General features: G+C 71.8%; 48 protein-coding genes and 1 riboswitch (2 of these 49 running past the window's edge). Of the genes, 12 read left to right on the forward strand and 36 right to left on the reverse strand.

The features are described from left to right. A protein-coding gene (locus tag DB033_RS20020) for a 2-oxo acid dehydrogenase subunit E2 (protein ID WP_111768718.1) crosses the window boundary here: on the reverse strand, positions 1-943 show its 5' portion. Its footprint begins 599 nt before the window's first position; 943 of the gene's 1,542 nt are visible here — the first part of the coding sequence; its start codon is at positions 941-943; its stop codon lies off the left edge, out of view. Next, the gene (locus DB033_RS20025; protein ID WP_111768719.1) at positions 943-3,129 is read right to left on the reverse strand and encodes an alpha-ketoacid dehydrogenase subunit alpha/beta; all 2,187 of its coding nucleotides are present in this window, start codon (positions 3,127-3,129) and stop codon (positions 943-945) included. Before DB033_RS20025 ends, DB033_RS20020 begins: the two co-directional genes overlap by 1 nt. Positions 3,130-3,275: 146 nt before the next feature. On the opposite strand from DB033_RS20025, the gene DB033_RS20030 reads away from it, so the two are divergent. Next, positions 3,276-3,776, forward strand: a complete 501-nt coding sequence (locus DB033_RS20030; RefSeq protein ID WP_111768720.1) for a VOC family protein — start codon at positions 3,276-3,278, stop codon at positions 3,774-3,776. A 154-nt stretch (positions 3,777-3,930) separates the two neighbouring features. Here DB033_RS20030 and DB033_RS20035 read toward each other — a convergent pair whose 3' ends face one another. From DB033_RS20035 to trxA, 7 genes are all read right to left on the reverse strand, one after another. Continuing rightward, the gene (locus tag DB033_RS20035) at positions 3,931-4,644 is read right to left on the reverse strand and encodes an SDR family NAD(P)-dependent oxidoreductase (RefSeq protein WP_111768721.1); all 714 of its coding nucleotides are present in this window, start codon (positions 4,642-4,644) and stop codon (positions 3,931-3,933) included. Then, the gene (locus DB033_RS20040) at positions 4,641-5,051 is read right to left on the reverse strand and encodes a hypothetical protein (protein ID WP_157970826.1); all 411 of its coding nucleotides are present in this window, start codon (positions 5,049-5,051) and stop codon (positions 4,641-4,643) included. The genes DB033_RS20035 and DB033_RS20040 overlap by 4 nt, the downstream gene beginning before the upstream one ends. Further along, entirely contained in the window at positions 5,048-6,247 is a 1,200-nt protein-coding gene (locus DB033_RS20045) for an ABC transporter permease subunit (RefSeq protein ID WP_111768723.1), read from the reverse strand. The genes DB033_RS20040 and DB033_RS20045 overlap by 4 nt, the downstream gene beginning before the upstream one ends. After that, complete coding sequence (locus DB033_RS20050; protein ID WP_111768724.1) at positions 6,244-7,056, reverse strand: ATP-binding cassette domain-containing protein; 813 nt, start codon at positions 7,054-7,056, stop codon at positions 6,244-6,246. The genes DB033_RS20045 and DB033_RS20050 overlap by 4 nt, the downstream gene beginning before the upstream one ends. Then, positions 7,037-8,257 (reverse strand): sugar ABC transporter substrate-binding protein, encoded by a 1,221-nt coding sequence (locus DB033_RS20055; protein ID WP_111768725.1) that lies wholly within the window; start codon positions 8,255-8,257, stop codon positions 7,037-7,039. The genes DB033_RS20050 and DB033_RS20055 overlap by 20 nt, the downstream gene beginning before the upstream one ends. A 154-nt stretch (positions 8,258-8,411) precedes the next feature. Then, positions 8,412-8,912 carry a carboxymuconolactone decarboxylase family protein gene (locus tag DB033_RS20060; RefSeq protein ID WP_111768726.1) on the reverse strand — a complete coding sequence of 167 codons (501 nt, stop codon included), beginning with the start codon at positions 8,910-8,912 and terminating at the stop codon, positions 8,412-8,414. Between the two features lie 48 nt (positions 8,913-8,960). Beyond that, complete coding sequence (gene trxA, locus DB033_RS20065; RefSeq protein ID WP_111768727.1) at positions 8,961-9,281, reverse strand: thioredoxin; 321 nt, start codon at positions 9,279-9,281, stop codon at positions 8,961-8,963. 327 nt (positions 9,282-9,608) lie between these two features. On the opposite strand from trxA, the gene DB033_RS20070 reads away from it, so the two are divergent. Then, positions 9,609-10,256: a TetR/AcrR family transcriptional regulator gene (locus tag DB033_RS20070; protein WP_111768728.1), complete on the forward strand. Its 648-nt coding sequence runs from the start codon at positions 9,609-9,611 to the stop codon at positions 10,254-10,256. 40 nt (positions 10,257-10,296) lie between these two features. On the opposite strand, the gene DB033_RS20075 is transcribed toward DB033_RS20070, so the two are convergent. From DB033_RS20075 to DB033_RS20150, 15 genes are all read right to left on the reverse strand, one after another. Then, positions 10,297-11,298, reverse strand: coding sequence for a LacI family DNA-binding transcriptional regulator (locus DB033_RS20075; RefSeq protein ID WP_170315608.1), 1,002 nt, complete (start codon positions 11,296-11,298; stop codon positions 10,297-10,299). 118 nt (positions 11,299-11,416) lie between these two features. Next, the gene (locus tag DB033_RS20080; protein ID WP_205844062.1) at positions 11,417-12,358 is read right to left on the reverse strand and encodes a sugar phosphate isomerase/epimerase family protein; all 942 of its coding nucleotides are present in this window, start codon (positions 12,356-12,358) and stop codon (positions 11,417-11,419) included. Then, positions 12,355-13,194, reverse strand: coding sequence for an SDR family NAD(P)-dependent oxidoreductase (locus tag DB033_RS20085; protein ID WP_111768730.1), 840 nt, complete (start codon positions 13,192-13,194; stop codon positions 12,355-12,357). The genes DB033_RS20080 and DB033_RS20085 overlap by 4 nt, the downstream gene beginning before the upstream one ends. Before the next feature lie 34 nt (positions 13,195-13,228). After that, entirely contained in the window at positions 13,229-14,026 is a 798-nt protein-coding gene (locus DB033_RS20090) for an SDR family NAD(P)-dependent oxidoreductase (protein WP_157970827.1), read from the reverse strand. A 110-nt stretch (positions 14,027-14,136) separates the two neighbouring features. Next, entirely contained in the window at positions 14,137-15,045 is a 909-nt protein-coding gene (locus DB033_RS20095; protein ID WP_111768732.1) for an NAD(P)-dependent oxidoreductase, read from the reverse strand. Then, a complete protein-coding gene (locus DB033_RS20100; RefSeq protein ID WP_111768733.1) occupies positions 15,042-16,196 on the reverse strand; it encodes a zinc-binding dehydrogenase in 1,155 nt (384 codons plus the stop codon). Before DB033_RS20100 ends, DB033_RS20095 begins: the two co-directional genes overlap by 4 nt. Before the next feature lie 206 nt (positions 16,197-16,402). Then, on the reverse strand, positions 16,403-17,473 hold the full coding sequence (locus DB033_RS20110; protein WP_111768734.1) for a zinc-dependent alcohol dehydrogenase: 1,071 nt from the start codon (positions 17,471-17,473) through the stop codon (positions 16,403-16,405). Then, positions 17,470-18,450, reverse strand: a complete 981-nt coding sequence (locus tag DB033_RS20115) for a zinc-dependent alcohol dehydrogenase (RefSeq protein ID WP_111768735.1) — start codon at positions 18,448-18,450, stop codon at positions 17,470-17,472. Before DB033_RS20115 ends, DB033_RS20110 begins: the two co-directional genes overlap by 4 nt. Before the next feature lie 49 nt (positions 18,451-18,499). Further along, positions 18,500-20,056 carry a sugar ABC transporter ATP-binding protein gene (locus tag DB033_RS20120; RefSeq protein ID WP_111768736.1) on the reverse strand — a complete coding sequence of 519 codons (1,557 nt, stop codon included), beginning with the start codon at positions 20,054-20,056 and terminating at the stop codon, positions 18,500-18,502. Then, positions 20,053-21,129 (reverse strand): ABC transporter permease, encoded by a 1,077-nt coding sequence (locus DB033_RS20125; RefSeq protein WP_157970828.1) that lies wholly within the window; start codon positions 21,127-21,129, stop codon positions 20,053-20,055. The genes DB033_RS20120 and DB033_RS20125 overlap by 4 nt, the downstream gene beginning before the upstream one ends. After that, positions 21,126-22,415, reverse strand: a complete 1,290-nt coding sequence (locus tag DB033_RS20130) for a sugar ABC transporter substrate-binding protein (RefSeq protein ID WP_111768738.1) — start codon at positions 22,413-22,415, stop codon at positions 21,126-21,128. Before DB033_RS20130 ends, DB033_RS20125 begins: the two co-directional genes overlap by 4 nt. A 116-nt stretch (positions 22,416-22,531) precedes the next feature. Continuing rightward, positions 22,532-23,314 (reverse strand): SDR family NAD(P)-dependent oxidoreductase, encoded by a 783-nt coding sequence (locus tag DB033_RS20135; RefSeq protein WP_205844063.1) that lies wholly within the window; start codon positions 23,312-23,314, stop codon positions 22,532-22,534. Positions 23,315-23,476: 162 nt separating this feature from the next. Further along, positions 23,477-24,895, reverse strand: a complete 1,419-nt coding sequence (locus tag DB033_RS20140; RefSeq protein WP_111768739.1) for a M24 family metallopeptidase — start codon at positions 24,893-24,895, stop codon at positions 23,477-23,479. Positions 24,896-24,959: 64 nt separating this feature from the next. After that, a complete protein-coding gene (locus DB033_RS20145) occupies positions 24,960-25,739 on the reverse strand; it encodes an SDR family NAD(P)-dependent oxidoreductase (RefSeq protein WP_111768740.1) in 780 nt (259 codons plus the stop codon). A 92-nt stretch (positions 25,740-25,831) separates the two neighbouring features. Next, positions 25,832-26,623 (reverse strand): SDR family NAD(P)-dependent oxidoreductase, encoded by a 792-nt coding sequence (locus DB033_RS20150; RefSeq protein WP_111768741.1) that lies wholly within the window; start codon positions 26,621-26,623, stop codon positions 25,832-25,834. Positions 26,624-26,936: 313 nt separating this feature from the next. On the opposite strand from DB033_RS20150, the gene DB033_RS20155 reads away from it, so the two are divergent. Then, on the forward strand, positions 26,937-27,653 hold the full coding sequence (locus DB033_RS20155; RefSeq protein ID WP_111768742.1) for a helix-turn-helix domain-containing protein: 717 nt from the start codon (positions 26,937-26,939) through the stop codon (positions 27,651-27,653). A gap of 49 nt (positions 27,654-27,702) precedes the next feature. Here DB033_RS20155 and DB033_RS20160 read toward each other — a convergent pair whose 3' ends face one another. Continuing rightward, positions 27,703-28,833: a DUF3500 domain-containing protein gene (locus DB033_RS20160; protein WP_111768743.1), complete on the reverse strand. Its 1,131-nt coding sequence runs from the start codon at positions 28,831-28,833 to the stop codon at positions 27,703-27,705. 194 nt (positions 28,834-29,027) lie between these two features. On the opposite strand from DB033_RS20160, the gene DB033_RS20165 reads away from it, so the two are divergent. Together DB033_RS20165 and DB033_RS20170 are read left to right on the forward strand one after the other, a co-directional pair. Then, positions 29,028-29,366 carry a cupin domain-containing protein gene (locus DB033_RS20165; protein WP_111768744.1) on the forward strand — a complete coding sequence of 113 codons (339 nt, stop codon included), beginning with the start codon at positions 29,028-29,030 and terminating at the stop codon, positions 29,364-29,366. Positions 29,367-29,422: 56 nt separating this feature from the next. After that, the gene (locus DB033_RS20170) at positions 29,423-30,304 is read left to right on the forward strand and encodes a fumarylacetoacetate hydrolase family protein (protein WP_111768745.1); all 882 of its coding nucleotides are present in this window, start codon (positions 29,423-29,425) and stop codon (positions 30,302-30,304) included. Positions 30,305-30,334: 30 nt separating this feature from the next. On the opposite strand, the gene DB033_RS20175 is transcribed toward DB033_RS20170, so the two are convergent. Next, a complete protein-coding gene (locus DB033_RS20175) occupies positions 30,335-30,856 on the reverse strand; it encodes a heme-degrading domain-containing protein (protein WP_205844064.1) in 522 nt (173 codons plus the stop codon). A 49-nt stretch (positions 30,857-30,905) separates the two neighbouring features. Here DB033_RS20175 and DB033_RS20180 point away from each other — a divergent pair, with 49 nt between their 5' ends. Continuing rightward, a complete protein-coding gene (locus DB033_RS20180; protein WP_205844065.1) occupies positions 30,906-31,676 on the forward strand; it encodes a PIG-L deacetylase family protein in 771 nt (256 codons plus the stop codon). A 49-nt stretch (positions 31,677-31,725) separates the two neighbouring features. On the opposite strand, the gene DB033_RS20185 is transcribed toward DB033_RS20180, so the two are convergent. Together DB033_RS20185 and DB033_RS20190 are read right to left on the reverse strand one after the other, a co-directional pair. Next, positions 31,726-32,433: a hypothetical protein gene (locus tag DB033_RS20185; protein WP_205844066.1), complete on the reverse strand. Its 708-nt coding sequence runs from the start codon at positions 32,431-32,433 to the stop codon at positions 31,726-31,728. Positions 32,434-32,526: 93 nt separating this feature from the next. Next, positions 32,527-34,008, reverse strand: coding sequence for a benzaldehyde dehydrogenase (locus DB033_RS20190; RefSeq protein WP_111768748.1), 1,482 nt, complete (start codon positions 34,006-34,008; stop codon positions 32,527-32,529). Between the two features lie 205 nt (positions 34,009-34,213). Here DB033_RS20190 and DB033_RS20195 point away from each other — a divergent pair, with 205 nt between their 5' ends. Continuing rightward, complete coding sequence (locus DB033_RS20195; RefSeq protein ID WP_157970830.1) at positions 34,214-34,921, forward strand: PAS and ANTAR domain-containing protein; 708 nt, start codon at positions 34,214-34,216, stop codon at positions 34,919-34,921. Here the strand turns inward: DB033_RS20195 and DB033_RS20200 are convergent. Then, positions 34,911-36,542 carry an ABC-F family ATP-binding cassette domain-containing protein gene (locus DB033_RS20200; protein WP_111768749.1) on the reverse strand — a complete coding sequence of 544 codons (1,632 nt, stop codon included), beginning with the start codon at positions 36,540-36,542 and terminating at the stop codon, positions 34,911-34,913. The genes DB033_RS20195 and DB033_RS20200 overlap by 11 nt on opposite strands. 234 nt (positions 36,543-36,776) lie before the next feature. Beyond that, a riboswitch (SAM riboswitch) is annotated at positions 36,777-36,887 on the forward strand. Here DB033_RS20200 and DB033_RS20860 point away from each other — a divergent pair. From DB033_RS20860 to DB033_RS20210, 3 genes are all read left to right on the forward strand, one after another. Continuing rightward, positions 36,856-37,014, forward strand: a complete 159-nt coding sequence (locus DB033_RS20860; RefSeq protein WP_157970831.1) for a hypothetical protein — start codon at positions 36,856-36,858, stop codon at positions 37,012-37,014. It overlaps the preceding riboswitch by 32 nt. A gap of 88 nt (positions 37,015-37,102) precedes the next feature. After that, positions 37,103-38,035: an amidohydrolase family protein gene (locus tag DB033_RS20205; protein ID WP_111768750.1), complete on the forward strand. Its 933-nt coding sequence runs from the start codon at positions 37,103-37,105 to the stop codon at positions 38,033-38,035. Further along, complete coding sequence (locus tag DB033_RS20210) at positions 38,032-38,601, forward strand: cysteine dioxygenase (RefSeq protein ID WP_111768751.1); 570 nt, start codon at positions 38,032-38,034, stop codon at positions 38,599-38,601. The genes DB033_RS20205 and DB033_RS20210 overlap by 4 nt, the downstream gene beginning before the upstream one ends. 73 nt (positions 38,602-38,674) lie before the next feature. On the opposite strand, the gene DB033_RS20215 is transcribed toward DB033_RS20210, so the two are convergent. From DB033_RS20215 to DB033_RS20240, 5 genes are all read right to left on the reverse strand, one after another. Then, positions 38,675-44,287 (reverse strand): immunoglobulin-like domain-containing protein, encoded by a 5,613-nt coding sequence (locus tag DB033_RS20215; RefSeq protein ID WP_111768752.1) that lies wholly within the window; start codon positions 44,285-44,287, stop codon positions 38,675-38,677. Positions 44,288-44,740: 453 nt separating this feature from the next. Beyond that, the gene (locus DB033_RS20995; protein WP_170315609.1) at positions 44,741-50,083 is read right to left on the reverse strand and encodes a family 43 glycosylhydrolase; all 5,343 of its coding nucleotides are present in this window, start codon (positions 50,081-50,083) and stop codon (positions 44,741-44,743) included. 628 nt (positions 50,084-50,711) lie between these two features. Beyond that, positions 50,712-50,882 carry a hypothetical protein gene (locus DB033_RS20865; protein WP_157970832.1) on the reverse strand — a complete coding sequence of 57 codons (171 nt, stop codon included), beginning with the start codon at positions 50,880-50,882 and terminating at the stop codon, positions 50,712-50,714. A 226-nt stretch (positions 50,883-51,108) separates the two neighbouring features. Further along, positions 51,109-52,149: an intradiol ring-cleavage dioxygenase gene (locus tag DB033_RS20235; protein WP_111768753.1), complete on the reverse strand. Its 1,041-nt coding sequence runs from the start codon at positions 52,147-52,149 to the stop codon at positions 51,109-51,111. Between the two features lie 413 nt (positions 52,150-52,562). Then, positions 52,563-54,350 carry a glycoside hydrolase family 15 protein gene (locus DB033_RS20240; RefSeq protein WP_420814097.1) on the reverse strand — a complete coding sequence of 596 codons (1,788 nt, stop codon included), beginning with the start codon at positions 54,348-54,350 and terminating at the stop codon, positions 52,563-52,565. Positions 54,351-54,527: 177 nt separating this feature from the next. On the opposite strand from DB033_RS20240, the gene DB033_RS20245 reads away from it, so the two are divergent. Then, positions 54,528-55,718, forward strand: a complete 1,191-nt coding sequence (locus DB033_RS20245; protein ID WP_157970833.1) for a lycopene cyclase family protein — start codon at positions 54,528-54,530, stop codon at positions 55,716-55,718. Between the two features lie 165 nt (positions 55,719-55,883). Then, positions 55,884-56,666 carry a GAF and ANTAR domain-containing protein gene (locus DB033_RS20250; RefSeq protein ID WP_111768756.1) on the forward strand — a complete coding sequence of 261 codons (783 nt, stop codon included), beginning with the start codon at positions 55,884-55,886 and terminating at the stop codon, positions 56,664-56,666. A gap of 247 nt (positions 56,667-56,913) precedes the next feature. Here DB033_RS20250 and DB033_RS20255 read toward each other — a convergent pair whose 3' ends face one another. Both DB033_RS20255 and DB033_RS20260 read right to left on the reverse strand, forming a co-directional pair. After that, positions 56,914-57,492, reverse strand: coding sequence for a dihydrofolate reductase family protein (locus DB033_RS20255; RefSeq protein ID WP_111768757.1), 579 nt, complete (start codon positions 57,490-57,492; stop codon positions 56,914-56,916). An 89-nt stretch (positions 57,493-57,581) separates the two neighbouring features. Further along, positions 57,582-57,671, reverse strand: the final stretch of a protein-coding gene (locus DB033_RS20260; RefSeq protein WP_111768758.1) for a substrate-binding domain-containing protein. It continues 1,035 nt past the right edge of the window; 90 of the gene's 1,125 nt are visible here — the last part of the coding sequence; its start codon lies beyond the right edge, outside the window; it ends in the stop codon at positions 57,582-57,584.

Genomic DNA, 57,671 nt, shown 5'->3' on the forward strand with positions numbered 1-57,671 from the left:
GGCGGAGGTAGAAGTGCGGGACCTGCTGCTTGCTCTGGGTCAGTCGTGCCGCGACGGCACGGCGGAGCCGGGTGTGCGGTTCGTCGGTCCACGGGCCCGCCGCGGCGGCGGTCGGGGCGGCGGAATCCGCGACGGCAGAGGCCGGCGCGGCTGCTGCGGCGGCCGGGGCCGCGGCGGCTGCGGCGGGGGCGGGGGCGGCTGCGGCGGGGGCGGGGGCGGCGGGGGCGGGGACGGCTGCGGGTGTTTCGGTGCGGCGGTGCAGCGCGGCGTCGATGTCGGAGCGCACGATGCGCCCGCCCGGGCCGGTGCCGTGCACCGACGCGAGGTCGAGGTCGGCTTCCCGGGCCATCCGCCGGGCCAACGGGCTGGCGAACACCCGGGACCCGTGACCGCCGTTGCCCGCGTTTCCGGCAGGCGACGAGGCTGCGGTGGTCAGGGGTGGGGTGGTCATGGTCGCCGGCGCGGCATCGGACCCCGCCGTCGCGGCATCGGATGCGACCGGCTCGTCGGCACCGACTGACACCACGGTGTCGTCCGGCGGCACCTCACCGCCGCTGCCGCCCAGGTTCGCCGCCGCAGCGGCGGTGGCGTCGGCGGTGGCGGTGGCGTCGGCGGTGGTGCTCTCGGCGGTGGTATCGGTGTCGGCGGTGCTTTCGGTGACGCCAAGGGAGACCAGCAGGGCGTCGACGTCGGCGCCGGCTTCGTCGGCGCCGCCGATGACCGCGATCGGTGCGCCGACGTCGATCGTGACACCGGCTTCGGCGAGGAGCCGCAGCACGATCCCGTCGGTGTCGGCCTCGAAATCGATGACGGCTTTGTCGGTCTCGATCTCGGCCAGGGTGTCACCGGCGGCGAACCGGGTGTTCTCGGCGACTTTCCATTCCTGGATGACCGCCTCGGTCATCGCCGCCGCGATCTCCGGCATCCGCAACAACGACGCCATCAGATGCCCCCCAGATTCCGCAACGCCACGACCATCTCCGCGTCCTTGGCGATCGCCGCCCGTTCCAACACCTTGCTGATACTCGGCGAAGCGACCCCACCGGTGACCCGCTCGATCGGCGCGTCCAACCAGTCGAAGAACCGACGCCCGATCTCATCGGCCAACCACCCGCCGTACGACGTGCCGACCGCGCCCTGCTCGGCGATCACCACCCGGTTCGTCTTGCGCACACTGGCCTCGATGGTGTCCCAGTCGATCGACGCCCGGTCCAGCCACCGCAGATCGATGACCTCCGCGTCCACCTCGCCGACCTCCTCGACCGCGGCCAGCACATAGTTCGTCATCGCCAGATACGTGATCACCGTGACCTCGGTGCCCTCCCGCCGGACCGCGGCTTTCCCCACCGGCAGGCAGAAGTCCAGCCCGGTGTCGTCGACCGGCGCCGGCCCGGTGGAGGCGTACAGGTCCACGTGTTCCAGCACCACCACCGGGTCCTCACAGGCCAGGGCGGTGTTCATCAGCCCGATGTAGTCGTACGGGGTCGACGGCGCCACGATCCGCCACCCCGGGGCGGTGGCGAAGATGCCGGCCGGGTCCATCGAGTGCTGCGACCCGTAACCGGTACCCATCGCCACCTTGGAACGCAGCACCAACGGCACCGCGTCGTCCCCACCGAACATGTGCCGGGCCTTGCCGATCTGGTTGAACAACTGATCCGCCGCCACCCACATGAAATCGGCGTACATGAACTCCACCACCGGCCGGAACCGCCCATCCAGCGCGATCCCCCCGGCCAGCCCGGCGAACGCGTTCTCCGCGATCGGGGTCCCCAGGATCCGGTCCGGGAACCGGTCCTTCAACCCCTTCGTCGCCCCGTTCGTCCCACCACTGAGCCGGTGCACGTCCTCCCCCAGGACCAGCACCCCCGGGTCGGTGTCCATCCGGCGACCCAGGACGCGGGCGATCACATCCACGAACTTCGCGTCCGCCACCTCACCCTGGAAGTCTTCGGGTTCGACGTAGCGGGAACCTTCCAGTTCGGTCAGGTCACCGCGGATCCCGGTGTCCACCCACGACGGGTCCGGCCACTCGCCGGGCCGGATCTGCCGCTGACCGGGCTTCCCGCCGGGCAACGGCTCCAACAGCTGCCCGCCGATCTCGGCCATCAACGCCTTCGACCGCCGCGTCAGCTCCTCGACCTCCTGCTGCGTCAAAAGGTTGCGGCGCACGAGGTGCCCGGCGACCAACGCGATCGGGTCCCGCTGCCGCCACGCCTTCTCCTCGTCCTTGCTGCGGTAGCCGAACGCCGAGCCGGGGAACGGCCCGTTCTGGTGGAAATAGCGGTACACGTCGGCCTCGACCACGGCCGGGCCGTTCCCGGCGCGCATGTGCGCGACCGCCTCACCCATCGCCAGGTACACCGCCAACGGATCCATCCCGTCGACCTTCCACGAGGCGATCCCGAAGCCCGGCCCGCGGGCGGACAACCTGGGTTCCTTGGTGGCTTCCTCGACGTGGGTGGACACGGCGTAGCCGTTGTTCTCGATGAAGAAACACAACGGCAGGTCCCACGCCGCCGCCAGATTCAACGTCTCCAGGGTCGATCCGATGTTGGACGCACCATCCCCGAAATACGTCACCGCCACCGCGTCCGTACCGGCGAAGCGGTGCGCCCACGCCGAACCCGCCGCCAACGGCACCCCACCACCCACGATCGCGTTCGTGCCGATCGCCCCCGCGGCCTTCCACTGCAGATGCATCGAACCACCACGGCCGTGACTGAACCCCCGGTCCAGACCGCAGATCTCCCCCAACGTCCGCAACAACACCGCCCGCACGTCCTCATCCACCTCGTCACGCGGGTCGATGCCCTTCGGCGCCACGAAATGCAGGACCTTCGCCAGGAACTGGTGATGACCGCGGTGCGAACCGTTCACCGTGTCCGCGTCCGTCAACGCCAACACCGACCCGACCGCACCACCCTCCTGCCCGATGCTCGAATGCGCCGGCCCGTGGATCAGACCCGCCGCCGCCAACTCCAGCACGTACTCCTCGAAGGTGCGGATCAACACCATCTGACTCAACATGGGCAACAACAGATCAGGATCAGCCGCATCCCAATCACGTTCGGTGGTGAGGACCTCGACCCAGGGCGCGCTGGGCTCGAGATGCCGGTGCTCAGTCATTGAGTCACTCCCTGCAATCGGTTGCTCTGCTGCACAGTTTCTCATAGCCTGGCCCGAGCGTCCAGTGCCAGTGAACACTCACTGAACAGGGGCGCCGCACTCGGCAGGCGGCGACGGAGCCGCCCGGACGAACGGAGGAGGTCCCGATGGCCGGACTGCCCGGTATGCGTCGGCTGGACCACATCGGTTTCACCGTGCCCGATCTCGAGCAGGCGCGGACGTTCCTGGTGGAGGTGCTGGGCTGCGAGTACATGTACAGCCTCGGCCCGTTCCGACACGACGACACCGACTGGATGCGGACGCACCTGAACGTCGACCCGCGCACCGTGATGCGGCAACTGCACTTCTTCCGCTGCGGCGGACAGGCGGTGTTCGAGGTCTTCGAGTACGACGCCGCCGATCAGGTCAGCACCCCGCCGCGCAACAGCGACGTCGGTGGTCACCACGTCGCGCTGTACGTCGACGATCTGGACGTGGCGGTGGACTACCTGCGGCAGCAGCCCGGGGTCACGGTGCTCGGCGAGCCGACCGCGAGCCGTGGACCGTCCGAGGGGCAGCGCTGGATCTACTTCCTCAGCCCCTGGGGCATGCAGTTCGAGCTGGTCAGCTACCCGCACGGCAAGGCGTTCGACCGCGACGGCGGCTGAGCGGCCGGCGCTGAGCGGTTCGGCGGCTGCATCCGCTGCGGACCCGCTGCCGCTGCCGGTTTCCGTTCCCGCTGCCGACATCACGGCAGCGGGAGCGGAATGCGGAGGCGGAAGAGCCACCCCGCCGACCGGCGCCCGGCCGCGCCACCGTGCGTCAGTACAGGACCTCGCCACCGGTGACGGCGGCGACCAGCGACCGCGGCGCGCGCAGCGTCGCCAGCCAGACGGTGGCCGCGGCGAGGTCGGTGGTGCGGCCCAGCCGGCCCGCCGGGATCTGCCGCTGCCGGCCGTCGAGGATCTCCTCGTACGTCACCCCGGCGCTGTCGGCCATGCCCTGGAACGCCTGCTGCAACAGGGGAGTGTCGGTGGCGCCGGGACAGATCATCCGGATCCGGGGATCGGCCGCGGTCCGGGTCCGGTCGATCCCCCGCAGCCAGCCGATCAACGCGAACTTGGACGCGCAGTAGACGCCGTTGTTCGCCTCCCCCACGAGACCCGCCTGGCTGGCCACGGCGATGAAGGTGCCGTCGCGGCGGGCGAGCCCCGGTGCGACCGCGTCGTAGAGCCGGAAGACGCTGAGCGTGTTGGCGCCCATGATGCGCTCGGTGGTCGACGGGGCGATGGTGGCGAGCGCCTCCGCTCCCGCGATGCCGTGGGCGGCCACGACGAGGTCGATCCGCTCCGCGTCGACGAGCGCCTGCACGTCCGCGCACACCGCGGCGTCGTTCAGATCACCCAGGAGGTCCATCGCACCGCCATTGCGGGACGGCCGCAGGTCGTGCCGGAGCACGCGGTGGCCGGCCGCCTCCAGAGCTTCGGCCATCGCCGAGCCGATGCCACCGGCGGCGCCGGTCACCAGAGTGGTCATGAGGCGTCCTCCCGCAGGTCGTAGCAGGCTCCCCAGGAGAATCCACCGTCCGATGAGCCGAGGTACGACAGCGTCGCGTGGCGGTCGGCGTCCTGGTCGGCGGCACTGACCACCAGGTTCACCGGGCCGCTCGGGGCCGACCGTTCGAGCACGAACGACTGCACGAGACCGCGGGCCGCGGCGACGTACGCCTCCACGGCCCGGGCGTCACCGCCCTCGAGGCAACGGAGGTCGACCACCACCGGGTCGGTCCCGGTGGCGGCGGCCACCATCGCGGCGACCAGGTCGACGATGCCCGCGGACAGCAGGGCGTCCCGGTCCGCCGGCGCGGCCGACGGTCGCAGGGTGACGGTGACGGCCACGGGGCGGCCGTGCGTCGTGGTCACCGTCCAGGGCGCGGCGGTCATGCCCGCGGCCACTTCAACGAGCCGCGGCTGATGACCACGTCGGTCAGGGTGGCGACCACGAGGATGGTTCCCTGCGCGGCCAGCTTCACCTCGGTGGGCAGACCCAGCAGATCCATCCCGTTGGAGATGCTGCCGATGACCAGGGCGCCGAGCAGCGCCGACCAGACGACACCGCGGCCGCCGAAGAGGCTGGTGCCGCCGATCACCGCCGCGGCGATGGCCTCCAGCAGCAGACTGCCGCCACCGGACTGGTTCGAGACGCCGAGCAGGCGGGACGCGGCGAACAGCCCGGCGAGGGCGGCGAACAGCCCGGCGAGCGCGAACGACCAGACCAGCGTCCGACGCACCGGGATCCCGGCCCGGCGGGCCGCCTCACGGTTGCCGCCGACGGCGTACAACCGGATGCCGAAGCGGGTCTGCGAGGCGACGTAGGACAGGAACGCCAACAGCCCGACCAGCAACGCCACCACGATCGGGATGCCGCGGTAGCTGTTGAGCACCCAGACGACCGCCACGATGGCCACCGCGGTGACCCCGATCGGCAGCGCGAGATTGCGCACCGGATCGGCGCCGAGTCCCACCCGCCGGCGGCCGCGGTACTGCGCGTAGCAGTTCGCGGCGTAGCCGACGAGACCGAGCAGACCGAGGATCCAGCCCGCCGCGGGCGTCAGGTAGGCACCGACGATGAACTTCAGATCACTGTTGGCCAGGCTGATCTGGCCCGCGGAGGGCAGTAACCACAGCAGCAGTCCCTGCAGTACCAGCGAGCCGGCGAGGGTCACGATGAACGACGGGCCGCCGTACAGGACGAGCACCGCCTGCAGCAGTCCCCAGATGACACCGAAGGCCAGTGCGATGGCGCAGGCGAGCCAGGGGTTCCACCCTTCGGTGACCGCCAGCCGGCCGGCGATGGCGGCGGCTGCGCCGCTGAGAGCGGCGACGGACAGGTCGATCTCGGCGACGAGCAGGATGAGGACGAGCCCCAGGGCCAGCGTCGCCGTCACCACGGTCTGCAGCGTCAGGTTGGACAGGTTCCGGGCGGACAGGAACAGCGGCTGCTGTGACCAGAAGACCAGCCACACCAGAACCAGCGACAGCAGCACCGGGATGAGGCGGAGCCGGCCGGACATCAGGGCCAGCATGCCTTCCCGGGCCGGGGCGGCGGCCTTGGGCGGGGAGGGTGCCGTGACGGTCATGTGGATGCTCCCGTGCGCGGGGTCGAGGCGCCGGTGATGGCGTCGACGATGTCGGAGGAGTCGAACTCGCCGCGCCGCAGCTCGGCGACCTTGCGGCCGAGCCGCAGCACGACGACGGTGTCGGCGATCTGCTGGACGTCGTGCAGGTCGTGCGAGATGACCATGACCGCCCGGCCCTGGTCACGCAGCCGGGCCAGCAGGTGCAGCACCTGTTCCTTCTGGGCGACGCCCAGGGCGGCGGTGGGCTCGTCCAGCAGGACGACGGCCGGATCGGTGAGCACGCTGCGGCAGATCGCGATGCCCTGCCGCTGGCCACCGGACAGCTGACCCACGGGGGTGACCAGCGAGCGGATCTTGACCCCGAGCTCCCCCAGCACCTGGGTGGCGCGGTGTTCCATCTCCGACCACTGCAGCCGGCGGCCGGTGATCCGCGAGCCGACGACCTCCCGCCCCAGGAAGAGGTTCTGGACGGTGTTGAGGTTGTCGCACAGTGCGAGGTCCTGGTACACGGTCTGGATCCCGGCGGACGAGGCGTCGTCGGGCCCGAGGAGCCGCCGCTGCTGTCCGCGGATGGTGATGGTGCCCTCGTCGACGCTGTAGATCCCGGACAGCATCTTGGTCAGCGTCGACTTGCCGGCACCGTTGTCGCCGACCAGGGCGGTGACCCGGCCGGGGTGCAGGTCGAGGTCGACCCCGCTCAGCGCGTGGACGCCGCCGAAGCTCTTGGACAGCCCGCGTCCGGTGAGGATGGGCTGCCCGACCGTGGTCGCGGCCGCCGCCGTGGGGAACTCAGCCGCAGAAGGCGACATCGCCGATCCCGTCGCAGATCTCGTCCTTGGTGTAGAGGCCGGCGTCGATGACGACCTGCATGTTGGCCGCATCGATGCTCTGCACGTCCAGGTAGGCCGCCGGGGCCTGCACGGCCTTGTTGTCGAAGGTCGCGTTGATCACCGACGACGGCGGCTCCCGGCCCTCGAGCGCGGCCACCACGACCTGAGCGGCGGTGGCACCCTCGAGGGCGTAGTCCTTGAACACGGTGTCGGTCTGCTGTCCCTGCAGGATGAACTTCAGGGCGTCGAGATTCGCGTCCTGACCGCCGTACACCGGGATCTGGCCCGCGAGGCCCTGACCCTGGAGTGCCGCGATGGCGCCGCTGGCGGTGCCGTCGTTCATGGCCAGCACAGCGTCGATCTGGTTCTGGGTACGGGTCAGGCACTGCTCGACGAGCTGCTGCGCCGCGGCCGGGTCCCAGCCGGCGGCGTAGTCCTCGCAGGCCACCGCGACCTTGCCGGAATCGATGAGCGGCTGGATCTTCTCGTTCTGCCCGGCCTGGTCCTGGATGGTGTAGTTGTCGCCGTTGTTGCCGTACACCCGGCTGATGGTCACCATGCCGTCCTTGCCGGCCGGCAGATTGTCGGCGAAGTACTGGCCCTGCGCCTCGCCGACCTTCTTGGGGTCGAAGATGACCTGGGCGTACAACGGACCGTCGAGCGCCTCGTGCTCGTACCCGATGACCGGGATGTTCGCCTCGGCGGCCTTCTGCAGCACGGCACCCGACAGGCTCGGATCGGCGGCCACCAGCACGAGGGCCTTGGCACCGGAGTTGATGGCGCTCTCGGCCTGGCTGAGCTGCTGGTCGGACTTGCCTTCGGCGTTGAGCACGTCGACCGTCACGCCCGGGGCCAGCTCGCCCATCGCGGCCACGAACGCCGGCGAGTCGTGCTGGATGAACCGCGTCGTCGTGGTGTTGGGCAGCAGGAAGGCCACCGATCCCGTCACCTCCGAGACCGTTCCCGGTGCAACGGATGTCGCCTCCGTGCCGGAGACCGACGAGGCTGACGTGCCGGACGGGGGAGCCGAGGAGGCGGCGCTCGTCGCAGCGCTGCTCGCCGACACGGCGGGCGTGCTGGACGCGGCCTCGCCGCCGGTCTGGGGGTTGGTGGTGCACGCGGCGGTCAGCAGGACCGCACATCCGGCGACTGCGAGACGGGTCGGGAAGGTGCTCTTCATCGAGACTCCTTTGCAGGGCCCGCGGCACAGCTCTGTGCCCGGCGGACGTTCCTGGGAATGTCCCTACTCAACAGTCACGATGAACGCGTGTCAACCTCCAGCGAACGAATACTCCGAGCCGACGCGCACCGCCGGTGGTCCGGCGACAGCGTGATCAGTGGGTGGCCAGGTCGCCGGCGACGAAAGCGGCGTACCCGTCGACCTCGGCCGGGGTGGCGGGGGCCAGCTTCATCAGCGCACCGAAGATGTTGGAGCCGAGCTTGAAGCAGATCCACGACACCAGCTCGACGATCTCCTCGTCGGAGAACTCCTCCCGCAGGACCGCGAACGTCGAATCGTCGATCTGGTGGTGGTCGGTCGCGACGAGCTCGGCGAACGCGACCGCGAGGGCTTCCCGGGCGTCCGGGTGTTCGTCGCGCGGCGTGCCCAGGGAGGCGCAGAACCGGCAGCCGACACCCTGGGCCAGGGTTCGCCGCGCCTCCTCCTTGATGCGGTTGTCGACCGTGGACGAGGCCCCGAAGAACGCCGTGTCGAGCTTGCTCCACTCGCGGAGGATCTCCGGTCGGCGCGCGAGGATGCCGTAGAAGGGATCGCCGGCCAGGGGGGCCACGTCGGCGGGGAGCTCAGCAGGGGATGCGGACGGGATGCGGGCCATGACAGGACCTTTCGTCGGGATTCGGGAGGACAGCGGGCGGGAGGTGCGTCAGAGATGGGCTTCGAGGGTCGCGAGCAGAGTGGCCCTGCTCTTCACGCCGGCGATCCGGGTGACCTCAGCCCCCGCGCGGTACAGCACGAGCGTCGGCACGCTCATCACGTGGCGCCGGGCCGCCAGCTCGGGGGCGGCGTCCACATCGACGGTCACGACGCGCGCCCGGCCGGCGAGCTCGCCGGCGAGCCGTTCGACGGTCGGCGTCAGCAGGCGGCAGGAGCCGCACCAGGGCGCCCAGAAGTCGACCAGCACGGGGTCGTCGCCGGCGATGTGGTCGTCGAACGCGGCGGCGGTGAGGGACGGCAGAGCGGCCATGTCGACTCCTGTGTCGGGGCGGAACGTCGAGGTGCATTCGATTGCCGGAACCGCCGGTCCAAGACCCGTCCGGGGCTGCCTTCGTGGTGCGGTGGACCGGAGACACGTACCGCTCGTCGGCCGGGGTGCCGATGACAAGGCCGTCGACCTGCGACAACAGGCACCGGTCGGGGCCGCCGGCGGCGGATCGACCGGAGGGCGACCGACCGAAGATCGACCGAAGATCGACCGAATATCGACCGACCTGAGGCGGCGGAAACCAAAGGTGGAAAGACCGTTCTACCGACGTGCTGTTACCGTAACCAGACCGGGGCGGGAAGGCAACAGATGACCACGACCTTGTTCGAGCGGTTGGCGCGGCCGGCATCCGCGGCACCTCCGTCGCCGCAGCGCCGGCCGTCGGCGGCGCGGGAGCGGATCCTGTCGACCGCCGGGCGGTTGTTCTACGACGAGGGCATCCACGCGGTCGGGGTGGAGCGGGTCCTGACCGAGGCCGGTGTCACCAGAGTGACGTTCTACCGCCACTTCCCGTCCAAGGACGCGCTGATCGAGGCCTATCTGCGGGCTCGCGGCGACCGGATGCGCGACCGCATCGCCGCCGTTCACGGGGCGGTGGACGCCGACCCCCGGAGGACCCTGGACGCGATCGCGGAGACCCTCGTGGACGACCGTTCGGGGGCCGGCTTCCGCGGGTGCGAGTTCGTCAACGCCGCCGCGGAGTACGCCGACGCGGCGCACCCGGCCCGCGCGGTCACCGTGCTGCAGCGTGGTTGGCTGATGGACGTCACGTCCGAGGCGCTGCACCAGCTGGGGCATCCGCAGCCGCGCCGGCTCGCCCGGCAGTTGCTCATGCTGCGGACCGGCGCCGCCGTCGCTTCGGATCTCGACGACGGCGAGGACATCGGCGAGGTGTTCCTCGAAGCCTGGCGGGCCGTGCTGGCGGCCGGTCTCGCCGCGGGCGTCGCCCGCCACTGACTCCCGGACGGGCCGACCGCGGACCGGGCCGGGGACGTGATCAGGTGCCGCCGTACTCCTGCGTCGACTGCCGCAGGATCAGCTCCGGGTCGAGGCGCACGGTGACGGCGGCCGGGGCCTCACCGGTGATGCGGGACAACGCGAGACCGGCTGCGCGACGGCCGAGTTCACCGCTCTGCAGGCGCACGGTGGTCAACGGCGGCGCCAGATGAGCGGTCAGCGGGGAGTCGTTGTAGCCGACGACCGACACGTCCTCCGGGCAGCGCAGTCCCCGTTCGGCCAGGGCACTGAGCGCGCCCACGGCCATCATGTCGTTGTGGGCGAAGATCGCCGTCGGCCGCCCACCGGCCGGTCGGTCCAGCACCGCCCCGGCCAGTCGCCGGCCCTCCTCGATGGTCGGCGCGGAGGCCTCGTCGTCCGGACTGACGTCGACGACCCCCCGGGCCGCCACGACCTCGCGGTAGGACCGCCGGCGCACCACGAAGGACAGCACGTTCCCCGGGCCGCACAACTGCGCCAACCTGGGGTGCCCGAGCTGGACCAGGTGCTCGGTGGCCAGGCGCGCCCCCACGACATCGTCGTGCAGGACGGCGAAATGGCCGTCGTCGGCGAGCCCGCGCACCGCCAGTACCACCGGCATCGACCGGTCGATGGAGTCGATCAGGGCGGTGTCGTCCAGATGGGCGGCGGCCAGGATCACCGCGTCGACCCGCCGCGTCACCAGGTGGTCGGTGATGGCCTTGAGACGGCCCGGTGCGTCGTGGGTCTCGGCGATGAGCACGGTGAACCCGGCCTCGCCGACGACGGCCTCGATGCCCCGCAGGATGGGTGGCAGGTAGGGGTTGCCGAGGTCGGCGGCGACCACGCCGATGATGCCGCTACGCCCCGTCCGCAGGCTGCGCGCGACGGCGTTGCCGCGGTAGCCGAGCTCGACCGCCGCAGCGAGCACCCGCTCGCGGGTCGCCTCGTTGACCAGTTCGGCCCGTTCCGGGTCGAGCGCGCGCGACACCGTGCCCGGATGGACCTGCGCCAACCTGGCCACGTCCCGCAGCGTCGCCTCACCCACCGCTCGCCCCGCTCTCGCCATCGTCGCCCCCCGGCAGACCCGGCGGCCCTTCGTCGCCCCGGTCGTCGACGGGAGCTGTCCGCCCAGGTGGAGCCTAGTGGGCGGTCCGTGAACCGGCCGCCGATGCGGACTCCGCCGCGTCGATGACCGCCAGGGTGCTCTCCCGGACGGCCGCGAGTGCGACCGGCAGCGGGAGCGCCCGGAAGTCGGCCGAGATCATCTCCACACCCCACGGTCCACGCCAACCGGCGTCGTGCAGGGCCCGGACGAACGCGTCCACCGCCAGATCGCCGTGGCCCGGCAGCAGCCGCCGGTCGAGGGTGTCGTCCCACAGTGAACCGACGACCTGGGCACTCGCGTCGTCGAGTTCGACCACGAACACCGACCCGATCGGAAGTCGGCGGACCTCCTCGTAGGAGGTGCCACCGCGCGCCACGTGCCAGACGTCGACGGTCAGTCCGCCGGCGGGATGTGCCGCCCCGGTCACGATGTCGACGCCGTCGGCCAGCGTGCGCACGTCCGACATCGGCAACGGCTCGAGCGCGACCCGCAGGCCGTGGCCGGCCGCGTCGGCGGCGAGTGCCGCGAACGCCGTCACCATCGCGTCCCGTGGCACCGGTTCACCGACCCGCAGGTGGTCGAGTTCGCCGGCCACCTTGACGGTGCGGGCGCCGAGCGCGGTGGCGGCCTCGAACAGCTCGTGGCGTACCCGGTCGCTGGCCCGTCGCCGCTCGCCGGTGGTCCACCAGTCCGACAGGAACTCGACCTCGACGTAGGCCAGCCCGGCGTCGTCGATCATCCGGCGGGCGGTGGCCAGGCCGACCGTCCGCCGGATCTCGACGAGGTCGGCGTGGACGAGACCGACGCCGTGGAAACCGGTTCCGGTGATGGCCGCGAGCCGGGTGGCCAGGTCGTGGGGGCTGCGCTCGTCCGGCCAGGCCGGCCTCGCGTTACCGGCCCACGTCCAGCAGCTGGCGACCAACCGGCGGTCGATCGCACCGGGCGGCAGGGCCTCCCCCGCGACCGGCCCGGTCACGACCGGCCGGAGGCCGCCGGCACCCGGACCGAGGTGCCCTCGGCGCCGGTCCGGAAGTCGAAGCCGGTGGTGAGCCCGCCGTCGATCATCACGCTGGCGCCGGTCATCCCGCGGGCGGCGTCGGACAGCAGGAACAGGATCCCGTCGGCCACCTGGGCCGGGTCGAGGATCTCGCCGAAGGGCTGCCGCTGCTCGCGGGTGTGCAGGAACGCGTCCGAGTCGTCGGCCGAGGCCAGGTGGCGCTCGAACAACCCGGCGCGCATCGGCCCGGGGCACACCACGTTGACGTTGACCCCGGCCCGGGCCTGGTCGAGGGCGACCGTGCGGGCGAGTTGCAGCACCGCGGACTTGCTGGCGCAGTAGGCGGCCAGCTGCTGTTCGGCGAAGTGCGCGTCGATGCTGGCCACCGACACCACGGACCCGCCACCCCGGGCCACCATCGCGGGGATCACCGCGCGCATGGCCATCACGGTGCCGATGATGTTGACGTCCAGGGTCTGGCGGACCTGGTCCATCGGCTGGGTGAGGATGTCGCCGACGTGCAGGATGGCTGCGTTGGTGACCAGACCCAGCGACCCGCCGGCCGGCAGGGAGGCGGTGACGCCGGCCCAGAGTTGTTCGTCGGTCACGGATCCCGCGACGTGGGTGTAGCCCTCGTACCCGGCCAGCGCCGGCGGGGCGGAAGCCAGGTCCACGCCGAGAACGCCACACCCGGCGGCCAGCAGCTTCTCGGCGAGGACGGCCCCCAGACCGCCGCCGGTGCCGGTGACGACCACCAGCTCGGGAAGCTGGCCGGGCAGGCTGCGCGTGGTGGGGGTGGTGGAGATGGTGCTCATAAGGACTCCCTTGTCGGACTCGGGGATGGGGTGCTCAACCGGCGGCGCGGACGGTGCCGCCGTCGACGCCGAGGGCGGTGCCGGTGATGAAGGACGCCGCGGGGGACGCCAGGAAGACGATGGCCCGGGCCACCTCGTCGGGTTGCCCAATGCGGCCCAGCGGGATCGCCCGGTCGGCCACCAGCTGGTCGACCGCGTCCTGGCCGGTCTTGCCGTAGGACTCCTCGATGGTCCCGAGGAACCCGCCCGGCTTCCACCAGAACGGCGTCCAGATCGGTCCCGGGCAGACCGAGTTGACCCGGATCGCCGGGCCCTGGGACAGCGCGAGCGACTGCGCGACGTTGAGCATCGCGGCCTTGCTCGCCGCGTAGTCGACGATGACCGGTTCGGGCTGCCGGGCGAGGTCGGACGCCACGTTCACCACGGCGCCGCCACCGTGCTCCTGCATCAGCGGCAGCAGCTCGCGGCAGGTCCGGATCATCGCGAACAGGTTGAGGTCGAAGGTCCGGTGCCACATCTCGTCGTCGATGGCTTCGAACGGCAGCATCCGACCGGCCCCGACGTTGTTGACGAGGATGTCGGGGGCGGCGCCGAGAGCGTCCACGCCGGCGGCCGCCGCGGTCCGGCAGCCCTCCAGGGTGGCCAGGTCCTGGACGAAAGGCGTCACCGTGCTGAGGTTCTCACCGGTGATGTACTCGTCGAGGGCGGCGCCGTCGTGGTCGACGGCGAACACCCGGACCCCTTCGGCGGCCAGCAACCGGACCACGTCACGGCCGATGCCGGTCGCGCTGCCGGTCACGTAGGCGGTCTTGCCCGTCAGGCCCAGATCCATCTCATACCTCCTCATCCATGGGTCGCCGGTCGGCGACCGCGGGTGGCCCGGTGGCCCGGGCCCGGCCGGACCCGGTGCCGCGCCCGGTGGTCACCGTGTCCGATCCACCGTCACGGCTTGCTGCCCTGCTGGGTGGTGGCCTCCGTGGCGGCGCCGGCCGCCCGGCGCCGGGTGACCTCGGCGACGGCCGCCCAGTCCAGATCGGCACCGGCGGCGACGGCCTCGGTGAAGACCTCGTCGAGCACCCCGGCGGTGGGCAGCTCCACGTCCACCGCGGCTGCGGCCTGCCGGGCCAGGCCCAGGTCCTTCAGTCCCAGTGTGGTGGTGAATCCGGCCGGAAGGTAACGGCTCTCGGCGATCGCGGCGCCGTACCCGCCGTACACGGGTCCGGGGAACAGCGAGTTGTTGGCGAGCTCGACGAAGGCGGACGGGTCGATCCCGGACCGCTCGACCAGCGTCAGCGACTCGGCCATCGCCTGCAGCGCATGGATGATCAGGTAGTTGACGCCGATCTTGGCGGTGTTGGCCGCGCTCGGGTCGCTGCCCATGGGCCAGACCCGGCCGGCGAGTGCCTCCAGCGCGTCCTCCAGGGACGACCGGGCGTCGTCGGCACCGGCCACCACGATGTTGAGCTTGCCGGCCGCGGCGACCGGCGGTCGGCCGATCACCGGGGCGGCGACGTACCCGACGCCGGCGGCGGCGTGCGCGGCGGCGAACTCACCGGCCGCGGCGACGCTGACGGTGGCCATGTTGGCGTGCACGCACCCCGCCGGGGCGGCGGCCAGCACCTCGGGGGTGAACACGGCCCGGAACGCGGCGTCGTGCGCCAGGACCGACAGCACCCGGCCGGTCGCCAGCACCTCGCCGACGTCGGCGGCCGCCCGCGCGCCCCGCTCGACCAGCGGCGGGACAGCGTCCCGGGAGCGGTTCCACACCACGACGTCGAAGCCCTCGTCGAGCAGCCGCCCGACCATGGCCGAACCCATGCTGCCCAGCCCCACGAAACCGATGGTGGTCATACCGATGTCCTCTCCTCGACGGCCGTCCCGGCCGGCGCCCCACCGGCCGGCGGCCGGGCGGACGCCGCCTCCGACAGTCTCTCGGGTGCCCCGTCCCCCGGTCGCACCAGGACCTTGAGCTGGTCACCGGCCGGGTCGACGAGAGCGTCGAAGCCCTGCGTCACGACGTCGTCGAGTGCGACGACGGAGGTGAGGACCTTGCGCACCGGGTAGCTGCCACGGGCGATCATGCGGATGATGCGGGGCCAGTCGGTGGTGCGGAAGCACCAGCTGCCGTACAGGTCGAGGTCCTTCTGGGCCAGCAGCATCGCGTCCAGGGTGGCCGGCCGGGTGTGCAGACCGGTCTGCACGATGCGGCCGGCCGGGCGGGTGGTGCGCACGGCCAGCCCGAGACCGGCCGAGGTGCCCGAACACTCGGCCACCACGTCGACGCCCACCCCTGCGGTGAGCTCGGCGATGGCCTCGTCGAGGTCCTCGGACGGGTCGAGCACGGGACCGACGTCCAGCGCCCGGGCCCGCGCCGCCCGCCGTGGGTTCGGTTCCACGATGATGACGAGACCGGCCCCCACCGCGTCGGCGTAGAGGGCGCTGAGCGCACCCACCGGTCCGGCGCCGGTGACCAGCACGGTGTCGCCACCCTCGACCCGGGCCCGCTCCAGGCCGTATCCGGCCACCGCGGCCGGCTCGACCAGCGCCCCGTCCTCGTCGGTCAGCTCCGCCGGCAGGACGGCGACCTGGTAGTCCTTGACCACGGCCCAGGGCGCCAGACCGCCGGTGGCGGCGCTGAGTCCGGTGGCCGCGAAGTTGCTGCAGAGGTTGGCCTTCCCGTGCCGGCAGGCCCAGCAGTGCCCGCAGACGATCGCGGGCATCACCGAGACGCGGTCTCCCACCCGCGCCCCACGTACGGCCGGCCCCACCTCGCGCACCCGGGCGGAGAACTCGTGGCCGAGGATCTGCGGGAGGGTCGCGCCGGTCAGCGGATGCGGGTCGACCGGCGTGACGATCGGCCCCGCGGTGTACTCGTGCAGGTCGGTCCCGCAGATGCCGCACAGCGCGACCTCGAGCAGGAGTTCGTCCGGCGCCGAGATCGCGGGCTCCGGGACGTCCTCGATGCGGATGTCGTGGGCGGTGTGGAAACGCGCTGCTCTCATCGCGTGCTCACTCCTCTCAGGGGTGGGGGCGGGGCGGGCGCTCCGCGGGTGGGGGCGGCGGGGCGCTCCGCGCGTGGTGGCGGCGGGGCACTCGGTCGGTGGGGGGCGGCGGGGCGCTCCGTGGGTGGGGGCGGCGGCGGGCGCCGGCTCGGGTCCCGGGGAGGGCGGGAGCCCGTCCGGACAGCGCGGCGCCCGCGCCGCCGGTCTCAGGCGGTGGCCGGCGTCGGATCGACGAGGAACTTGCCGCGGGCCGTGCGGGCGGCCAGCGGCCCGAACGCGTCCTCGACGATGCGGTCCAGAGGCACCACCCGCTCGACCAGCAACGCGGAGAGGTCCCGTTTGCGCAGGATCTCCAGCGCCGCCGGCAGGTCGACCGGGCAGACGTGCGCCAGCGAGGTGGAGATGTCGATCTCGCGGACGGACAGGTCCAGCAGGTTGAGCTCGGTGCCGCCCGGGTGCAGGCCGACCAGCTGCAGCCGGCCGCCCCGACGCAGCAGCTGCTGGGCCAGCTGCGGGTTGCCCTTGACCCCGCTGGCCTCGAACACCACGTCGGCGCCGTCCCCGCCGGTGACCTCGGCGACGACGTCGGCCAGCGACTCCTCCCGCAGGTTCACCGGCCGGTCGGCGCCCAGCGCGGTGGCCGTGGTCAGGCGCTCCGGGTCGACATCGGCGGCGATGACCACGCGACAACCGATCTCGGCGACACCCGCGAGGATGAAGCTGCCGATCGCCCCGGCCCCGAGGACCACGGCGACGTCTCCCGGGCGGACCCCGGAGCGGTTCACCGCGTGCAGCCCGACGGCGAGGGGCTGTGCGAGCGCGGCGTTGTCGTCGTCGATCCCAGCCGGCACCGGTACCAGCATCCGCGCTTCCACGGTGATCGCCTCGGTGAGTCCGCCGTCGAGGTTGAGACCGTAGGTGAAGTACCGCCGGCACAGGTTGAACCGTCCGTCGGCGCACCACCGGCAGTCACCGCACCAGACCCCGGCCCCGGCGGCGACCCGGTCGCCCACGGCGAGGCCCTCGACGCCGTCACCGAGATCGAGCACCTCGCCGATGAACTCGTGACCCAACGCGATGGGCCCCTGCACGCCGGTCACCGGGTGGGCGGTGGTCAGCGGGGTGAGTACCGGGCCGTGGTCGAACTCGCTGGCGTCGGTGCCGCAGAGGCCGGCTCGGACCACCCGCAGCCGGACCTGTCCCGGTCGGGGAGCGGCTGCCGCCGGGCGGTCCTCGACGCGCAGATCGCCGGGGGCGTGCAGGACGGCGGCTCTCACGCGCCGTCCCCGTTGCTGATGTGCACCTTGACGTTGGTGGCGGTGTCGCGGGCGGCGCCGTAGGCGCTGAGCGCGTCGTCCAGCGGGAACGTGGCGGTGATCATCGGCGTCAGGTCGATCTTGTTGCGGGCCAGGAACTTCAGCGTCTGCGGCCACACTCCGGGCGAGCCGATGCTGCCGCGGATCTGCAGGGCCTTCGCCTGGATGAGGCCGAGCTCGGCGGGCGCGGTCCCGCCCACGTTGATGCCGATGTTGACCAGCCGGGCCTCGAAGCCGGCGATCCGCAGCGCGGACGCCATCGCCGACGGCCGGCCGGACGCCTCCAGGATCACCGAGGGCCCCGCCCCGTCGGTGAGGGCGGCGATGCGGTCCTCGAAGTCGGCGTCCGTCGGGTCGGCCTCCTCGTCCGCGCCGAGGCGCCGCGCGAGCGCCCGTCGCTCGGGTTGCGGATCGGCGATGATGACGGTGGCGCCGAGCGCCCGCAGGGCGGCCACCGCGCTGAGGCCGATGGGACCGGCGCCGAAGACGACCGCGGTGTCGGATCCGTCCACGTCGCCGGCCCGGCGCGCCGCGTAGTAGGCGCAGCTGAACGGCTCGACCAGCGCGGCCTGCGCGAAGGTCAGCTCGTCGGGGATGCGGTGCAGCCACTCCGGCCGGACGACGAAGAACTCCGCCGCCGCCCCGCTGATGGAGAAGCCGAAGTGGTCGGCACCGATGACGCACTCCCCCACCACCCGGTCGCCGACGGACCAGCCGGTGACGTTGGCGCCGACCTCGGCGACCTCGCCCGCCCATTCGTGGCCGGGGACGATCGGGAAGCCGATCGGGATGATGTACTTCCCGGCCAGCAGGTCGAAGTCGGAGTGGCAGATGCCGACCGCCCGCGAGCGGATGAGGATCTCGTCCGGCCCGAACGCGGGGACGTCGACGTCGAGCAGCGCCAGCTCGTCGGGCTGCACGATGGTGGTGGCCTTCATGGGTTCAACTCTCTTCCTGCAGGTGCGGTGGAATGCGGGCCTGACCGGGTCAGACCATCGAGGCGACCAGTTCGGCCTCGTCGGGCTTGTTGTCGGCGCCGGCATCGACCGTGGTGGTGATACGCCCGTCCTTCATCACGATGATGCGGTCGCACAGACCCACGAGCTCGGGCAGGTCGTCACCGAGCAGCAGCACGGCGACCCCTTCGGCGGTGAGATCGCGCAGCAGTCGGTAGATCTCGGCCTTCGCGCCGACGTCGATGCCGTTGGTCGGGTTGTCCAGCACCAGCACCCGGGAGTTCAGCGAGGTCCACCGTCCGAGGATGACCTTCTGCTGGTTGCCGCCGCTGAGCCGGTCCACCTGGGTGTCCACGGAGTGGGTGCGGATACCCAGCTGCGTCACCGCGGCGGCGGCGATCTTCTTCTCCTGGCGGTTGTTGACCCACGGGGTGCGCGCCACCGAACCGGTCCGGGGAAGGGCGACGTTCTGCGCCACCGACAGCAACCCGACGATGCCCTCCTCGTGGCGCTCCGGCGGCACGTAGCCGAGCTTCATGCGTACGGCTTCCCGGGCGCCCGACTTCTTCATCGGGGTGCCGAAGAGCTCGATCTCGCCCGACGCCCCCTGACCGGCGTGGGCGATGACGTGTCCGACCTCGGACTTGCCGGAGCCGACCACTCCGCCGATCCCCAGCACCTCACCGGCGTGCAGGTCGAACGAGACGTCGGCGAAGGCACCGTCCTGGGTGAGATCGCGGACCGACAGGACCACCTCGCCGCCCGAGCCGTGCTGCTCGGCCTCGTGGTAGAACACCTCGACCGAAGCGCGGCCGACCATCATCGAGTGCAGCTGCTGCTCCGAGGAGGACGCCGGGTCGGTGATCTCGGCGACGTTGCGGCCGTCCTTGAGGACGAACACCCGGTCGGACAGCTCGAGCAGCTCCTGCAGCCGGTGCGAGACGAAGATCTGCGAGGAGCGGTGCTTGACCCGCTTGACGAAGTCGAAGAAGAAGTCGACCTGCTCCCTGGACAACGCGCTGGTGGGCTCGTCGAGAAGGATGATCGGATGGACGATCTCGAGCAGATCGGCCTGTGCGATGGACCGGACGATCTCGATGATCTGACGCTCGGCGAAGGAGTAGTTCCCGATCGGCGCGTCCGGCTCGATGCCGGTCACGCCGAGCTCGGTGAACACCGCCGCGGTGCTGCGGGCCATCTTGCGCCGGTTGACCGTGCCGAGGAGGCCGAACTTCTTCTCCTGACCCAGGTAGACGTTCTCGTACACCGGGATCGTCGGGATCAGCGCCTGGTGCTGGTAGATGCGGAAGATCCCCAGCTTGGTCGCGTCGTGGTAGTTCTTCGGCGCGATCGGCGTCCCGTTGAGCAGGATGGTGCCGCTGTCGGGCGTCAGGGTGCCGCTGATCATCGACAGCAGGGTGGACTTGCCGGCGCCGTTCTCACCGATCAGCCCGACCACCTCGCCGACGTCGGCGGACATGCTGACCTCGGTCACCGCCTTGACGGGGCCGAAGTGCTTGGTGACACCGATGATCTCGAGCGTGTGACCGCCGCCGGTACCGACGGACCCGGTTGCGGGGCTGCTCACTTGAGGATCTTCAGCTTCGAGCGGTCCAGCGTCAGCGCGACCGCGAGGACCACGACCGCACCCTGGATGATGGACTGCATGTACGGCGGCACGACCATCGCGTCCAGGCCGACGCCGAGGGTGGTGATGACCAGGACACCGAGGATGGTGCGGTGCACACCGCCCACGCCGCCGGTGAGCGCGGTGCCGCCCATCACGACCGCGGCGATCGCGTCCAGGGTCAGCGACGAACCCATGTCCGGGGTCGCCGCGCCGATCCGCAGTGACAGCAGCAGACCGGCGATCGCGGCCAGCGTGGAGACCACGATCATCACGTAGAACTTCATCCGGCGGACCGGGATGCCGGCCAGGCCGGACACCACCTCACCGCCGCCGATGGCGTAGGAGTAGCGGCCGAAGCGGGTGTTGGCACCCAGCACCGACAGCACGATCCAGATGATCAGCGCCCACAGCGCGATGTTGGGCAGGTTGCCCAGCACGCTGTCGCGGGACACCGACAGCATGAACGGGTCCACGATCTGCACCGGCCGACCGCCGGTGTACCACTGGGCGAGGCCGTCGATGGCCAGACTCGTTCCCAGGGTGGCCAGGAAGCTGGGCACCTTCGCGTAGGCGAACAGCAGACCGTTCACCACGCCGATGATCACGCCGGAGACGATGCCGGCCACGAAAGCCGTTCCCCAGTCGTAGGTCTGGGCGGTCTTGGCGGTGACCAGGCCGGCCAGCGTGACCGTCGAGCCGACCGACAGGTCGATGCTGCCCATCAGGATGACGAAGGTCAGACCGACCGCCACGACCAGCACCACGGCCGCTTCCCGGGCGACCGTGTAGAGCGTCGAGACCTGCAGGAAGTTCGCGGTCTGCGTGGAGAAGAAGATCACCAGGATGATCAGGAAGGCGATCGGCAGCAGGGTGCTCTTGACGTTGCTGCCGGCCGTGCCGGCGGAGCGCAGCAGCGCACCGAAGCCGCCCCCCGACCCCCCGGCCGGCGGCGGCGCGCCGGCCGAGGTGGTCGCGGTGCCCGGTGAGGCGGAGTCGGCGTCGGAGGAACCCGACGGTCGCGTCGTCGTCACAGCACCTTCACCTTCCAATGGGTCTTGTACTCGTCGGTGAGCTTGGCCATGTCACCGAGGGCGGCGGTGTAGTCGGCGGGGGCCTTCCACCCGGCGGGCTGGTCGAAGCCGGTCCACATCTTCTCCAGATCCATCGGGGTCACGCCGTTCTGCGGGTCCCAGTCGTCCGGGTAGGCGATCCGGCTCATCTTCTGCCAGTCGTACGGGTCCTTGTCGCCGAACATGACGTCGAGGTACTTGTCGGCGTTCTCCGCGGTGACGAAGAAGCCGTCGGGCCACATCTGCCGCTCCAGCGGGGAGAACTCGAACCCGAGGGAGGCGTCGATCGCGCGGACGGCGCTGAAGCCGGCACACCACGGCGGCAGCGAACTCATCGCACCGAACATCTGGCCGGACTTGATGAAGTCCATGGTGCCCTTGTTGCCGTCCATGCCGGTGACCGGGACACCGGTGATTCCGGCCTCCTCGAGGGCGTTCACGCAGCCGATCCCGACGTCGTCGTTCTGGCCGAACACACCCTGGATGTCCTGTCCGTACTGGGTGATGATGCCGGCCATCGCCTGGCGGGAGTCGTCCCGGTTCCACTCACCGGGCTGGCGCGCGATGAGCTTGATGTTGGGGTACTCGGCCAGTGCGCGGTCGACACCCTGGGTGCGCTGGGTGTCCGGGGTCGCGCCCGGGTGGCCGGTGATGTGGACGAGATTGCCCTCGCCGCCCATCTTGTCGAACAGCGCCACCGCCACCTGGTAGGCCGCTTCGGCGGACTGCGGGGTGAAGTAGGTGACGTACCCGTTGCCGTAGTCCGCGGGGGCGGTCCACGGCACCGCCTCCCAGGTGTTGGTCAGGAAGACGCCCTTCTCGGTGGCGGTCTGGGCCATCGTGGGGATGTTGGCCGGGTCCGGCGCGGTGATGAAGAAGATCTTCACGCCGTCCTGGATCTGCTGCTCGAACTGCGAGATCTCGCGGGCCGGGTCACCCTCGTTGGTGAACGCCCGGTACTCACCACCGAACGCCTCGACCGCCCGCCGGGCGCCGAGGTCCCACGAGGCGTAGTAGTCGTTGTTCAGGCTGGTGAACAACGACGCGACCGGCTGACCCTTCAGGTCGACCACCTTCGCCGCCGAACCGCTCGCTGCCGCCGAACCGCTGCCCGACGCGGTTCCGGCCGCGGTGCTGCTCGTCGTCGTTGCGCCGGTCGGGTTGTCACGCTTGCCGCACGCGGCGAGGGCCAGACCGGCGCCACCGACCGCGCCGGCCTGGAAGAACTTTCGACGGGACACGTACATCGTGGACTCTCCATTGAGTAGTTGGAACCGGGTGGTCCGACCGGTTCGCGAGCGGCCGGACGGGCGTCGAGCGGTCCCCGCGCTGTCGCAATCGATTGCGGACACGGGGAACGCGGTCAGTCGGTGCTGCGGTAAGCCTTCGTGACGGAGAAGTAGGGCCCGAGGTCGACGAGGCCACCGTCGACGGGGATGTCGGCGCCGGTGATGTAACCGGCCGCGGGACTGCACAGGAACGCCACCACACCGGCGACCTCGGCCGGCTCGGAGACCCAGCCGATCGGGGTGTGGGCGAGCATGGCGTCCGGGAAACGGGTGTCGCCCGGTACGAGCGCGGTGTTGACGATGCCCGGGTGCACCGCGTTGACCCGGATCTTCCAGGGGGCGAATTCCATCGCCGCCACCTTGGTGAGACCACGCAGGCCCCACTTGCTGCTGGAGTACGCGGCCGAGAAGTGGCCGGTCATCCCCGCGGCGGAGCCGATGTTGACGATCGCCCCGCCACCGCTGTCGCGGATCAACGGCGCCAGCGCCTTCGTCCCCAGGAAGGGGCCGGCGAGGTTGACGCCGAGGACACGGGAGAAGTCGGCCGCGGGCGTCTCCATCAGCCCGTAGCGGTAGGCCACGCCGGCGTTGTTGACCAGCCCGTCGAGCCGACCGTGACGCTCCCGCAGGTCGGCGGCCAGTGAGTCCCAGGCGTTCTCGTCGGTCACGTCGAGGTGCCGGAACTCGGCGGTCCCGCCGGCGTCGGTCAGCTCGCCCGCCAGGGTCTCGCCCGCCTCGTCGCGGACGTCGAGGATGACCACCGCGGCGCCGCGCGACGACAGCTCCCGCACCTCGGCCGCACCCTGCCCCTGGGCGGCACCGGTCACGGCGATCATCGCTCCGTCGAAGTCGCCCACGTCAGTTCCCTGCCCCTGCTCGACGGACCCGGAGGGTCGGTTGGATCGGTGTGGCCGGACCGGTGGACCGGATCGACGGCGTCGGCAGCGCTGGCCGCTGCTGATAAGTGCAAGTAAACAGATCCTGGTGAGCGCAGTCACACATGTCAAGTACCGCTGTCGTCACGGGGTGGATCCGGTCGTCACGGCTCCGTTGGTGGCGGCGGTGTCCCCACGCCCGGCGGCGGTGTTGAGGTGGGACTGCGCGTCGCGGAGCTTCGGCAGCTCACCCCCGACCGTGAAGTACCGTCGGCCGGCGACCAGCAGGTCCTCGGCCGGGAACTTGGTGATGACCTGCGCACCGGTGGCGGTGACGACGACCTCCTCCTCGATGCGGGCCGCGCCGATGCCGTCCTTGGACGGCCAGTAGGTCTCCAGCGCGAAGACCATGCCCTCCTCGAGCACCTCGGGATGGTCCAGCGACACCAACCGGGAGAAGATCGGCTTCTCCCAGATGGACAGCCCGACCCCGTGTCCGTACTGCAGGGCGAATGCGGCCTCCTCGTCGGGGAAGCCGAACTCCTGCGCGGTGGGCCACACGGCGACGATGTCGGCGGTGGTCGCCCCCGGCCGGACCAGGGCGATGGCCCGGTCCATGTACTCCCGCGCCCGGACGTAGGCGTCGCGCTGGGCGGGGCTCGCCGACCCCACCGCGAAGGTGCGGTAGTAGCAGGTCCGGTAGCCCTGGTAGCTGTGCAGGATGTCGAAGAACGCCGGGTCACCGGGCCGGATCAACCGGTCGGAGTAGACGTGCGGGTGCGGCGAGCAGCGCTCGCCGGAGATCGCGTTCACGCCCTCGACGTACTCCGAGCCCAGATCGTAGAGCTTCTTGGAGACCAGGCCGACGCACTCGTTCTCCTTGACCCCGGGCCGGAGGAACTCGTACAGGTCCTCGTAGGCCGCGTCGACCATCGAGGCCGCCTGGGTCAGCAGCGAGACCTCGTCCGGCAGCTTGATCCGGCGGGCGTCGAGGAAGACCTGCTGACCGTCGACGACGGTGATCCCGGCCCGCTGCAGGGCGGCGAGCACCGGCATCTCGATGACGTCGACGCCGAGCGGCGCGTCGGCCAGACCGGCCCGGTCGAGCTCGCGGCGGATCTTGGCCGCGACCCCGTCGGCGATACCGGCGTCGGGGCTGAAGGCGCCGCGCAGGGTCGAGATACCGGCGCGGGCACCGCCTTCGGCGCGCGGCCGGCGGGCACCGTGGTGGGGGGCGTGCGGGTCGGCGTCGAGCTCCATCCCGGTCTCGGCGAGCCACGGGTTGTACAGCTGATGGTGCTTGGCCGCCGAACCGAAGTCCCAGACGATCGGGTCGGTGGTCCGGGTGACCAGGGCGAAGCGGATCAGCTTGTCCATCGCCCAGGTGCCGATGTGGGTGGAGGACATGTAGCGGATGTTGGCGAAGTCGAACGCCAGCAGGGCGCCGAGCTCGGACTTCTCCAGCTGGGCGCGCAGGCGCTGCAGCCGCTGGTCGCGGAGCCGGTCGAAGTCGATGCGTGTTTCCCAGTCGACGGCGTTGGTGCCGTACGTCGCTGTACCCATGAGAAGTCCTTAATCGCAGCCGGTCCGGACGGATCGGCGGGGCGGGGAGCCGGGGACGGGAACCTCAGACGAGGATCATGCCGCCTTCGATCGGGATGACCTGGCCGGTGATGTAGTCGGAGTCCCTGGACGCCAGGAACACCGCAGTGCCCACGAGGTCCTCCGGGTCGGCCGCACGGCCGAGCAGGATTCCGCCGGCCATCGAGTCGAAACCCGAATCGCCCTCGCCGATGTCGACGAGGTCCTTGTCCAGCTTGGTCCACAGCGGGGTGGCGACCACGCCGGGCGCGAAGGCGTTGACCGTGATCCGGTCGGCGGCCAGTGACCGCGCGGCGGCCTGGGTGAGCGAGATGACCGCCGCCTTCGACGCGCTGTACGGCGCGAAGCTGGGGAACCCGGTCCGACCGGCGATCGAGGCGGTGTTGACGATCTTGCCGCCGCCGCCCTGGCGGAGGAACTGCTGGGCGGCCTCCTGGGTCCCGATCACCACGCTAAACGCGTTCACGTTCATGATGAGATCCCAGGCGTCCTTGGTGATGTCGAGGAACTTCTCCGGCTTGTTCACCCCGGCGTTGTTGAAGTAGGCGTCGAGCCGGCCGAACTCGGCCACGGCGCGGTCGATACCGGCGCGCACCTGGTCGCGATCGGTCACGTCGACGCGCACGGCGAGGGCGCGGCCGCCCTCGGCGGTGATGCCGTCGGCCACCTGCTGCGCGGCGTCGAGGTTGAGGTCGGCGACCACCACGGCCGCCCCCTCCGCCGCGAGACCCCTGGCGAAGCCGGCGCCGATGCCGGAGGCGGCACCGGTGATGACGATGGTGCGGTCGTTCAGACGATCGGGCATGGCTCACTCTTCTCTGGCAGCGGAACGGAGTGGGGCGCGGGCGGCACGGAGAACGGGTGCGGTCGGCGCGGGGACGACGAGCCGGGAGCGGCTCAGTGGAAGAGCACGCCGCCGTTGACGTCCAGCGAGGCACCGGTGATGTAGGACGACGCGGGCGAGCTCAGGAACACCAACGCGTCGGCGATGGTCGACGGCTCACCGGCGACCTTGAGCGGGATGGCGCCCCACTCCTTGTCCTTGATCTCCTCGAAGCTCACGCCGCGCTCCTCCGCCTCACGGTGCAGGGCACGCTGGTGCATCGCGGTGTTGATGTTGCCGGGAGCGACGGCGTTGACCCGGATGTCGGGCGCCAGCTCGGCGGCCAGTGACTGGGTCAGCACGAACAGGGCCGCCTTGGAGGTGCAGTAGGCCGAGAACAGCGCCCGGCCGGACCGGCCCCAGAAGGAGGCGACGTTGGTGATGGTGCCGCCGCCGTCGGCGCGCAGCAGCGGGATGAACGCCTTGGCCAACAGGAACGGCCCGTTGAGGTTGACGTCGAGCACCCGGTTCCACTCCGCGAAATCCAGGTCCTCGACAGGGCTCGCGTCCTGCAGCACGCCGGCGACGACGCTCAGGTGGTCCAGCCGGCCGAAGTCCGTCCGGACGTCGGAGGCCAGCTGCGCGACCTGGCCCTCGTCGGTCACGTCGGTGACGTAGCTGCGGAAGGTGAGGCCGGGGAACTCACCGGTGAACTGCTCGGCGGTGGTCGCGACGCCGTCGTGGACGTCCAGCAGCGCCACGTTGACGCCGGCCTCGGCGAACCGGCGGACGGTGGCCGTGCCGATACCGCCGGCCGCTCCGGTGACCAGGGCGACCTGGCCGGGCGGGAATTCGATCGTCGCCATTGACAACCCTCCTGTGGGGCGAGAAGTTCATCGGCACGGAGGAGATCGACGGCGGGGCCGGACGATCTGTCGCGATGCCGTGGGTCACGTTGTTCGTTCACCGTGACTTAACTGTGTACACCGTCATTAGAGCCACTCCGGGTCCCGGTGTCAACACATCCAGGGTGGACAGCCTGCAGGTCATCGGACCGACAGCGTGTTGTCATCGTCTCGTCTCTCTCCGTACAGCGTTGGCGTACGATTTGTGCGCAAGTGCTAACCCGTTCCCGTACACCGCGGGCGTGTGTCGGGACAGACCGCCGGAGGATGGGTCATGGGAGAACACGTCGGTCCCGAACTCCGGGCGGCCCGACTCGCCCAACGCAAGAGCCTCCGCAGCGTCGCCACCGCCGTCGGGGTGTCGGCGAGCCTGCTGTCCCAGGTCGAGACGGGCAAGACCCAGCCCTCCGTGAGCACCCTGTACGCCCTGGTCAGTCATCTGGGGTTGTCGCTGGACGAGCTGATGGGACTCACCGCGGCCGGCGGGGAGGGCGGCGAGCAGCCCGTGTCGACCGCCCGGTCCACCGAGGGCGCGGTGGTGCAGCGCGCCGCCGACAATCCCGTCCTCGAGATGGACAACGGGGTGCGGTGGGAACGGCTGGCGGTCGACGCCGCCGGCGAGGTCAACCCGCTGCTGGTGACGTATCCGGCCGGGGCGACGAGCTCGCTCGAGGGCCGGCTGATGCGCCACAGCGGCACCGAGTACGCCCTCATCATCGAGGGTGAGCTGACCCTGCAGCTGGAGTTCACCCGCTACACGCTGCGGGCCGGCGACTCGTTGTGCTTCGACTCGAGCCGACCGCACCTGTTCGTCAACGCCTCGGGGGCGACCTGCCGCGGCGTCTGGTTCAACCTGGGCCGGCACGACCTGGAGCACACGCGTCCGCAGGTGACCGCGCTGCGCCAGGAGCTCGGGCTGGGTGGCCAGCCGGTTCCGGTGTCGGCGCAGTCGGCGGTGGACATCCTGGCCGCCATCGACCGCATCGGCTGAGCGCGCCGAGCGGGGCCCGGCCGGCGGCTCCGGCGGGACCCGCCCCGGATCAGCCGGTGGCCGGGTCGGTCGCCGCGCTCGACGTCGTGCGGGTGTGCAGGTGCGAGCGTCCCCAGCGGGCGTCGAGACCGCCGTGGGACGACAGCAGTTCGCGACCGAAGTCGTTGTCGAAGTCACGCAGCACCGAGTGCAGGTGGTTGCCGTTGCCGACCGCGTTGACCGCTTCGATCAGCAGATCGGGTGTCTGCACCCGGAAGTAGTGCGGAGCGCCGCGATGCCGGGCGCCGGCCCACGCGAAATGCACAGCTCGAAGGCCGGTCTCGCGGACGGCCTGCCGCTGTGCGGGGCCCGACTCCGGCGGCAACCGGTCGAGGTAGCAGTCGACCAGCCGCCACAGCAGCTCCGCCTGATCGGGGCGGAGCCGGTCGCCGGGCAGCCCGGACGGCCGGTCCCGGAAGAAGGCCAACGCCTGCCGGTCGGCGTCGGAGATGACGTAGTCCGGCATCCCCAGGTCGTAGTGGTCGGGGATCTCGTGCGCGCCGATGGCCGGCACCTGTCGGGTCACGAAGTCCGCGGGGGCGACGTCGTGGATGACGGCGGCGGACACCTGGGCGTCGTCCAGGGAGCCCAGCAGCTCGAACGCCAGTCCTTCGTCGTCGGCGAGCGGCTGCAGGACACCGTCGTACTCGGTGGGCTGGGCACCCAGCGCGGCCGGTGTGGTGCAGATCCAGCGCTGGTCGATCACGGTGATGTTGAGGCAGACGTGGTGGCCCAGGAAGCGCAGCATCCAGGTGTCCTCGAACCCCGGCCGACCGTAGAAGGTGACGAAGTAGCTGTCCGACGTCCGCCAGAACGGCAGCGCCGGGCCGAGGAAGTCGTGTTCGTAGTCACGCAACACGTGCTCGAGCTGCGGGATGGCCAGCACCTTGGTGAACATCCGTCGTGACACCGCGGCGCGGATCAGATCCCAGACCAGGACCTTCTGGTGGCGGTCCAGGTCGTGCAGGGCCACCCCGGTGCGATCGGGCCGGGGGATGATGTCCCAGTCCGTCCGACGCGGGTCGTCGAAATCCGAAATCACCGCCGCACGGCGCTGTTCCGGGCTGAAGGTGTCGAGCAGCCCCATCGCGACGACCAGCATCCTGGTGGCGGTGGCAGGGGCCTCGTACCGACTGGACACTGCGCTCCTCTGCGCTCGTGGGGTGGCGCCTCCGGTGACCGGGACGCGCGGCGACGACGGTCACCGGCACTGCGGCGGATCTTGCCACGGATTCCGGTGTACAGCTAGGCTGCACGAACTCGGTCCGGATCGTCAACGCCGGGCCTGTCCGCCGCGGGCGACCGCGTCCCCTCACCGTCGACGGGTGATGTCCGATGGCCACGTTCCGCCACGCCGCTGAAGCGGTCCCCTACGAAGCACCGCACCACTTCGGCGTGTCCAGCCGCCGGATGCAGGGCCTGGAGGCGTCCGACACCGACGCCTACTGGGTCGCGGTGTCCGACTACGAACCGGGGGGCGGCGTCCACGAGAGTCCCGCCCGCGGTGAGACCACCTATGTCGGACTCGCCGGCACCCTCACGGTGCGCGTGGACGGGACCGAGCACCGGCTCACGACCGGGGATTCGCTGCACCTGGTCGCGGGTGAGCTGCGTTCGGTGGTCAACGACGGTCCCGACACCGCGCGCATCCTCGTCGTCATCGCCCCGGCCTGAGCCCGCGGACGGCGTCACCGTCCGCCGACCCACCCACCGACAACCCTGGAGTCCGCATGCATCTGGTCAACTACCGCGTCGCTGACGGGGTCGCGGTGGGGGTCCGGACCGCCGGGGCGGTCGTCGACCTGGCCGCCGCCCTGCGACACGCCGGAATGGACGACGCCCCCGCGTCCGGTATGCGCACGCTGCTCGCCGGCGGCCCGGATGTACTCGCCGGCGCCGCCGACGCGGCGGCCGGTGCCGCCCGCGACGGTGTCGGCGTGGTGGTCGACCCGGTGCTCGCCGCGCCGCTGCTGGACCCGCCCCGCATCTTCGCCATCGGACGCAACTACGCCGAGCACGCCAAGGAGGGCGGCGCCGAGGTCGGTGAGTACCCGATGATCTTCTTCAAGCCGTCCACCTGCATCGTCGGGGACGGTGAACCGGTCCAGATCCCGCCGACCACCGAGAAGGTCGACTGGGAGGCCGAACTCGCGGTCGTCATCGGCACCGGCGGCAAGTACATCGCCGAGACCGACGCCCTGCGCCACGTCGCCGCCTACACCGTCAGCAACGACGTCACCGCCCGCGACTGGCAGCGCCGCACCAGCCAGTTCGACGCCGGCAAGATGTTCGACACCTTCCTGCCGATGGGTCCGGCGCTGGTCACCGCGGACGAGATCCCCGACCCGCAGGCGCTGGCGATCTCGACGACCGTCAACGGCCGCACCATGCAGGACGGATCCACCGCGGACATGGTGTTCACCGTGGCCGCGTTGGTCAGCTACGTCTCGCACGGCGTGCGGCTGTTGCCCGGTGACGTCATCCTGTCCGGCACCCCCGCCGGGGTCGGCTACGCCAGACCGACGCCCATCTTCCTGCACCCCGGCGACGAGATGACCGTGACCATCGAGGGGATCGGCGCCCTGACGAACCCGGTCGTCGCCGAGCGCTGAGCCGGCCTCGCGTCGCGGGGCTCGCCGCCGTCAGCCGGCCGCCAGGACCTCGAGCGCCTCGACGACCAGTGCGTGGTCGGCGGCCTGCGGCAACCCTGACACCGCGACCACGCCCACCACCCCGACGTCGTGGATGCGGATCGGGAAGGCGCCGCCGTGGGCGGCGTAGTCGGCCGGGTCGACGCCCCAGTCGGCGTCCAGCTTCTCGCCGGTGGCGTCCATCCGGCGGCCGACGAGATACGACGAGGCCTCGAACCGCCGGACCACGTTGATCTTGCGGCGGGCCCAACCGTCGTTGTCGGGGGTGGCCGAGCCGAGGACCGCGTGGAACAGCTGATGACCGTTGCGCTCGATGACGATCGCCACGCCGAGCCCACGCTCGGACGCCAGCCCGGCCAGGATGGACCCGAGCCGCCACGCCTCGGCGTTGTCGAAACGACGCAGGACGAGCCGTCGTTCGTCGTCCTCCAGCGCGGCGATGAGGTCGGCGTCGTGGGGATGCGGCTCGGTCACGTCGGCGTCCTCGGGCAGCGGGATGGATGGCTCCTGCACCCTAGTGCTCTCTTGTGCGGAGGTGCGGTTCCGGGTCTACAGTCCTTGCGTGGCCAACGGTGGCGTGCCCTTGCTCCCCGACGGAGACTTCCGCCGGGTGCTCTGCGTGGCGGCCCATCCCGACGACATCGAGTACGGCACGTCCGCCGCGGTCGCCGCCTGGACGGCCCGGGGTGTCGAGGTCCGGTATCTGATGCTCACCCGCGGCGAAGCCGGCATGGACCGCACCGACCCCGCCGAGACGGCGAGAATCCGTACGGCAGAGCAGATCTCGGCCGGTCACGCGGTCGGCGTCAGCGAGGTCGACTTCCTCGATCACCCCGACGGGGTGTTGGTGGAGTCCCTCGGGTTGCGGCGCGACATCTGCCGGGCGATCCGCCGCTTCCGGCCCGACGTCGTGCTGACCGGCACCTGGGAGATCGAGTTCATGGCCGGGCTCAACCAGGCCGACCACCGGGTCGCCGGGATGGCCACCCTCGACGCGGTCCGTGACGCGGGCAACCGCTGGGTGTTCACCGAGCTGCTGGAGGAGGACCTGCCGCCCTGGTCGGTCACCTGGTTCCTGGTCGGCGGGCACACCCGGCCCAACTACGCGGTCGACGTCACCGGCGCGCCGCTGGAGGCGGGCATCGCGTCCCTGGAGGCGCACGGGGAGTACCTGGCCGGGATCCCCGGCCACCCCTCGCCCCGGCAGCTGATCGGCATGATCACCACCGGTCAGGGCCGGGCCGCCGGGGTGGGCTCGGCGGTGCTGTTCCGCGGCTGGAACTTCGCCGAGCCGCCGCCGATGCCGGGCGGTCCGCCGGACACCGACCGCTGACCCTCCGGCCGGACCGGCCGGGACGCCCCGACCGGTCCTCCGGAACCCGTCAGACGGCCACCCGCCGCGGTGCCGTCGGTGCGGTCGCGCGGCGCCCCACGACGACGCCGTCCGGCTCCACCGGGCCACCGTCGGCCACCCGGCGGCAGGCCTGGATCGCGCCGGCCAGCATGGCGCGCAGCTCGTCGTCGGCGTCGGTCACCGTGCGCACCGCGACGACGGCCTGCCGGACGGTGCTCGCACCCGCGTGGTGCTCGAAACCGCGGTAGTCCACCGGGCCCACCCGGTCGACGAAGGCCCGCGCCCACTGCAGCGCACCGGGCTGCCGCTCCAGTGCGAGCCGGCTGCGGGCGCTGAGGTGGTCGGTCGGCAGGCCGTCCAGGACGGCGAGGTAGCGCTCGCAGGCCAGCACCGACACGGCCATCACCCGGGCCAGCTCCGCCGGCACCACGGCGAGGGCCGAGCGCGCGCAGTGCAACGCGATGACCGCCGCCGCACGCGGGTCCTGCGGACGCAACCCGACCACGGCCGGGATCAGCGGCACCAGCTTCGACCGCCCTTCGTCGGTGGTGCAGTCGTTGACCGCCCTGGCCAACGCGGCCAGCAACGGGTGGGTGCACTTCGGGTGGTCCGACCAGCGTTCACCGGCGAGGAACGAGGCGAACTCCATGAAGCAACCACCGCGCGCGCCGTTGCGCCGGTGCCGGCCACGGCTCAGGACGGGGACGAAATCGGGGGAACTGTCAGCAGTGCGCACGACGGACCTCTCTCGCGAGCAGACGGATTCGCCGTCCAGTGTGCTCCCGATCGACGCCGGCGCGACAGGGGGCTGCGCGTGCCGGCTGACCGGTCAGAACGGGTACGGCGCGATACCGGGGCGCACGGTCAGCCACTGCACCTCGGTGAAAGCGTCCAGGTTGGCCGTCGCGCCGCCGAACCGGCTGCCGTTGCCGGACGCCCCGACGCCGCCGAACGGCGCGTTGGCCTCGTCGGAGACCGTCTGCTCGTTGATGTGGATCTTCCCGGAGTGCAGCCGGTCGGCGAGCTGCATCGCGAGCCCGACGTCGCCGAGGATGCCGACCGACAACCCGTACTCGCTGCCGTTGACCAGCTCGGCCGCCTCGTCCAGATCCCGGAACGGCAGCACCGGCGCCACCGGGCCGAAGATCTCCTCCCGGTAGGCGGGGCTGTCCAGGGTCACGCCCGACAGCACGGTCGGGGCGTACATCAGCCCGTCGCTGGTGCCACCGGCGACCAGCGTGGCGCCGCCGGCGACGGAGCGGGCGACGATGTCGGCCACCCGGTCCAGCTGGCGGCGGTCGATGATCGGGCCGAGCGCCACGTTCCCGGCGGCCGGATCCCCGACGGGCAGGTGGCCCGCCTTCTCCGCGAGAGCCGCGACGTAGTCGTCGACCAGGCTCTCGTGCACGAGGTGACGGCCGGTCGTCATGCAGATCTGGCCCTGGTGCAGGTATGAGCCGAACGCGCCGGCCGACGCCGCCAGTGCGACGTCCGCGCCGGGCAGCACGACCAGGGCGTTGTTGCCGCCCAGCTCGAGGTGCACGCGCTTGAGGGCCTGCGACGCCAGCGCCCCGACCGTCCGGCCGGCCGCCGTCGAGCCGGTGAACGACACGACCGCGACCTCCGGCGCGGTGACCACCGCCGCCCCCACGTCCGCCCCACCGGGCAACAGGTGCAGCACTCCCTCGGGCAGCCCCGCCTCCTCGAAGACGCGCACCAGCGCCACGCCGCCGCTGACCGCCGTCCGCGGATCGGGCTTGAGCAGCACCGCGTTGCCGACCGCCAGCGCCGGCGCGACCGAGCGGATCGACAGGATCAGCGGGAAGTTGAACGGGGCGATGACACTGACCACGCCGACCGGGCGGCGGCGGGCGAACGACCACCGCGCCTCATCGGTGGCCAGCACCTCACCCTGCGGCAGCGTCGGCAGCGCCGCCGCCTGGAAGCACTCCTGCGCGGCGATGTGGATCTCGAGGCCGGCCTTGTCGGGGATGCTGCCGGCCTCACGGACGATCCACCACGCCACCTCGGCCGCGTGCCGCTCCCACAGCTCACCGGCCCGCCGCAGCACCGCGGCGCGCTCCGCGGGCGGGGTGGCCGCCCAGGCGCGCTGGGCCTCGGCCGCCGTCCGCGCCGCCCGGCGGACGTCGTCCTCCGAGGCCAGTCCGACCATGCCGAGCGTCCGGCCGGTCGCCGGTTCGATCACGTCGCCGGTGCCGCCACCGCCCGCCGTCCAGGTGCCGCTCTTGATCCGACCCGACCACGCGGCGGCGTCGAGCAGGGTGGTGGGACGGTCGTCGGTGAGCGTCATGGAGGCCTCCGGAGGATGGTGCGGCGGGGTTCCGAACGCACCCGGTCGGGGTCGCGCCCGCTCCCATCATCCGCCCCGGGGCCGGCCGTCGTTCCCCCGCCCGTGCGTACGGGCGGTTCGTCCCGCCGCCCGCGGGCGGCACAATGGAGCACGCGTCGCCCGGACCTCCGGTGACGGACGTCGGTCGTGCAGGGAGCTTCACAGCGTGGACAACAGGATCCAGCCGGTCATCGCGGCCATGGCGGGGGGTGAGCGGGAACAGCTCGGCTGGTTCGACTACGACCTGACCACCGACGTCTGGACGTGGTCGGCCACGCTGTACCGCATCCACGGCTTCGAGCCCGGGGAGATCGTCCCCACCACCGCGATCTTCGTGTCGCACAAGCACCCCGAGGACCGCTCGCACACCGACGAGGTACTGGCCGCTGTCCTGGAGACGGGTCAGCCCTTCTGCTGCCGGCACCGCATCATCACCAGCCGCCGGGAGGTGCGCACCGTGGTGACCATCGGTCAGGGCACCCTGGACGACACCGGGCGGGTCACGAAGGTCACCGGCTATTTCGTCGACATCACCGACGCCGCGACCGCCGTCTCGCAGCAGGCCATCCGGGACGCGGTCGCCGGGTCGGCCGCCGCCCGCGCCCAGATCGAGCAGGCGAAGGGGGCCCTGATGATCGTCCAGGGCGTCTCGGCCGACGACGCGTTCGCGATCCTGCGATGGCACTCGTCGCACGCCAACGTGAAACTGCGTGACCTCGCCCAGCTCATCGTGGACGCGATCCAGCAGCCCTACACGGGAACCGACGACGCCAACCAGCGTCTCGGCCGCCTGCTGTCCGGCGTGGTCGACGGCTCCGTCCGCCCGGAACGGGGCATCGCCGCGACGCCGGTGCGTCCGGTCATCACCCGCTGACGACCGGCCGGTGGGCCACCGGCGTCTCGAGCAGTCCGCCCCCGGCGAGCCGCCACCACCGGTCGATCCCGAGCTCGTCGAGGAACCGGTGGTCGTGGCTGACCACCAGCAGCGCCCCCCGGTAGGCCGTCAGCGCCGACACCAGTTGCGCGATACCGGGCAGATCCAGGTTGTTCGTCGGCTCGTCCAGGATCAGCAGCTGCGGGGCGGGCTCGGCGAGCAGCAGCGCCGCCAGTGCCGCGCGGAAGCGCTCACCGCCGGACAGCGCCGCGACCGGTCGGTCGGCCTCCCGGCCACGGAACTCGAACCGGGCCAGCCGCGCCCGGATCTCGTTGTCCGTCACCGGCGGTGCCGCCGACGCGACGGTGGCGAGCACACTCAGGCGCTCGTCGGGGAACTCCAGGCGTTGGGGCAGGTACCGCAGCGGCACGCGGCTCACCGCCGTGCCCGCCCGGGGCGCCCGCCGGCCGGCGACGGTGTCCAGCAGGGTGGTCTTGCCGGCGCCGTTCGGTCCGGTCAGCGCGATCCGCTCGGGACCACGTACGACGAGGTCGGTCGGACCCTGCACGGCGGTCGCGAGGCCGTCGAGGACGAGCACGGTCCGCCCCGCGGGCACCGCGGTCCCCGGCAGGTCGATCCGGAGATCCCGGTCGTCCCGCAGCGCGTCCCCGGCTTGTGACAGTCGGTCGCGGGCGTCGGCCAGCCGGTCCTGGTGGAGGTTGCGGTACCGCCCCGCCGACACCTGCGCCTGCCGCTTCCGTTGCCCCATCACGACTCTCGGCTCGCGCAGGTTCTGCTCCATCTTCCGGCCGTACCGCCGGCGGCGGTCCAGTGCGGTCCGCGCGTCGAGGAGCTCGCGTTGCTGCCGCGCCACGTCGGAGGCCGCGGTGCGGACCCGGCGCCGTGCGACCTCCTGCTCGGCGGCGACGGCGGATTCGTAGTCGGTGAAGGTGCCGCCGTACCAGCGGACCTCCCCGTCCCGGAGCTCACCGACCCGGTCGACGTGCTCCAGCAGCTCGCGGTCGTGGGTGACCACGACGAGTGTCCGACGCCAGCCCGCCACGGCCTCGTACAACCGCTCCCGGGCGCGGCGGTCCAGGTTGTCCGTCGGCTCGTCGAGCAGCAGCACCTCCGGCCGGGTGAGCAGCGACGCGGCGAGCCGGACCAGCACGGCCTCCCCGCCGGAGAGCCGGGACAGCGGAGCGTCCAGCGGCAGCGCGCCGAGGCCGAGGGACGCCAGGACGGCGTGGGCCCGCTCGTCGACGTCCCAGTCCGGGCCCACCGCGGTCAGCACGTCGTCGGTGACCTCACCCCGTTCGACGGCGGCGAGCGCCCGGCGGACGGTGGCGATGCCGAGGGCCTCCTCGACGGTGGTGTGCGCCGCACCGGGCGTGGACTGGGCCAGGTGGGCGAGCCGACCGCGTACCGACACCGTCCCCGCGGTCGGCGACAGAACCCCCGCGATCAGCCGGAGCAGCGTGGACTTCCCCGATCCGTTGCGGCCGACGAGTCCGTTGCGGCCGCGCGGGAACGTGGTGGACAGACCGGCCAGAACGGTGCCACCGTCGGGCCAGGCGAACGAGAGGTAGTGGCAGACGACGGACGGCCGGGGGTGTGACATGACAGGCTCCAGAGCAGATCTCGCGGTCGACAGGGTCGACGCAACCGGCCCGGACGGGTCGGGAGGGTTGCGGTCTGCTCAGATCGGCACCGTGGTGGTCCTCGGGGGTCGGCATCAGGGGCGGGCTCCGGTCTACACCCCGACCGGGTGTGCCGTCACGCCGTTTTCGGAGCTCACGGAACCGCTGCCGCAGGACCTTGACGCCCGCCGCCGCCGGCCCTAGTGTCGGCCGCAGGTACAGAGATTCAGTGTCAAGGCCCGGCTCGCTGAGCGGCAACCCTTCGTGCGATGGGGTGCCCCGGGATCACACCTGGTGTCACACTCCGTGTGGCGCAAGCGCATCGACGAGGAGCCCGCCATCACCGCTCAACCGCTCGACGGGTCCGCATCGTCGGTCCGGGCCACCGCCGTCGCCAGCCACCGCCGCCGCGTGATCGACCTGTGCACGGTGGCCGGCAGCCTCTGTCGCTGACCGGCCCCGTCCCTCGCGCGCGTCCGCCGGTCGTCCGACGACCGGTGGTGGCGTCGCTCCGCGTCCGTCCGCCCCGATCGGTCCCCGCATGCCCACAACCCTGCCCACCCCTGTCCGTACGACCGCCCGTCACGGCACCGTCGACGTCCACCAGCACCTGTGGCCGCCCATCTTCGTCGAGGCCCTGCGGGGCCGCACCGCGGCTCCCCGATTGGTCGACTGGACACTCCACCTCGACGGCGAGCCGCCGTACGAGGTCGACCCACGCCACCACGACGTCGGCGCCCGCACGGCCGACGAGATCAGCGACGAACGGCTGATCGGCCTGTCCAGCCCGCTGGGTGTCGAGGACCTGCCCGTCCCCGAAGCCGAAGCGCTGTTGTCCGCCTGGCATCTCGGGGCCACCGAGCTCGGTCGCGGCTTCCGACCGTGGGCGTCGGTGAACCACACCGAGCCCGATCTGCGGGCGCTGGGCGGGCACCTCGCCGCGGGTGCGGCGGGCCTGCAGATCGCCGCCACCCGGCTGGCCACGCCGGCCGCGCTCGAGGCGGTGCTGCCGGTCCTGGCGGTCGCCGAGGCGGCCGGCCGGCCGGTGCTCGTGCACCCGGGGCCGGTGCCGGCCGGCACCACCGACGTCCCGGGTTGGTGGCCGGCGGTCGTCGACTACCCGGCGCAGCTGCAGGCCGCCTGGTGGAGCTGGCACCTCGCCGGCCGGGCGGCGTTACCGAACCTGCGGATCTGCTTCGCCGCCGGGGCGGGCCTCGCACCGGTGCACCACGAACGGTTCACGGCCCGCGGCGGCGGACCGTTCCGGCCGGACCGCGCGACGTTCGTCGAGATCTCGTCCTACGGCCAGCAGGGCGTGGACGCCCTGCTCCGGGTGCTCGGCGTCGACGCGCTGGTGTTCGGCACCGACCGGCCCTACGCGCCACTCAGCCCTCCGTCGTACCTCGGCGCCGCCGCCGAGAACGCACTGCGCACCACCAATCCCCGACGACTCCTGGAAGGCAGTGACCGATGACCGCTCCCACCCTCGACCGCGCGGGCGCCTCCGCCCGGCACGCCCTGCCGCTGGCCGACGTTCCGCCGGGCATCACCCTGGACGACCTCCCCGGCCGGGATCTCGACGAGCCCGAGCTGATCGGGCTCGCGGCGTCACTGGCCCGCGACCCCGGCCGCTGGGAGGCCCACGTCGCCTTCTCCGACGACCGACGCCATTACGTGTCGCTGTACCGGGACGCGCACGTCGACGTGTGGGTGCTGTGCTGGACGCCGGAGAACGACACCGGCTGGCACGACCACGACATCTCCTCCGGTGCGGTCGCGGTCGCCCGGGGCACCCTCACCGAGCTCGGTCTGGCGATCGGGCAGCGTCCGGTCGCCACCGAGGTGCCGGCCGGTTCGGTCTACAGCTTCGGCTCCGACCACATCCACCGGCTCACCGGTCGCGACGCGGGAAGTGTGTCGGTGCACGCCTACTCGCCGCCGCTGTGGCGGATGGGCCAGTACCTCGTCACCGACGACGGGGTGCTGAAGCGCCACTCGGTCAGCTACGCCGACGAGCTCCGGCCGCTCGACGCGACCTGACCCGCCCCGGACGACGAACGAGCGCGGTGGTGTGGAACCCTTCCGCACCACCGCGCCCGTCGAACGGAACCGGTCAGCCGGTGACGGTGAGCACCACCGACGCCGTCGGCTGACCGTCGCTACCGGCCACCGTGACGGTGTGCCTGCCGACCGGTGTCCCGGCGGGGACCTTCAGCGTGGTGCGTGCCGCACCGTTGACGTCGGACCCGACGGTCGCCCAGGGCGTACCGTCGAGGGTGACCGCCAGCAGGTCGTACCGCTCGTACCCGCTGACGCCCAAGGTGACGAAGCCGCCGGCGGCGACCTTGCCGACGTTGGCCTTCACCGTGGTGACCGGGTCGGCCACGATGGTCACGGTGAGAGTGCGCGCCGTTTCGACGTTGCCGGCCTTGTCGACCGACCGGTAGCTCACCAGGTGACTGCCGACCGTGGCCAGCCGCAGCGGACCCGCTGCGGCCCAGTCACCACCGTCGATCTTGTACTCCGTCCGCGCCACCCCGGACACCGCGTCGGTGGCCGTGAAGGTCAGATCGACCGGGTTGCGCGGAGATCCGTTGCCGTTGACCGGGTTGCGGGTCGCCCGCGACGCCGGCACCTGGGTGTCGATCCTGATCACCGTGGCGCTGCCGGAACCCGGCACCACCACACCCGAACGCAGCAGCCGGGTGTCGACGGTGTGGACGCGGGAACCGGAGACGGTGAACGACCTGCCGTAGGTGATCCAGGTGCCGCCGTCGATCCGGTACTGCGCCTTCGCGTTCGCCGGTACCTGCAGCGTCACCAGGACGAGCTGGTTGTACCAACCGTCGGCGGTGGGCACCGCGTTGGACGTCAGGGACGCGACGGCCCGATCGGGTGCGGTCGCCGCGGGAACGGTCAGCGTGACCGATCCCGAGACGGCGCCGGCGCGATCGGTGGCGCGGGCGACGAGGGTGTGCGCCCGGTCGTCCACGGTGACCGGCGCGGTGTAGGCGGTCCAGGACCCGCCGTCGAGCTGGTACTCCAGCGTCGCCACCCCGGAGGTCGCGTCGGTCCCGGCGACGGTGACCGTCCGTCCGGCCAGGGTGGCGGTGGCCACCGGGGCGACCGTGTCGACGGTGACCGTGACGCTGCCACCCGAGTCCGCGACCGGGGTCCCGCCGACCGTGGCGCGGTAGGCCACGGTGTGCGTCCCCTGCGCACCGACCCGCACGGGGGCGGTGTAGGCGGTCCAGGCGCCGCTGTCCACGCTGTACTCCACGCTCGCCTGCGCACCCTCGGCGAGCGTCAGGGTCACCGTGGGAGCGGTCCGGTACCAGCCGTTCTCGCCGTCGACCGCGGGTGTGACCGCAGCGGTCACCGTCGGCGCGACGGTCGAGCCCGTGACCACCACCTGGACCTGGACGGCGCGGTACCGGTCGTCGAGCTCCTCGGCCGCGGTCATGTTCAGGATCGGGGATCCGTCGGCGGCGAAGTGCACGGTCCTCGCCCGGGCGTGACGGCCCGGGTCGAACAGCCCGCCGTCGCCCTGGTCACCGGGGCCGGACACCTCCCCCGTGGTGCGGGAGTGGTAGACGATCACCGGGTTGCCGTACTGGTCGACGGTGAACGAGTTGTGGCCGGGGCCCTGTTCGTTCACCAGGTCGGCCGTCTGCAGCAGCGGGTACGACGACTTCGTCCACGACGCGGGATCGAGCAGATCGGTCGCGCTGTCCGCGGTCAGCAGACCCACGGTGTAGTTGGCGTCCACGGTCGCGGCCGAGAACGTCACGTAGATCTTCCCGTCGCGCTGCAGGACCGCCGGACCCTCGTCGATCGCCTGGCCCGCGTCCCGCTCCCAGGCGAACTCGGGCGCGGTCAGCAGGATGGAGCCACTGATCAGCTGTTGCGGGTTCGCCGGGTCGATCTCGGCCATCCGCAGCGTCGACGCACCGGGCTTCTCGGCCCAGATGACGTAGTGCTTCCCGTCGTTCTCGAAGTAGGTCATGTCCAACGAGAAGTTGGAGAACGCGACCGGGTCACCGGCAGCGGCTTTCATCCGACCCAGCTCGCGCCACTTCGTGGGATCGGTCGGATCGGTGCCGTCGAGCCTCAGCATCACCGGCCGGATGCTGAACGGTCCGTTGTCGATGCTCGCGGTGTAGAAGACGTACCAGGTGCCGTTGATCTGCTGCAGCTCCGGCGCCCAGATGTAGCGGTTGAGCGGCGAGTCCTTCTCGTCCCAGATGGTGATCTCGGGAGCGGTCGCCAGACCGGCGATCGTCGCGGCCTTGCGGACGACCACCCGGTCGTAGCCCTCCGGGTCGCCGGAGCCGACCATCGGGTACGACGCGGTGAAGTAGTAGAAGCCGTCCGAACCGAGGGTGACGTCGGGATCGGCCCGCTGCCGGATCAACGGATCGTCGTACGACGGCCGCGCGACGGTGCCGTCCACGGTGTAGGTGCCGGCCCTGGTGGTGTCGACGGCGGCGATGTCGGCCGCGTCCCACTGCACGCCCATGGTCGTGGTGGTGCCGTTGCTGTACTGCACCTCCGCCGTCGACGGCAGGGCGTAGGTGGCACCGGCGGCGACGTCGACCGCGCCGAACGGCTTCACACCGCTGTTCACCGGGCGGGTGTACTTCGCGGTGACCTTGTCCAGCTCGGCCCGGGTGACACCGATCGACGATGCCTGGATCGCGCCGGCCGGGAAGGTCCCGATGGCCGGCGGGGTGACGGCGGCGACCTCGACCGGGGCCGCGAACGTGCGCAGGTCCGTCGACGTCGTCTGGTACGTCCTGCCGTCGGCCAGCGACACGAAAGTGGCCCGGTAGCCGGCGATGCTGTTGTCGTAGGCGATCGAGACGCTCGCCGCCCGCACGTTGCGGTCGGTGAAGGGCACCAGCCGCTGACCGGTGAAGGTGGTCAGATCGGCGGAGTCCCAGAGGTAGACGGAGGTGGAGTTGCTGTCGACCGTGGCCACCACACCGAAGGTGCCGTCGGCCTTGCGGAACAGCTGTGGCGAGCCCAGCTTCGTGCTGCCGGTCGGGTACAGCACCGGCCGGCCGTTGTTCAGCGCGGTGAACGACGTCGACGTACCGGTGGCCAGCGCCAGGTGCAGCGCATCGGTCCGGTCGGTGTCACCGGTGCGGATGTAGCTGCCCAGCCGCGCGGCGTCGCCGGCGAGGACCTTCACGGTGTAGCGGCGGACCTCGGTGGCCCCACCGGCGGTGAAGGTCGCCGTCAGCGTCACGTCGGTGTCGGCGGCGGGTCGGGCGACCACGCCGGATCCGTCGAGGACCGCCGGGTTCGACGACGCCCAGGACACCGCCACGGAACCGAGAGCGGTCGGCAGCACGACGTTCCCGCTGACCACACGGATCGCGGGGTCGTAGGTGTCGGCGGCCAGCTGCAGGTCCTTCTGCGGGGTGTTCGCCAGCACGGTGAAGGCGAAGGTGCGGGTGGCGGTCTGACCGGCGAGTTCCAGCGTCGCGGTCAGCGTGACCGCCGCGTCGGTGGTGGCCGGCCGGGTCACCGCGCCGTCGGCGGCGAGGGACGCCGGGTCGGAGCTCACCCAGGTGATCGCCGAGCCCTTGGGGCCGGACCGCGGCAGGGTCAGGTCGGCCGCGATGGTGGTGCGGCCGAGGTCCAGTGCCGCCGCGTCGGCGTCGACGGCGGCCTTGACGGCCGCCGGGTCGCCCAGTCCGGACCAGTAGGCCCGGGCGATGTCGGTGGCGCCGAGCACCGAACTGTAGACCGAGACGTCACGGATGCCGCCCTTGTAGAACACGTCCGGATAGGAGGAGCGGCCGAGGTAACCGACGAGTCCGGTACCGAACTGGCTGACCGTGCGCGTGGTGGCCACGGTGCCGATCGAGACGCCGTTGTAGTAGCCGGTGATGGAACCGGGCTGGATGACGGTGGTGTACATCCCCCAGCCGGTGCCGGTGGCCGGGCCCGGGATGCCACGGGCGGCATCGGTCGGCGCGATGCCGGCCTCGGTCTGGTACGGCGCCCCGGCGTTGTTGCCGTCGGTGAGCACGGACTTGAACTGACCCGCCGGGTTGGCCGGGTTGAGCAGCCAGTACTGGGTCGGCAGGCTCTGCGTGGTGCCGAAGAACATGGCGGCGTAGTTGCCCGCGCCCGTGCCGTTCTTCAACCAGGTGGAGATGGTCAGGGTGTTCTGGTTGTCGAACATCCCGACGGGCAGCGCGACGTGCGCGGCGCCGGAGTTGCTCGCCCCGCCCGGGAGCGTCAGTTCGGAGCCCGACACCGTGGCGCCGCTGCCGACCAGGGTGGCGTTGCGGCCGTTGCCGGACGCGTCGGGCACGGACGTGCCGTTGATCTTCGAGAAGTCGTACCGGGCCAGCAGCTGCGCCCCCACGGTGGCGGTCGCCGTCGGCGACTCGGCCGAGGTGCCGATCGCGTTGGTGGCACTCACGCCCACCCGGTAGCGACCGTCGGCGAGCCCGGTGAAGCGCTGGGTGGTGGCGACCGGCCGGGCCGTCCGGACGACCGCACCGGCCTCGGTGGACAGGGTCACGGTGTAGCCGGTGATGGCGGAGCCACCGGGGTCGGGTGCGGCCCAGGTGGCCGTCACGGTGGTGCCGTCCACGCTCAGCGCGGGTGCGCCGGGCACCGCCGGTGCGCCGTCGGAGCGGGCGACGACGGTGAGCGCGAAGTCCCGGGTCACGGAGCCCGAGCCCAGGGTCAGGGTCGCGGTGAGGGTGACGGGCACGTCGGCGCCGGAGGCCGGCCGGATGACCCGGCCGTCGGTGGCGATCACGGCCGGCGCGGACGACGCCCAGCTGATGGCCGAGCCCTTCGGCCCGACGGCGGGCAGGGTCAGGTCGGCGGTGACCCGGGTGCCGCCGAGGTCGATGGCCGCGGCATCCGCGGCCAGCGCCGCGGACACGACCGCAGGATCGGCGGTCGCGAAGTAGTAGTCCTTCACCTGGGCGTCGGTCCGCGCCGTCGGATAGACCACGACGTCCTTGACGGAGCCCTTGAAGAACGGGTCGGGGTAGGACGAACGACCGATGTAGGAGACCAGGTTGGTGCCGAGATCACTCACCGTGCGGACGGTGTCGACCGTCCCGATCCTGACACCGTTGTAGTAGCCGGTGATCCGGGTCGGCTCGATGACCGTGGTGTACAGGCCCCAGGAGTTGTCGGTGGTGGGGCCGGCGACACCGCGGCTCGCGGTGGACGGCGAGATGCCGGTCTCGGTGGTCCACGGCGACCCGGCCGAGACGGCGTCGGTGATCACGGACTTGAAGCGGTTGTCCGGGTTGCGCGGGTTGAGCAGCCAGTACTGGGTGGGGAGGTTCTGCGTGGTGCCGAAGAACATCGCGGCGTAGTTGCCCGCGCCGGTCTCGTTCTTCAGCCACGCCGAGATGGTCAACGTGTCGCGACCGTCGAACGTCCCGGTCGGGATGGCGACGTGGGCGGCGCCGCTCGCGCTGCCACCGCCCGGCAGGGTCAGCACGTCACCGGAGACGGTGGCGCCGGTCCCGACCAGCGTGCCGTTGCGGCCCGCCGGCGAGGAGTCGACGACGGTCGTCCCCGTGATCTTCGAGAAGTCGTAGTGCAACAGCGTTTCGCTGTCCACCACCGCCGCGGTGGGCGCCGCGACCGCGGGCGCCCCACCTCCGATCGGCACCACGATCAGACCGGCTCCCACCAGGATCGTCGTCACCGCGGACACAGCCGTCCGGGCCAGCGTCATTCCGCACACTCCTTCGTGTCAGAGTCCAGCCGCGCCGGCACGGCGCCCAGGGGCGCGGTGGGTCGCGGTTACAGCAGGGAGTGACGGACGGGGGCGCCACCGGGATCGCGGGCCGATGCGTCCAGCCGGGCGGGTGTCGGGGCCCGGGCGCGAAGCCGGGGACGACGTGCCATCGCGGTCGGACACCGGGGGTGCGGACAACCGCGGCCGCGGCGGGAAGCACCGCGAACGTGAGTGGCATCACCATCGACGTCGTGGTGTGAACGCTAACACCCGGTGATGCCCGGGGCAAGAGAGCGGCCCGACCCGGCGGATAGTGAGAACGGACCGACCGAACCGGCGGGACGCACAGACGCCGGAGCCGGCCGCGCGATGCGCGGCCGGCTGGCGGGATGGTGCACCGTCGACGACGGGACCGGTGACCGCGGCGGGGGGCCGCAGTCACCCCCGGGCTCACCGGACGGTGAGCGTGGCGGTGGCGGCGGTGCCCGGGTCGGTGCCGGTGGCGGTGACCACCAGGGCGCCCTTCGGGGTGGTGGCGGGCACGGTCAGCGTCACCCGCGCCGCCCCCGACACGTCCGTGGTCACCGTCGACCAGGCCGACCCGCCGTACGACAGCGTCACCTGGTCGTACCGGTGGAACCCCCGCAGCGTGAACGTCACCGGCGTTCCGGCGGCGACCTTCCCACCCGCCGACGGCACCAGGGCGGTGGCGACGTCAGCCGTGATGGACACCGTCGTGGACTTCGACGCCGCGACGTTGCCTGCCCGGTCGGTGGCCCGGTACGAGATCGCGTAGCTGCCCACCGTGGCGAACCGGATCGGCTGCGTGCCGGCCGCGGTCCAGGTGCCCCCGTTGACCATGTACTCCACCGACGCCACCCCCGACACCGGGTCAGTGGCCGTGAAGGTCACGTCCACCGGGTTGCGGGGCGTGCCCACCCCGGACGGCCGGCGCACCATCGTCGTGGTCGGCACCGAGCGGTCGACCTTGACGGTCAGCTCGGCGTCACTGCCCGCCACGACCAGATTGTCCTTCAGCAACCGGGTCCTGACGCTGTGCGGGCCGTTCGCCGAGATCGTCGTCGCCGTGGGCGATGTCCGCCACGCACCGCCGTCGACGCTCAGCTGCACCTTGGTGCCGGTCGCTCCCGCCGGCACGGCCGCGGTCACCACGATCGCCGTCCGGTACCAGCCGTCGGCGGACAACGGCGCCGCCGAGGTGACCGTCACGACCGCCTTCGGATCCACCCCGGCGACCGCCGGCACGCTGACCTGCCCGACGGCACTGACGTAGCCGACCCTGTCCGTGGCCCGGAAGGACACCACGTGGGCGGCGCCGTCCACGACCACGGGAGCGGTGTAGGCCACCCACCCGGCACTGTCGACGCGGTACTCCGTCGAGGCCACACCCGACGACGCATCCGCCGCGACCACCGTGACCATACGGCCGTTCAGCGAACCCGAGACCGTCGGCAGGTCCCCGTCGACCTTCGCGGTCAACGACTGCTCCGGGCTGAACTGCCCGTTCGCCGCCTGCGCCCGGTAGGTGATCACCGACGTACCCGCCGGCAGCGGCACGGGGCCGGTCCACGTCGTCCACGCTCCCGCGCCGATCCGGTACTGCAGAGTGCCCGTACCGGTCACCGTCAACGCGGCACCCGGACCGGACCAGCCGTCCGCACCCGTCGCCGACACCGATGCCGCCGGCGCCGTTCCCGGGTAGGCGAGGGGATCGACCGACTCCAGGGTCGGGACCACCCGGGCCATCGTGCCGTCGGCGTTGAACGTCAACCGGTCGATGGTGGTCTCGCGGTGCTGGCCGTCGCCACCCGGGATCGCGAAGCGGTGATAGGCGATGTACCAGTCGTCGGTACCCGGCACCTGGATGATCGAGTGGTGGCCGGTGGCGAGAATGCCGAGCTGCGGGCTTTTCTCGAGGATGACACCGCGGTAGGTCCACGGCCCGTCGATGTTGGTGGCGGTGGCGTAGCCGACCCTGTAGTCCGGCGATCCGGTGTCGTCGATCGACCAGGTCAGGTGGTACAGGCCGTCGCGGTGGTTGACGAAGAGGCCCTCCCGGAAGTCGGTCAGGCCGCTGATCCGCTTGATGGTGCCGGCCTTGATGGACAGCATGTCGTCGCTCAGCTCGGCGTAGAACGGTGAGCCGTTACCCCAGAACAGGTAGTACCTGCCGGTGACCGGATCCTTGAACGTCGCCGGGTCGATGGCCTGTCCGGTGGTGACGGACTCGTTGTTGGTGATCATCGCCGTCGGCTGGGCGGTGAACGGCCCCTCGGGACTGTCCGCGACCGCGACACCGATGGTCTTGCGGTTGTAGGTGGGATTCTCGCCGGAGAAGTAGAAGTAGTACTTCCCGTTCCGTTCGGTGATCGTCGGCGCCCAGGCGTTTCCGGTCGCCCACGGCACGTTGCCGTTCGCCCCGTCCAGCGTCAGGAAGGGCCGGTCCGAGCGCGTCCAGTTCGCGAGATCGGTCGACTTCCAGACGAAGAACTCCTTGCCGCCCCAGCCGGCGAACCCGTCGGTGGTGGCGTACAGGTAGTAGACGCCGTCGAACACCGCGATGTTCGGGTCGGCGTTCAACCCGGGGAGGACCGGCGAGCGCATGAGGTGCGCCTCGACCGTGTAGGTGCGGGTGGCACCGCTCGTCGAGGTGACCGTGACGGACTTCGGCGTCCGGTAGTCGGTGGGGCCGCCGAGGCTCACGGTCGAGCCGGCGGCGACGGCGAACGTCGGGTTCAGCGTGGTCAGGTCGGTCCCGGGCCTGACCGGCAGCACGATGCTGTCGGCGGTGATGATCGCCGGCACCTTCAGGCTGTCCAGGGTGACCGAGCTGATGGTGGTCGCGTTGCCACCCAGCGCGCCAACCTCGGCCGGGCTCAGCGCCCGGTTGTAGAGCTGGAAGTCGCGGACCTTGCCCTTGAAGGTCCGGTCGGCGTTGTAGACGGACCTGCCGATGGCGTTCCCGGTGGTGCGCCCGCCGCCGATCAGCCCGGGAGTGATGGTCACGCCGGTCTTCTCGCCGACCTGGGCGCCGTCCAGGTACAGCGTCTGGGTGCCGCCGGCCTGCGTCATGGTCAGGGTGTGCCAGCCGCCGCGGCCGACCGCGGCACCGGAGTTGACGCCCTGCTCGGTGGTCCAGTTGCCGGTGGCGACACCGCTGCGGTACGGGTCACCGGTGGCGAACAGGTACCCGTTGCCGACACCGTCGGCGGCGGTGTTGCCGAAGCCCCAGAGGAAGTAGCTCCCGGCCTGCGAGGGGTCGATCCACACCTGCGAGGACACGGTGACCGCGTCGAGGCCGGCGAGCAGGTTGTCGGGCAGCTTGACGTGGTCGTCGACGCCGTCCAGGGTCAGCGAGCCGTCGGCCGAGGTCGGGCCACCGACCAGGGTCGCGTCGTAGCCGTTACCCGAGGTGTCGGTCACGGTGGTGCCGCTCGTCTGACCGAAGGTGTAGCCGGCGACGAGCCCGGCGGCGGTGGCCTTGACCGGGTCCGGTGCGTTGGTCAGCTTGCTGAGCTCGGCCTGGGTTACCGGGATGACCGTGCCGTGCCGCGGGCTGGCCGGCAGCTGGTACGACGCGGGGACCTTCCAGTCCGGAGCGGCCAGGTTGTCGGTGCCGAGCGGGATGTAGCCCCGCCCGCCGTACTCGTCGACGAACAGGTAGTACTCCGAGCCGGAGGTGTCACCGTCGTTGGCCTTGAACACGGTCGGGCCCTCGACGGCCGAGGTACCGGCGTCACGGCCGATGCAGCTGTCCTGGATGGTCCACGCGGGGTTGGTCGCGCTCCAGCCGGGCACCGAGGCGTCGTCCACCGCGGTCAGGCTGGTCGACTTCTCCTGGATGATGTCCGAGCAGCCGGTGACGCCACCCTCGTCCTTGGTGAACCGGTAGTAGGTGCCGCTGTCCTTGATGACGGTGGAGTCGATGCGCGAGGTGCCGAAGTCCTGCCAGACCTTGGGGGCGCTGAAGGTCACGAAGTCCCGCGTCGTGGCGTACAACATCTTGTTGTAGGTGTTGCCGGTGTGCTGAGGGTCGTTGTCGGCGTAGATCTTCGAGGCCCAGAAGACGACGTAGGACTGCAGTGCGTCGTCCCAGTACGCCTCGGGCGCCCAGGTGTTGCCGGCGGTGTCGGGTGAGACCTTGACGTGGCGCTGGGCGGACCAGTTGACCAGGTCGGTGGACTCCCAGACCTCGAGGTACTTGCTGCCGACGGTCTGCGAGTCACCCCAACTGGTGCCGCCGCCGATGGACAGGTCGGTGGCGATGAGGAAGAACTTGTCGCCCTCGGGTGAGCGGATCAGGAACGGATCCCGCAGGCCCTTGGTGCCCAGGGTGGAGGTCAGCTTGGGCTGGCCGCCGTTGAGTTCGGTCCAGCGCAGGGCGTTGTTGCCCTGGCTGGCGGCGAAGAAGATGTTCTCGCCGGCGAGGCTGTTGCCGGTGAAGTAGCTGAACGCGTAGCCCGCGTAGGGGGCAGGTGCGGGCAGCGCCGGCACGGTGGCGGTCAGTACGCGGGTCGCCGAGGCGGCGCCGACGGTGACCGTCGCGGTCAGGGTGACGGTCGCAGCGGCGGACCCGGTGGCCGGACGCTCGACGATGCCGGTGGCGTCCACGATCGCGGTGTCGCTGCTGGCCCACGCGATCGTGGAGCCGTGGAGGCCGGTGGTGGGCAACGTGAGGTTGCCGCGGACGTCACCGAGGTTGGGGACGGTGACCGCGGCGGCGGCGGCGTCGGCCTTGGTCTGCGGGCTGTCGTCGGCGGGGACGGTGACGGTGAACGACTTCGTGTCGGTCGCGGTGTTCGGGGCGACACCGGCGTTCAGGGTGGCCGTAAGGGTCGCGGTGCGGTCGGTGGCGCTGCGGGTGACGACACCCGCGGCGGTCACCACGGTGGCGTCGGAGGTGGCCCAGGTGATGGTGGAGCCGTTTCCGCCCGCGGTCGGCAGCGTGAGGTTCGCCGTCACCGCGGAGGTGTTCCCCAGGGTCAGCGCGGCCTTGTCGGCGGCGACGGTGTCGGCGGCACCCGGGACCAGCGACCCGACCTCGGCCGCGGACAGCGCCCGGTTGTAGACGCTGAACGAGCGGAACTCGCCGCTGAAGTACGGGTCGGCGTTGTAGACGGCCCGGCCGAGGTAGTTGGCCGTGGTGGTGCCGTTGCCGATCTGACCGGGATCGACGGTGACACCGGCTTTCTCGGCGACCTGCACCCCGTCGGTGTAGATCCGGGCGACGTTGTCGGCGCCGAGCGTGTAGGTGATCGTCTTCCACACGTTCTGCGGCAGCGTCGCCGGACCGCCGACGGTCTGCTCGGTCGTCCAGTTGCCGGTGGCGATGCTCGTCTTGTACGTGGCGCCGGCCAACCCGTTGGTGTACAGGTAGCCGTTGCCGACCCCGTCGGCCCCGGTGTTGCCCAGCGCCCAGATCATCGGTCCGCGTTGGCCACCGGACGCCTTCACCTGCGCCGTCACGGTGATCGCGGTCAGACCGGTCATCACGTTGTCCGGCAGCTTGACGTAGCCGTTGGTGCCGCCCAGGCGCACCCCGGAACCGGCGGTGTAGGCCGCGTCGCCCAGCAGGGTGGCGTTGCGGTTGTTGCCCGACCGGTCGGCGACCGTGGTGCCGCTGCCGGAGGTGAAGTCGTAGCTGAGTATCAGACCGTCGGTCGGTGCGGCCGCGGATGCGGCCGTCGGGGCGATCACGCCCATCCCCGCGGCCAGCGTCACCGACAGCAGGGTCGCCCACAGCCGGCGGACCGGCGGCGCGGATCGTGACACAGGAATGAGCATGGCTGGGGAGCCTCCCGACGTTGGGTCGCACACGATCCGCGGCTGCGGCGCAGGCCGATGTTAGCGTTCACAGCAGAGGGTGTGAAGAGCATGTGAGTTCGGAATGGCAACGTCATCATTCCGGGTTCGACGACCGTGCCGAGCCGCCGGCGGGCGTCTCATCTCTCGGAGCGTCACGCCCGGCGGCCGGCGGCGGCGTCGGTGCAGACCGGCGTTCTCGTCGACGGTCGTCCGAGATGTCCCCTGCGGCAGGAGGTCTTGGTGGATCCGCGGCGATCGGCCGGGAGGCACCTCCGACTGACGACCGCCTCTCGGCCCGCGGGTCCGCCGGAACCCGGAGGGTGGGCGGAGGCAGCGCGGCCCCACTGGGACATCACCGGTTCGGCCCAGCGGCCGGGGTGGTCACGGCCCCCTCCGCCACGGACGGACGGTCAGCACCTGACCCGCCGGGAGAGCCGGCCGAGCCCGATGTCCGACGGGCCTGCGTCGCTTCACGAAGCGGATCCGACCGGACCCCGGGCTCGACGGAGGTTCAGCACATGGCCCACCGGGAGGAGCCGGTCGGACACGACGTCCGACCGGCCCTGCATCGCTTCCGGGTGCCGCCCAGCCGGATTCAGTCCTTGTCGGTCAGGTTGCCCAGATCGTCGGAGACCCGCCGTTCGGCACTGGCCGTCAGATGCGGGCCGTCGGACGCGGCCGGGTCGTGCGCGGCGTCGAGCTCGCCGCCGGTGTCGCGCAGCTCCGAGTCGGGCATCTCCGGTTCGGGAAAGGTCGAGCTGGTCATGTCTGCTCCCGTCGTGGTGCGTGCGGGGTCGATCCCCTCACGGTCACGTACCCGCTGTGGTGGCGTCGTGTGCGGTCGGGGCAGAGCCGGCTCTCGGCGATCCGGTGTGCCGCACGGTTCGCGACGGGGAACCGGGTTCGTCTCCGGGCCGTCATCGCCCGGACCGACGGACGGTGTCCGTGGACGCAGCCGCCCGGCCGGCCACCGCACACGCGGGGGGTGCGCGTCAGGCGCTCGTTCCGGTGGCGGGGGCCGTCGACACGCCATCCGACGGCGCCGATCCGTCCGGCGGAGTGCCCATCCCCGACGGCGGAGTGCCCATCCGGCCGCCACCGCCACGGCCGCCGCCGTTCCCGGCGGGCGCCGCACCGGCGGACGGGGTGGTGCGGGTGTCGACCGCGGCGGTCAGGCTCACCACGTAGCCGGTCGTCACGTCCCCGGTCGCGGTACCGAGTTGGCTGGTCCCGCCGTCGTCGCCGAAGACGTTGTCCGACGTCAGGCTCACCTGCGCGAGGTTGGACACCGACCGCTCGTATCCCGCGGTGGCGTAGACCGCGTCGCAGACGTCCTGCGGCAGGGCCACCTGGGACGTCGCGATGGCGTTGGCGGCGTCGGTGATGCCCGCCTCGTCGGGGTAGACCTCGAAGTGGATGTGAGGCCACCGGCCGCTGTAGCAGGCCGGGAAGATGCTGGTCCAGGAGACGACGCCCGCGGCGTCGGCGATCTGCACGCCGCGGAGATAGTTCTGCTCGGTGACGCCGTCGGAGTACATCGAGTAGTTGCCGTCGCGGTCGCAGTGCCACACGTAGACGGCGGCCCCGGCGAACGGCACCCCGCCCCGGGCGAGGTCGGTGATGGTCAGCTCGAGCGTCATCGGGACGCCGTCGGCGGTGCCGCTCGACGCACCGAAACTGGACCGGATGTCGCTGCGGACGATGCCGCTCTCGCTGAGCACGTCGGGTCCGTTGGAGCCGTCGCCGGGGTACGGGCCGGCCGTCTCGTCGGGGATCTCACCGGTCGCCGCCGCGTCGGCGCCCGACGTGCCGGCGGACACCGAGGAGGCGCCCGAGGAGGTGCTGGTCACGGCGGCAGTCCCGCAGGCCGCGAGGCCGACCCCGATGGCTCCCAGACCGAGTGCCCGCAGCAGCTGCCGGCGGCCCATCAACGTGACGACGTCGAAACCCAGCCCCTGGTCGACGACCTCGTCGTCGGGGCGGGCGAGCGGACGCCCCTCGTACAGCGGGGTGGCACGGGTGGATTCGGGCATCGGTCACTCACTCCTCGGAAACGGCGGAATGTCACCGACGGCGTCGGCCGGCGACCGCGTTCCACGATGCGAGCCGACCCTCGGTCGCCGCTGTCGGCTCGCTGTGCGTCGGCTGAGGATCGCCCGGGCCCGACCCTCGCATCGCAACCGGCGCCGATACCCGGCGACGTCCGGGTCAGGTCATCCCCGGCTGTCGACGAGGCACTCGTCGAGGTAGGTCAACGCGGACGCGGTGGGCCGCGGGTGCCGCCGGGCGTCGTAGGCGCCGAGCCCGGCCCGCGGCAGCCGCAGGCCTGTCGTCCGTCACGCGCGTTCCCCTCCCCCGTGTCCACCCAGCGTAGGGCGTCGGTCGCTGCGGGTACCGACGTCGCCCGCCGGGCGGCTCCTCGCCCAGCTACGGCCCGACCCGGGCCTCAGTCCTGCGAGCCGCTGCCCGTGGTCACGGTGATGACCGCGTTGATCAGGGCGAGATGGCTCAGCGCCTGCGGCAGGTTGCCGAGGAAGTCCCCGGTCGCCGGCTCGAGCATCTCGGCGAGCATGCCCACGTCGTTCGCGGCGACCATCAGGCGGTCGAGCAGGCCGCGCGCCTCGTCACCGCGACCGACCAGCTGCAGCGCGCTGGCCATCCAGAACGAGCACGCCAGGAAGACCCCCTCCTCGGCGTCCATCCCGGAGTAGCGGTACAGGTGGTCACCGGCGCCCAGCTCGTCGCGCAGGGCGTCCAGGGTCGAGCTCATCCGCGGCCCGCGGTCGAAGCCGCTGATGGCGTGCAGCAGGATCGACGCGTCCAGCTCGTCGGTCCCGGGATACCAGACGTAGGCCTGCTTCTGCTCCGACCAGGCGTGGGTCTGCACCCACTCGCGGATGCGGCCCGCCTCCGACCGCCACCGCGACGGATCGCCGGGGATCTGGCCGATCTCGCACAGGTGCACCGCGTGCCGCAGAGCCTGCCAGCAACCGAGTTTCGAGGTCGTGTAGTGCCGCGGCTCGTGCAGCTCCCACATCCCGGCGTCCTTGGACCGCCACCGGTCGCAGGCGAGGTCGGCGATCCCGGCCAGCATCCGGCCGGTCTCGGCGTCCAACACGTTGCCGTTGTCGACGTAGAGCTGCACGATGCTGAACAGATCGCCGAACACCCCCAGTTGCAACTGCCCGGACGCGGCGTTGCCGTCCACGACCGGGCCGATGCCGCGCCACCCCGGGACGTCCCGTTCGTGCAGCTCCTCCGGTGCGGGACAGCCGTTGAGCTGGTAGAACACGTGCGGCTCGGGGCCGTACTCGCGGATGGTGGCCAGCAGCCAGCTGATGGCGCCGTGGGTCTCCTCACGCAGCCCGAACCGGAACAGCGCGGTGAGGGAGTAGGCGGCGTCACGCACCCACGCGAAGCGGTAGTCCCAGTTCTTGCCGCCGGCCACGTTCTCCGGCAGCGACGTGGTGGCGGCCGCGGCGACGGCCCCGGTGGGCGCGTAGATGAGCAGCTTGAGGACCAGCACGCTGCGCAGCACCGCGTCCTGCCAGTCACCCTCCCAGGCGAAGTTGGCCGACCACTGCTGCCAGTTGCGCACCGTGCGGTCGACGCCGCGGTCGACGTCCTCCGGATCGGGCAGGTACAGCGGTTCGTCCTCGGTGGCGACCAGTCCCAGGATGTGCCGGCTGCCGGGTGCGGTGCGGAACGTCAGGCTGATGTCGACATCACTGACCTCGACGCTCTCCTCGTTCGAGGCGCGGACGGCCATCGTCACCCCGTCGGCGCGCAGGACGGCTCCGGACACGGTGTCGCGGACCCACGGTGAGACGGTGTTCAGGCAGGTGCCGGGGCGCACCCGGCCCACCAGGCGCACCGAACCGGTCAGGCCGTCGATCCTGCGGGCGAGCTCGGCCCACGGCAGCCGGCCCGCCACGCCGGTGTTCATCGCGTCGGTCACCCGGACCGACCCGGAGGCGGTGTGGAAGGTGGTGGCCAGCACGTTCGTGTTGTCCACGTAGGCGCGCTCGACCGTGAACGGCTCCTCCGGCGACAACGCGATGCTGCCGCCGTTCTCGGCGTCCACCAGGGCGCCGAAGACGGGTGCGGAGCTCATGTGCGGCAGCGGCAGCCAGTCGATGCGGCCGTCCCGGGCGATCAGGGCGACCGTCCGGCCGTCACCGATGGCGGCGTAGGTACGCAGGTCGGCGTAGCCGGCGGCGTCGCGCTCGGTCACCGGCTGCGGGTCGACGTCCGCGCCCCAGGTCAGCGGAACGGTGTCGGCGGGGGTGGTGGTCACCCGATCCATAGTGCCCAGCCACGCGACCGGAGCATCGACCGGTCCGGGCGCGGCGCTGCGCCGCCGTAGCGTGGACGCCGACGGCGGGCGGTCCGCGGCGGCGGGGAGGTGCGGGTGTCGGCGCAGCGGCGGGTCCTGGTGACGGGCGCCGGTCCGGCCGGTCTGGCGACCGCGGCGGCGTGCGCCGCGCGCGGTCTGGCCGTCGACGTGGTCGCACCGCACTTCCGGTGCTGGACCCCCACCTACGGGATGTGGGCCGACGAGCTGCCGGCGCTGGCCGCCGTCCTGGACACCGGTGCCGCCGACGCGGCGCCCACCGCGGGCAGCCGGAGCTACCGCACGACGCTGGTGCGCACCGTCACCGGCGGCACCGTCGACCTCGGCCGCGGCTACGCCCGGCTCGACAACGCCACGGTTCACGCCGCGCTGCTGCACCGGTTGCACACGGCCGGTGCCCGCACCGTCGTGGGCCGCGCCCGGCGGATCGTTCCCGGTCCGCCCGGGTCGGTGGAGCTGGAGGACGGCACCGTGCTGACCGCGGACGTCGTGGTGGACGCCCGCGGCGGCAGCCGCGGCACCGCCCAGCAGCGGGCCTGGGGGGAACGGGTGACCGGCCCCGTCGCCGATCTCGTCCCATCCGACACCGCCCTGTTGATGGACTGGGAAGCGCTACGCGACCCCCGGGACCGGCAACCGCCGGCGTTCCTCTACGGTTTCCCACTCGACGACGGGACCACCCTGCTCGAGGCCACCTCGCTCGCCGCCCGGCCTCCGGTGTCCCTGACGCAGCTGCGCGACCGGCTGCACCGGCTGCTGACCCGCCACGGACTGCACCACGTCGGCAATGCCGAGCGGGTCGCGATCCCGCTGGACGCCGCGCGGTCGCGGGGTACGGGGGTCGCCGTGGGGGCGGCCGCGGGATGGATCCACCCGGCCACCGGGTACAGCCTGGCCGCCGCACTGCGCCTGGCGCCGGTCGTCGCCGACATCCTGGCCGGCGAGTCCGACGCGCGGCGCGCGGCCCGCGCCGCGGCCGCCCTGCAGTCGTCGCGCACCCACGCCCTGTTCGCGCTGGGGCGGGAGGTGCTGCTGCGATTCGACGAGCGGCACACCGACGAGTTCTTCGCCGGCTTCTTCACCCTGCCGCCGGCCACCTGGACCGCCTACCTCGACCCGATCTCGCCGCCCGGGCCGGTCGCCGCGGCGATGGTGCGCCTGGGGCCGGCACTCACCCCCGGCGCCCGCGCCGCCCTCGCCCGGGCGGTGGTCCGGACCGGGCTGCGCCGCGCGGTGGGCGCCCGGTAGCGACCGGCACCGTGCCGCCCGATCCCGTCCGGAGCGGTCGCCGACGGTGCGGCTCGTCACACCGCACGGTCGGTGGTCCTCGTCCCGGCGCCACGGGCACGGAATTTGATTTAATGCGTATACCGCGCCGACTGTCGCCCGGTCTGATGTGGATCGGGGCTCAGGATGACGAAGGATGCGTACGACGAGGACGCGGCGGTGGCCGCCCGTTTCGAGGCAGGTCAAGTGAGTTCGTTCGCAGAGCTGGTCGCCGAGCTGGCCCTGTCCTATGCCGACCAGCGCGCTCCCGAACCGCGTGCCACGCTGGTGGAACAGATCGTGGCGGGTGCCACGACGATCCTGCCCGGCGTGGTCGCCGCGGCGGTCGAGACGCTGGACGGCACGGGCCGGTTGAGCGCCCCGGTACTCGTCGGCGACGACGTCGCACGCCGCCTGATGGACGCGCAGAACGCCCTGGGCGCGGGGCCCTGCCTCGACGCCCTCCGGGATCGCAAGCAGGTCGCCGTGCTGGACCTGTCGGCCGACGACCGCTGGCCGGCGTTCGCGGCCGAGGCGCGCGCCGCCGGCGTGATGGCCGTGATCTGCACCCCCATGGAAGTCAACGGACGCGACGTCGGTGTGCTGACGCTGTTGAGCAACGCCGCCGACTTCGGCGACGAGCACGAGGACATCGAGAGCCTCGCCCGGGTCTTCGCCGCCCACGCGGGCCTCGCGTTGACCGGCGCCCGCCAGCTACGGGAGATGAACACCGCGATGTCCAGCCGCGACATCATCGGGCAGGCGAAGGGCATCTTGATGGAGCGGTTCTCCATCACCCCCGACGTCGCCTTCACCGTGTTGGTCCGCGCCTCCAGCGTCACCAACACCAAGCTGCGGGCCGTCTGCGAGCAGCTGTGTGACACCGGGACGCTGCCGGCCGGCGCGCTGGACCGTCGCCGCCCACGCTGACGTCACAGTCCCCCGCCCGCCGAACTGGGTAGTACAACCGTCGGGGGAAGCGGTGATCCGGACGCCGCGACTTTCCAGACCCGTCCGGTCCAGCCCCGCGGCCGGCGGGTCGCCCCCAACGGGGAGCGACGTCGTGACGCCGCCGACGGGCTCGCTCCCGGCAGGCACACTCCCGCCCCCCACAGGCGTCGCAGGCAGACCACGCACCGGCATGGTCCCGGCTCGGACCGGTCGGGGTCGACCGTCGTCAGGCTCCCGCCGGCCCCAGGGATCGCGCGACACCGTAGGTCAGCTGAACCACTCCGCCGGCAAACCGGCGGCACCCCGTCGAGCTCAACGGGATCCGTGAGTCCGAGGGCAGCGCGGCGGTCCCGCCGCCGATGACGACCGGCGACAGGAACAGCTCGAGCACGTCGACCAGTCCCGCGCGCAACGCCGCGCCGGCCAGCTGCGGACCGCCGACGGAGACGTCGTGGTCGAGGCCGCGGACCAGCTCACCGACGGCGACCGGGTCGAACGTCCGCTCGATGCGGGTCCGGGCGGTCGCCGGAGCGTCGAGCGTCGAGCTGTAGACGATCTTGTCGGCCGCCCGCCAGAGCGCCTGGAAGTCCGCGGACGGCGACGGTGCGGACCCGACGTCCATCGTCTCCCAGACCTGCAGCACCTCGTACATCCGGCGGCCGTACAGCTGGGTGCCCACCGACCGGACGCTGTCGTTGACCGCGGCGTGGACCTCCTCGTCGGGTGCGCACCAGTCGAAGCGCCCGTCGTCGTCGGCCACGTAGCCGTCCAGCGAGGCGATCGCGGAGTAGATCAGTCGACCCATCCGCCCAGCATGCGCGCGCCCTCCGGGAACGACAACGGGCCCCCGGCAGGTGCCGGGGGCCCGAAGGTCGAGCGGTGATACGGGGGTGACTACTTGGTCAACGGCTCCAGGGTCGGGTCGTTGGCGTACGCCTCGGCCGCGTTCTCCTTGGTGACGATGACCGGGTCCAGCAGCTGGGC

The organism is Nakamurella deserti, from assembly GCF_003260015.1.
Classification (GTDB): Bacteria; Actinomycetota; Actinomycetes; order Mycobacteriales; family Nakamurellaceae; genus Nakamurella; species Nakamurella deserti.

What these genes read in the sequence shown, in the direction of transcription:
- DB033_RS20140 (WP_111768739.1), bottom strand. Translation starts at nt 24,895, where the DNA reads ATGGGTACAGCGACGTACGGCACCAACGCCGTCGACTGGGAAACACGC.
- DB033_RS20040 (WP_157970826.1), bottom strand. Translation starts at nt 5,051, where the DNA reads ATGACCGCCGCGCCCTGGACGGTGACCACGACGCACGGCCGCCCCGTG.
- DB033_RS20165 (WP_111768744.1), top strand. Translation starts at nt 29,028, where the DNA reads ATGGCCACGTTCCGCCACGCCGCTGAAGCGGTCCCCTACGAAGCACCG.
- DB033_RS20050 (WP_111768724.1), bottom strand. Translation starts at nt 7,056, where the DNA reads ATGTCGCCTTCTGCGGCTGAGTTCCCCACGGCGGCGGCCGCGACCACG.
- DB033_RS20210 (WP_111768751.1), top strand. Translation starts at nt 38,032, where the DNA reads ATGACCGCTCCCACCCTCGACCGCGCGGGCGCCTCCGCCCGGCACGCC.
- DB033_RS20030 (WP_111768720.1), top strand. Translation starts at nt 3,276, where the DNA reads ATGGCCGGACTGCCCGGTATGCGTCGGCTGGACCACATCGGTTTCACC.
- DB033_RS20205 (WP_111768750.1), top strand. Translation starts at nt 37,103, where the DNA reads ATGCCCACAACCCTGCCCACCCCTGTCCGTACGACCGCCCGTCACGGC.
- DB033_RS20190 (WP_111768748.1), bottom strand. Translation starts at nt 34,008, where the DNA reads ATGACGCTCACCGACGACCGTCCCACCACCCTGCTCGACGCCGCCGCG.
- DB033_RS20115 (WP_111768735.1), bottom strand. Translation starts at nt 18,450, where the DNA reads ATGAAGGCCACCACCATCGTGCAGCCCGACGAGCTGGCGCTGCTCGAC.
- DB033_RS20100 (WP_111768733.1), bottom strand. Translation starts at nt 16,196, where the DNA reads ATGAGAGCAGCGCGTTTCCACACCGCCCACGACATCCGCATCGAGGAC.
- DB033_RS20250 (WP_111768756.1), top strand. Translation starts at nt 55,884, where the DNA reads ATGACGAAGGATGCGTACGACGAGGACGCGGCGGTGGCCGCCCGTTTC.
- DB033_RS20235 (WP_111768753.1), bottom strand. Translation starts at nt 52,149, where the DNA reads ATGCCCGAATCCACCCGTGCCACCCCGCTGTACGAGGGGCGTCCGCTC.
- DB033_RS20215 (WP_111768752.1), bottom strand. Translation starts at nt 44,287, where the DNA reads ATGACGCTGGCCCGGACGGCTGTGTCCGCGGTGACGACGATCCTGGTG.
- DB033_RS20035 (WP_111768721.1), bottom strand. Translation starts at nt 4,644, where the DNA reads ATGACCACTCTGGTGACCGGCGCCGCCGGTGGCATCGGCTCGGCGATG.
- DB033_RS20070 (WP_111768728.1), top strand. Translation starts at nt 9,609, where the DNA reads ATGACCACGACCTTGTTCGAGCGGTTGGCGCGGCCGGCATCCGCGGCA.
- trxA (WP_111768727.1), bottom strand. Translation starts at nt 9,281, where the DNA reads ATGGCCGCTCTGCCGTCCCTCACCGCCGCCGCGTTCGACGACCACATC.
- DB033_RS20025 (WP_111768719.1), bottom strand. Translation starts at nt 3,129, where the DNA reads ATGACTGAGCACCGGCATCTCGAGCCCAGCGCGCCCTGGGTCGAGGTC.
- DB033_RS20045 (WP_111768723.1), bottom strand. Translation starts at nt 6,247, where the DNA reads ATGACCGTCACGGCACCCTCCCCGCCCAAGGCCGCCGCCCCGGCCCGG.
- DB033_RS20145 (WP_111768740.1), bottom strand. Translation starts at nt 25,739, where the DNA reads ATGCCCGATCGTCTGAACGACCGCACCATCGTCATCACCGGTGCCGCC.
- DB033_RS20095 (WP_111768732.1), bottom strand. Translation starts at nt 15,045, where the DNA reads ATGACCACCATCGGTTTCGTGGGGCTGGGCAGCATGGGTTCGGCCATG.
- DB033_RS20170 (WP_111768745.1), top strand. Translation starts at nt 29,423, where the DNA reads ATGCATCTGGTCAACTACCGCGTCGCTGACGGGGTCGCGGTGGGGGTC.
- DB033_RS20060 (WP_111768726.1), bottom strand. Translation starts at nt 8,912, where the DNA reads ATGGCCCGCATCCCGTCCGCATCCCCTGCTGAGCTCCCCGCCGACGTG.
- DB033_RS20150 (WP_111768741.1), bottom strand. Translation starts at nt 26,623, where the DNA reads ATGGCGACGATCGAATTCCCGCCCGGCCAGGTCGCCCTGGTCACCGGA.
- DB033_RS20865 (WP_157970832.1), bottom strand. Translation starts at nt 50,882, where the DNA reads ATGACCAGCTCGACCTTTCCCGAACCGGAGATGCCCGACTCGGAGCTG.
- DB033_RS20085 (WP_111768730.1), bottom strand. Translation starts at nt 13,194, where the DNA reads ATGAGCACCATCTCCACCACCCCCACCACGCGCAGCCTGCCCGGCCAG.
- DB033_RS20255 (WP_111768757.1), bottom strand. Translation starts at nt 57,492, where the DNA reads ATGGGTCGACTGATCTACTCCGCGATCGCCTCGCTGGACGGCTACGTG.
- DB033_RS20055 (WP_111768725.1), bottom strand. Translation starts at nt 8,257, where the DNA reads ATGAAGAGCACCTTCCCGACCCGTCTCGCAGTCGCCGGATGTGCGGTC.
- DB033_RS20200 (WP_111768749.1), bottom strand. Translation starts at nt 36,542, where the DNA reads ATGTCACACCCCCGGCCGTCCGTCGTCTGCCACTACCTCTCGTTCGCC.
- DB033_RS20130 (WP_111768738.1), bottom strand. Translation starts at nt 22,415, where the DNA reads ATGTACGTGTCCCGTCGAAAGTTCTTCCAGGCCGGCGCGGTCGGTGGC.
- DB033_RS20090 (WP_157970827.1), bottom strand. Translation starts at nt 14,026, where the DNA reads ATGGATCTGGGCCTGACGGGCAAGACCGCCTACGTGACCGGCAGCGCG.
- DB033_RS20155 (WP_111768742.1), top strand. Translation starts at nt 26,937, where the DNA reads ATGGGAGAACACGTCGGTCCCGAACTCCGGGCGGCCCGACTCGCCCAA.